Origin of the sequence: Streptomyces sp. NPDC051907 (assembly GCF_040681075.1) — a bacterium.
Lineage (GTDB): Bacteria > Actinomycetota > Actinomycetes > Streptomycetales > Streptomycetaceae > Streptomyces.
On sequence record NZ_JBFAYB010000074.1, the window covers coordinates 1 to 46,101 of the forward strand.

Here is a 46,101-nt window from a genome sequence, read left to right on the forward strand (position 1 = left end):
GGGCAGCATGGGCACGCCCACGCGCGCGTAGTCCTCCTTCACCTTCATCGACAGCGGCCAGTAGTGCGGCGGCGTCCAGAAGAAGATGACGAGGATCCACCCACTCGGAGATGTACCGGCAGTGGCTCTCGGGCTGGGGTGGCAGCCACTGTGCCGGGTCCTGCTCGCCCTTGTCCTTGCGGACGCGGGAGGTGACCGCGGCCAGCGACGTCGCCACGCCCTGGTCGTTGGCGTACGCCTCGCGCCGGGCCGCGGTCCACGCGGAGGCGCCCGACTCCCAGGCCTCCTTGAGGGGGACCATGTGGTCGATGTCGAGCGCGGCGGGGTCGGTGGCCTGCTGATCGTCGTAGTAGGAGTGCCATGCGCCGCCGGCGAGGACGCAGCCGGGGCCGTTCGCGGGGGCGACCGCAGCCTCGGCGAGCAGGACCTCGTGGCGGGTGTCGCAGCCGTCGTCCGGGTCCTGCCCGGCGTTCCAGTGCTCGAACTTGCTCCGCTCGTATCCGTCCGGATTCTCCGCGGCGACCGAGATCTCCTCGACGGCGTCGTTCAGGACCCTGACCGCCCGGGTCTGGGCGGGGGCGGGCGAGGTGAGGGGGACGAGGGTCAGCAGGATGGCGCTGAGGGCATGTGCCGTGTACTTGATCATGTGCATGTTGATACCGAGTGCGCACCGCCCCGCGGGCGAGAGGGCACGGGCGCTCACCCCGAAGAGTGGAGAACTTCACCGCAGAAACGATCACACACCGGTTCCCCCTGGCGCCGGCCGCCGCCGATGTGCATCCAGAGCGGGCGAGGCGCTCCAGCTCCCCGCCCCGGCCCCCGCCCAACGGCTCGTCATGCGGGTTCCCCCGAGGCGTCGCAGGATGGTGCTGTCCAGGTCGACCGCCGGGAGGGACTCCATGCGCCGCTACCCTCCCATCGCCGACCACGGGATGATCGGCGACCTGCAGACCGTCGCCCTGGTGTCCTCGGACGGCGTGATCGACTGGTTCTGCGCGCCGCGCTTCGACTCGCCCAGCCTCTTCGCCGCCCTGCTCGACCACGACCGCGGGGGAGGCTTCCGTATCGCGGCCGACGTCCCAGGCGCCAGGGTCACCCAGCTCTATCTGCCCGACACGGCCGTCCTGGTCACCCGGTTCCTCACCGCCGACGGGGTCGGCGAGGTCGTGGACTTGATGCCCGTGGACGACCCGGAGACCACGACGGACCGCCGCCGGATCCTCCGGGTCATGCGGGTCGTACGCGGCGCCATGCGGTTCACCGTCCAGTGCGCGCCGCGCTTCGACTACGGGCGCGCCGCGCACACGCTCAGCGTCGCCGACGCCGGCGACTACGCCCTCTTCCGCGGCCCCGGCGTCGACGTGCACCTGCAGAGCACGGCCCCGCTGGGCGCCGCCGGCGAGCGGGACGTGGGCGGCGTCGTCGCGCTCGCGGCGGGCGAGTCGGCCGCCGTCGTGCTGACCGTCTGCGCCGCAGACGGCCCGCCGCCCGAGGAGCTCACCCGCCAGTCGGCCGAGACGGCCTGGCTTCGGACCGTCCAGTTCTGGCACGGATGGCTGCGGGCCTCCCGATACCGCGGCCGCTGGCGGCAGACGGTCAACCGCTCGGCGGTCACGCTCAAGCTCCTCACATACGCCCCCACGGGCGCGCCGGTCGCCGCCGCCACCGCGGGTCTGCCCGAGCAGATCGGCGGCGAGCGCAACTGGGACTACCGCTACACCTGGATCCGGGACGCCTCGCTGTCCGTGCGCGCCCTGATCGACCTGGGGTTCACCGAGGAGGCGAACGCCTTCCGGCACTGGCTGGCGGCGCGGGTGGCCGCGGGCGCGACCGCCTCCGGCGAGCCGTTTCAGATCATGTACCGGGTGGACGGCGATCCGCGGCTGGGCGAGGAGGTCCTGGACCATCTCGAGGGGTACCGGAAGTCCTTCCCCGTGCGCATCGGCAACGGCGCGGCCGACCAGCTCCAGCTCGACATCTACGGCGAGGCGGCGTACGCCATCGCCCAGTTCACCGGCGTCTCGGAGGCCGCTGGCTACCAGGGCTGGCTGGCCGTGTGTCGGGTCCTGGACTGGCTGGCGGGCGCCTGGGACCGGCCTGATGAAGGAATCTGGGAGACCCGCGGCGGCCGCAAGGACTTCACGTACAGCCGGCTGATGTCCTGGGTGGCCTTCGACCGGGGCATCCGGCTGGCCCGCGAATACGCCCGCCCGGCCGACCTGAACCGTTGGACCGCCGCCCGCGACGAGATCTTCCTCCAGGTGATGGAGCGCGGCTGGAGCGAGCGGCGCCAGGCGTTCGTCCAGCACTACGACACCGAGGTGCTGGACGCCTCGCTGCTGCTGATGCCGCTCGTCGGGTTCGTCTCGCCGAGGGATCCGCGGTGGCTCTCCACGCTCGACGCCATGGAGCGCGAGCTGGTCTCCGACAGCCTCGTCTACCGCTACGACCCCTCTGCCTCGCCGGACGGGCTGCGGGGCTCGGAGGGCACCTTCACGCTGTGCACGTTCCACTATGTGATGGCGCTCGCCCGGGCGGGACGGGTCGACGAGGCGCGGTACGCCTTCGAGAAGATGCTCACCTACGCCAACCACGTCGGGCTCTTCGCGGAGGAGATCGGCCCGACGGGCGAGCAACTGGGGAACTTTCCGCAGGCGTTCACCCATATGTCGCTCATCACTGCGGCGATGACGCTGGACGACGAGCTGGACAAGGCGGAGGGACGAGAGCCCTGACGGGCGCCCCAGCGCGGCGGGCTCCACGCCGACGGGTCGGCGTGGAGCCCGCTGTCTCCCCCCGTCAGTAGAGCTTGGCGACCGCGACGCGCGTGGTCTTCTTGAAGCCCTCCAGCGGCGCGCCGTCGAGCTCGCCCAGCTGCCCCCACTCGATGACGGTCACGGCGCGGCCGTCGCGGCCGATGGAGTAGAGGCCGATGTCGGTGGAGCCGACCTCGGGGTGCTGGGTGTCGATGCTGTAGACGTGCGCGCCCTCCTCGACGTTCACCCTGCCGTGGTAGAACGCCTCGCCCTCGAGCCCGGGGTCGGCCTCCTTGAGCCGGTCGAGGCAGGTCTCGATCGAGGCGCGGAGCTTGGCGGCCAGCTGCTTGGCCTTGGCCTCGGTCGGCGCGACGGTGATCGTCTGGCGGGCGCCGGTGTCCAGCTCCGTCCTGAAGTCGCGGTGCCTGGTGCCCGCGGCCGGCGTCACGTTCTGCGTGCACACCGAGCCGAACTCGGGCAGCCCCTGCTTCACCGGGTCGGCGTGCCACGGGGTGCTGCTGGCCGGCAGCTGCGACGCCGAGAGGAACTTCGGCGCCGCCGTGACGGCGGCCGTGGCAGAGGTGAGCGGAACGAGCGTCATGGCGGCGGCCGCTGCGGTCACGGCGGCGATACGGATCCTGGTCATGGAAGGGCTTCCCCCGGTGAGTGGTCTGGCTGAACGATCGCCAGCTTGGGCGCTCTGTCGGCCCGTCGGCAAGCACCACACGGCCTGGTGGCGGGGTGGAACCATTCCACCCCCGTTGACGTGGGGTTTGTCGAGGGGCTGGAACGCCGTCTGGGACGGCTGCGGGGGCTGGAGCGCTGGGTGACATCACAAGAGTCGGCGGCAGGGGCGTTGGCGGGGCGGCTGCGTGAGCTCCGGGACGGATCAGGGCGCAGTTATGGCGCGTTGGCTCGCCGGGTGGGCGTCAGCGGGTCGACGCTGCACCGCTACTGCGCGGGCCAGACGGTGCCGATGGAGTTCGCGCCGGTGGAGAGGCTGGCGCGGTTCTGCGGCTGTGCGGGCGACGACCTCGTCGCGCTGCACCGGCTGTGGGTGCTGGCGGACGCGGAGCGGAGCAGACGGCAGGAGGCGATGGCGACCTCGTCGAAGGGCGCCGCGGACGCGGAGAGCGGGGGCGACGAGGAGCCGGCGGGAGAGGCGGCGCGGGAGGAGGCAGGGCAGGAGGAGGCGGGGGCGGAGGCGGCTGTCGTCGCGATACCGGCTGTGTCAGCCGCGCCTGCCGTGCCAGAGGCGGCTGCCGTGACAGAGGGGGTCGCGGCGACGCCGGTGCTCGCGCTGAGGAGCCGTCGTAGCGCGTACGTCAAGCTGAGGAGCCGTCGTACCGCCTACGTCACGGCGTTCGCCGCGGCGGTGGTCTCGCTCGTCCTGCTGCTGGTCGCCGTGGACGGCTCCCTCGCGGGCGCGGACCGGCGAAGCTCGGCCGCACAGGACGCGAGCGGCAGATCAGCCGCCTCCGGGCTACCCCGCCCGGCCGGCCCGAGCACCGCGCCGGCCCCCTCCCCCGAGGAAACGGCGAACGGCGCCGCCGGTCCCTCGTCCGAGCCGACCGGCGAGAAGCCGAGCGAGCCCAAGGCGCCGGCTCTCCAGAGCGCACCCGCCCTCTCACCGCGTGAGCGCGGCAAGCTGCCCTTCACCTGGAGCACGAACGACCACATCTGGCAGAACGGCTGCGACCACTCCTACCTCCTCGACCGCGACCCCGCCCAGGTGCCCGCGCCGCCCGACCAGGCCGACGCCGAGCCGTGGGCGCGGTCCGTCGGCGCGCTGCACGGCGCCGACACCCGGGTGCGGATCACGCTCCAGGGCCGGAGCGAGAAGGCTGTGGTCCTCCAGTCGGCGCGGGTGCGCGTGGTCGCCCAGCGGACGCCGGCCCAGCGCAGCGTCTACCGCATGGACCTGGGCTGCGGCGGGTCGCTGACGCCTCGTCTGTTCGACGTCGACCTGGACGCGCCGCGCCCGATCGCGCGCTCCGTCGCGGGCAACGACTCGGGCGAGCCGATCCCCGCCGTCTCCTTCCCGTACAAGGTGGCGGCCGACGACCCCGAGACGCTGCTGGTCGTCGGCCGCACGGTCGACTGCGACTGCGACTGGTACCTGGAGTTGGAGTGGAGCAGCGGCGACGACGTCGGGCGGGTGCGGATCGACGACGACGGGCGGCCGTTCCGTACGAGCGGTGTGCGGGGACGGCCCGTCTACGAGTACGACCACGGCGCACGTCGCTGGGTCCTGAACGGGTCCGAGTCCGCAAGCGAGTCAGGAGCGGGTCCCGGGCGGGGAGCGGGTCCCGGGCGGGGAGCGGGCCACGGGCGGGGTCCGCTCACAGCACCTTCCAGCGCACCAGCGCGCCCAGCACCAGAGCCCCGGGCAGCAGCGGCAGCCACAGCGTGATGATCCGGAAGCCGAGGACCACGGCGGTGGCGACCGTCAGCGGCGCGCCCGCGGCGACCAGCGTGACGACCAGCGCCGCGTCCACGGAGCCGATGCCGCCGGGGGTCGGGACCATTCCCGCCGCGACGCTCGCCGCCAGATAGGCGATGGCCGCGTGCAGCCAGGGCAGCGGCGCCTCCAGGGCGAGGGCGACCGAGGCGAGCACGCATCCCTGGAGCGCGGGGAAGGCGAACGCGCCGCCCCACAGCGCGAGCACCCGGGCGGGCCGGGTGTGCAGCACGCGGGCGTCGGACAGCGCGGTACGCAGGAAGTCACGGGCGGCCCGGCGCAGTCGGCGTATCGCGCACAGGGACGCCAGCAGCGCGGCGAGCACGGCCGTGACCACGCCGAGCAGGACGGCCAGGGCGCCGCCGTCGGGCGTCACCTCGTCGAGGGGCAGCGCTCCGGGGACGGCGAGGAGCAGGACGATCAGCAGGAGGACCCGGGCGATCGGCTCGACGAGCGAGTAGAGGGCGAGGGAGGCGGTCCCACGGGAGAGCGGCACCCCGCAGTTGCGCAGGAACCGCAGCGTCACCGCGTGCGCGCCCAGCCCGGCGGGCAGTACGTGGTTCGCCGCGCCCGCGGCGAACTGCGAGGCGAGCAGCCGGCCCGCCGGCAGCCGTTCGATGATCGCGCCCTGCCGTACGCAGGAGGCCGCGACCCAGCACAGACATGTGACGCCCACCGCGGCGAGCAGCCACAGCGGGTCGGCGCCCCGCAGTCGCCGCAGGCCGTCCGCGATGACCTCCCCGTGGGCCGCGGCCCAGAGGGCGATCAGCACGATCGGCGTCAGACACACGATCTGACGCAGCGGCAGTCTCCGCACGTCAGGCCTCCGGCTCAGGGCCACGGTCGGCGTCCTCTCCCTCGGCGCCGCCGCGCGGCCGCGGCCGGCAGCCGAGTCGTACGAGAAGGAAGATGCCCTCCCCGTACGACTCGGCGGTGTCCGCAGGCTGACCAGACGGGGCGCCGCAGATGGCCGAACCCCCCGCTCGCCCCTGTCGCACCAGGCCCGCTGTCCGCGGCGGCAGCGGGCGGCTGCGGGTGCGGCGGCGGGCACGGCTGCGGGTGGGCGTCCGCTGGAGGGCGATGAGCGGCCGGCTCGTGCTGGCCTAGAGTGCGCGTGTGCCGTCATACACGATTGGGCAGGCAGCGCGGCTGCTGGGCGTGAGTTCCGAGACCGTTCGCCGCTGGGCGGACAGCGGGCGGCTGCGCATGGTCCGGGACGGCTCGGCGACCGCCAACCGGACCCTCGACGGGGCGAGCCTCGCCGCCTTCGCCAAGGAGCGCGCCGAGGGGCTGCATCCTGTCCCGGAGGATGTGTTCACCTCGGTGCGGAACTCGTTCGCCGGGATCGTGACCGCCGTGAAGACCGACGACATCGCCGCGCAGGTCGAGATCCAGTCCGGCCCGCACCGGCTGGTGTCCCTCGTGACGCGGGAGGCCGTCGAGGAGCTGGGCATCGAGGTCGGAGTCACGGTCACCGCACGGGTGAAGTCGACGAATGTGCATATCGACCTCCCCTGACCAGTCGGCGTCGGGCTCGATGCCCGACACGCTGGGCGTCATCGGCAGAGCAGGGCCGCGCGCAGGTCCAGTCTGTCGTCGAGGCGGGACAGATCGCGTCCGGTGAGGGCCTCGATGCGCTGGACGCGGTAGTGGACGGTGTTGACGTGCAGATGCAGCGCCTCGGCGGTGCGGGCCCAGGAGCAGTGGTTCGCGAGGAACACCTCCAGCGTCTTGAGGAGCATGGTGTGCGAGGCGCTGTCGCTCTGCAGGAGCGGTCCCAGAGTCTTGGCTCGGTACGCGGCGCGGACGTCGGCGGGCACTCCGGCGAGCAGCGAGCCCAGCGTCGCGAGATCCGCGACGGACGTCATACGGGCGGCGCGCGACGCGGTGGTCCTGGCCGACGCCAGGGCGTAACGGGCCTGGACGAGCGCCGCGTTGAGCCGCTGCGGGCCCTGCGTCGCGGTGCTGACTCCGGCGTGCGGCGTGTCGTCCGGGTCGCAGTCCTGGAGCCGGCCCCAGACGTCGTCGAGGCCGGGCCACGCTTCGTCCGCACCAGAGCCGGGCACGTCGGCGTCGGCCGTGTCCGCGTCGTCGTGGACTACGGCCACCGCCTCGCCGCCCGGTCGCTCTGCGACCGCGAAGAGGGCTGAGGGGCGGTGGCGGAGCGCCTCGGCGAGCGCGCCCGCCGCGCCGGGCCGCCCGTCCGCGCCCAGCGTGGCCGCCAGTACCCGATAGGGCCCCCGCGCGGGAAGGCCGCATGAACGCAGCGCCGCCTCCAGGGCGTTGGCGTCCGCCGCCGGGTCGTCGACCAGCGCTATGAGCTCGTCCGCGGACTGGCGGCGCGCCGCCTGCCGTCGGTCGTGGTGGTGCCGGTACTGGGCGAGGACCTCGGCGATCTCGTGCAGGACCCGCGGCGGTGCGTCGGCGGCGTCCGGCAGATGGAGGCGCCAGGCGTCGTAGGGCGTGCCGTCGGCCTGGACGCGCAAGGTCACCCCGGGGTGCGAGGCGCCGTGCAGGCTCTCCAGCGCGCGCCGCACGGGCAGCGGCGGCGCCGAGGGCGTGCGCGCGACGGTGCGCCCGCTCGCCGTCAGGAGGTAGCCGGGCACCGTGCCGAGGTGGGCGAAGGCGCGGTCGAGCAGTTCGTCCGGGCCTGCGTCGCGGTCGAGGAGCCCGCTGAGCTCGTTGCGTACGTTCTCCGGCAGGGAGTAGTGGTGTGTGGGCCGGCGGCTCAGGTCGCCCCACTGCCGCAGATAGACCGCTTCGGTGACTGCTCGGAAGCTGGTGTGCGCGGGTACGGCGAGCAGCGCGATCCGGTGCTCTCGGCAGGAGTCGACCACCTCGTCGGGAACGGCGCCATGGGTCTCCTCCCCCGCCAGCAGCGCGGTCGCCCCGGTCGAGCGCAGCGCGGAGACGAAGCGGTCGATCTTGGCTCGTCCGTCGCCCCGGCTCCACCAGACCAGTCCGCTGAGGACGATCTCCCCCTGCTGGAGGAACCGGGCGGGGTCCTCCAGGTCGGTGGCGGTGACCCCGCTGATCTCCCGGCTGAGCAGCGGGTCCTCGGCCCACAGCAGGGTGAGGTCGAGGCTGTCGATCTGGAGGAGGTCTTCGACGTGCATGCTCTGCTCCTTGCGCGGCTGCCGCGCACAGGCCACGGCATCTCACATTCACGAGGCGAATGCGGTGACTGACATCGTAGATGCCAGGCTGATCAGCCGGAACGCCTCTTGGTTGATCCTCCAGATCCGAGGCGGATACGTTGTGCCTTCCGTGCTCCGCACCCGGTGCTCCCGGCCCGTCGTTCCCCGCCCGTCGTGCCGTCCCCGAGAGCTAAATGGCTGGTCGTCCGGGTCACGGCGTCGCTATCGTCGGCTTCCGCGAGCCGCCCCGACCAGCCGACGAGGCGCGGCCGCCCCACCAGAGAGCGACGACCCATGACCAGCCGACGTGCGACGACGACCCTGTGGCGACCGACCGGGCCCGAGGAGCTAGAGCTGGTGCGGGAGTCGAACTGGCGCGCCTGGCCGCCGCGACTGCCCGAGCAGCCGATCTTCTACCCGGTGCTCGACGAGGACTACGCGATCAAGATCGCGCGGGACTGGAACGTCAAGCACTCCGGCGCGGGGTTCGTCACGCGCTTCGAGGTCGACTCCGCGTTCCTGGCGCGCTACCCCGTCCAGCAGGTCGGCGGGCGGACGATCCTCGAGCTGTGGGTGCCCGCGGAGGAGCTCGAGGAGTTCAACGCCCATATCGTCGGCGAGATCCAGGTCGTTCACGAGTTCCGCTGAGGCGTCCCGATCCGCCGGGCGGCGCGGGGGGACGCCTGGCCTCGGGGCACAGGACACGGGGTCACTGTTCGCGCAGTCGCTTCTCCAGCAGCGTGACGCCGTACTGCTTTCCCCCGTCGCCGTTCTTCGAGGGCTGCTCGCCGACCACCGTGTACCCCGCGTCCTCGTAGTACCGGCGCAGCCGCGGGTTGTCCGACAGGCAGTCCAGCCTGCACAGCGCGCGGCCGGAGCGGGCGATCCGGCGCTCGGCCTCGGCCAGCATGACCAGTCCCGCTCCGGGCGGCGCCGTCTGCCGGTCGGTCATCAACCGGTGCACATAGCCGGCGACCGGCGGCTGCTCGCCCCAGGCGGGGAGGTCGTCCCACCACAGCTCCCATGCCCCGACGGTCGGGCCCCGGTCGCCCAGCGTCGCGATCCACGCCTCGCCCTCGCGCAGGATCGCCTCGAAGTGGGAACGGCCCAGCTCGCCGGGCTTCCACTGGCGTATGCCGCGCTCGATCTGCCAGCGGGCGGCGGCGTCGCGCAGGCGCACGAGTTCGAGCAGATCGCTCTCGTCGGCCTGACGGAAGGACAGGAGCGATGGGCAGTCTGTATGCGTCATGGGAGTGATCTTCTCGCATCGGGCGCCGGCCCCGCGCACACGGGTGAGGGGCGCATGAGACGGCGTCAGCGCGGTCGAGCAGACTGTGGCCATGGCTGACTCTGCGACGATCCACCGCGTCCCGTACTACTCCCAGTGGGAGTCCGCCGGCCTGGTCCCCGAGTTCGTCACGGGCGCCCGGTCGTCGGCCGACGATCCGCTGTGGCAGAAGTCCGGGGCCGACAGCCGCGAGGAGTACGCCTTCTGGGCGCCGCGGATCTGCGGACTGGCGTGCCTGCGGATGGCGCTGGACTTCTGGGGCCACCCGGTGCCGCCGTCGGCGCCGCTGCTGCGCGAGGCGTTGGACGCGGGCGCGTATGCACGGACCGGGGAGACGACCGTGAAGGGGCTGATCTACGCCCCCTTCGCCGACTGGGTCACCCGCCGCTGGGGCCTGCACGCCCAGGCACGGCCCGAGTTGACGGCCGAGGAGATCGACTCGGAGGTCGCCGCCGGGGGCCTGGTGCTGCTGTCCGTGCACAAGACCATCCGGACCCTCGACCCCCGTCCGGCCCAGCGCGGCGGCCATCTGGTGCTCGCCGTCGGCGCCGGCCCCGAGGGGGTCGTGCTGCACAATCCGTCCGGCTTTCCGGACCATTCCCAGGAGTTCCACACGGTGTCCTGGACGGACCTCGACCGGTTCTTCGCCGGCCGCGGCGTCGTCCTGAGCTCCTCCGCACGCCGATGAGCCGGCGCCGCGACAGCGTGCGACGGGAGGGACGGGACGGCTAGTCCTGTCCCCTGGAGGGCGCCAGGGGCGCCGAGTCGCCGGAGCCGTCGGACGAGCCGGAGGCGGCGAGGTCGAGGAGCGTCATCGCGTCGTGGTCCGGGCTGCCGGGCGCCGCCATGTAGACGACGAGGCGCTGGCCTTGTGCGCGGTTGAGGGTCAGCCCCTCGTGCGACAGCGTCATCGTGCCGACCTCCGGGTGCCGGAGCGTCTTGCGGCCGTCGCCGATCGTGCGCACCTCGTACCGCTCCCAGAGCCGGTTGAAGTCGGGGCTCTTGACGATCAGCTCGCCGACGAGCGAGGCGAGATCCGGGGCGTCCGGATCGGTGCCGGCGATCGCCCGCAGCTGGGCGACGCAGCCCTTGGCCTTCTGTTCCCAGTCGACCCACAGCTCGCGGGCGGCCGGGTGCAGAAAGGTGTACCGGACGGTGTTGCGCTGCCGCTCCGGCCAGTCGGCGATGCCGTGGAGCAGCCGCAGCCCGCCGGGGTTGGCCGCCAGCAGGTCGTTGGTGCGGCTCACGACGTACGCCGGGTTGGGCCGGAGCGTCTGGAGAAGCTGTGCGACGGTCGGACGGACCCACCGCGACGGCAGGGCGCGGGGCTCGGGCGCACGCCGCGCCGCTCGCGCCGCCAGCTCGCGCAGGAAGCCGCGCTGCTCGTCGTCGAGGCGGAGCGCGTCGGCCAGCGCGTCGACCACGGACGGGCTCGGCCGGGTCTCCTTGCCGCGTTCCAGACGTACGTAGTAGTCGATGCTCACACCGGCCAGCGCCGCCAGCTCCTCCCGGCGCAGACCCGGTGTGCGGCGCGTGCCGGTCCTGGCAGGCAGCCCGACGTCTGCCGGGCCCAGTTCGCCGCGGCGGGCCCGCAGGAACTTCCCGAACTCGGTCATGGCGTCAGTATGCCAGCGGGCGATCAGCGGGCAGGGCGGGAGCCTGGCCCTGTCACACCCCCCTCTGGCGCACCCCGGAAGACCACGGTCTGCCCCGCCCTCCCGAGCGTCGCCAGCCTGGGCGGATGACCAGTCTTGTACCGGCCCGCAGGGCGAAGGACGGGGCACGAGATGCCCGGCGGCGCACGACCGCACCGAAGGCGATCCTGGCGACCACGTTCCTGGGCGTCTTCGTGCTCAACCTCGACGCCATGGCGATGAACGTGGCGCTGCCCGAGATCGGCCGGGCCTTCGGCGGCAGCACGGCGGGGCTGCAGTGGGTCGTGGACGCCTACACGCTGATGTTCGCCGCGCTGCTGCTCTCCGCGGGCACGCTCTCCGACCGCATCGGGGCGAGCCGCGCGTTCGGAGTCGGCGTCGCGGTGTTCACGGTCGCCTCGGCTGCCTGCGCGCTGGCGCCGGATCTGGGCGCGCTGATCGCCGCCCGGCTGATCCAGGGGATCGGGGCGGCGGTCATGCTGCCCTCCTCGCTGGCCCTCGTCCGTCAGGCCTTCCCCGACGCGGCCGAACGGGCGCGGGCCATCGCGCTGTGGACCGTCGTCGGAGCCGTCGCGGTCGCCGCAGGACCGGTGGTCGGCGGGGTGCTGTCCAGCACCCTGAGCTGGCGGGCCGTCTTCGTCGTCAACCTGCCCGTCGGCATCGCCGCCCTCGCGGTGTCGACCCGCGCCGAGCGCTCGCCGCGCCGTGTCGCGCCGCTCGATCCGTACGGCCAGCTCACGGCGGTCGTCGCGCTCGCGGCGCTCGCCTTCGCGGTGATCGAGGGAGGGGAGAGCGGCTTCGGCGAGCCCGTGGTGCTGGGCTGTCTGGGGCTCGCCGCGGCGGCGACGGCCGCGTTCGTCCTGGTCGAGGCGCGTACGGCCGCGCCGATGGTCCCGCTCGACCTCTTCCGCTCGCGCACGGTGACGCTCTCGGTCGCGATCGGCTTCGTCGTCAACGCGGCTTTCTACGGGCTGGTGTTCGTCTTGAGCCTGTTCTTCCAGGACGTTCTGAACCTGTCCGTCATGGCCGCGGGGCTGATGTTCCTGCCGATGACGGCCGTGATCGCGGGAGCCAACCTGGCGTCGGCCAGAGCTGCGGCACGCTTCGGGCCGCGGATGCCGATCGCCGTGGGACAGGCGGTCTTCGCGCTGGCGTTGCTCGGACTGCTCTGGGCGGACGAGGGGACGAGCAGAGCGTCGCTCGCGGTGCTGCTGGTCCCGGTAGGACTCGGTCTGGGTCTCGCCGTGCCCTCCTTGACCGCCGTCCTGTTGAACGACATCGCCGCGGACCGGGCCGGAATGGCCGCCGGGATCCTGAACTCCTTCCGGCAGACGGGCGGCGCGCTCGCGGTGGCCGTCTTCGGAGCGTTGGTCGCGGACCGGGGCGAGTTCCTTGGGGGCCTGCGGGTCGTCTTGTGCGTGGCGGCCGTGCTGCTGGCGGCCACCACGGCCGCGGCCCTCATGCTGCCGCGCGGCCGCGACTGAGGGCTGCGGCTGAGGGCCGGCGACGGGGATGCTTGCGCGCTCGCCGAGACCAGCGCCGCCCGAGGCATCGTGTGCCAGGTCGGCGAGGCGCGTGGGCGCCTCCGGGCAGTCACACCCCGTCCGCGCCGCCGAGCCCGCAGAATGAGGGCCCTGCCCGCTGCCGTTCGGACGCCGAGGTGCGCTGTGCCCGTCCCGATCATCATCGACTGCGACCCCGGGCACGACGACGCGGTCGCCATCCTCCTCGCCGCCGGCGACCCCGCAGTCGACCTTCTCGCGATCACGACGGTCGCCGGCAACCAGACGGTCGAGAAGACCACGCTCAACGCGCGCCGGATCTGCACCGTCGCCGGCATCGCCGACGTGCCCATCGCGGCCGGGTGCGCGCAGCCGCTCGTACAGCCCCTGAAGGTGGCGGACGACGTGCACGGCGCCTCCGGCATGGACGGACCGCGGTTCGCGACGCCGACCGTGGACGTGGTCCCGGAGCACGCCGTGGACCTGATGCACCGGATCCTGACCGAGCATCCGGAACCGGTCACGCTCGTCCCGACGGCGCCGCTGACCAATATCGCCCTGCTGCTGACGCGCTACCCCGAGAGCGCCGGCCGCATCCGGGAGATCGTGCTCATGGGCGGCTCCACCGAGCGCGGCAACCGGACCCCTGCCGCGGAGTTCAACGTGTACGTCGACCCCGAGGCCGCGGACATCGTCTTCCGCAGCGGGGTCCCGGTCACCATGTGCGGGCTCAACGTCACCCACCAGGCCCTCGCCACGCCCGAGGTCCTGGCTCGGCTCGAGGCCCTCGGCACCGAGCTCGGCCGCACAGTCGTCGAGCTGCTGACCTTCTTCGCCGCCACGTACGAGCAGCTGTGGGGCTTCGCCTCGCCGCCCGTGCACGACCCCGTCGCGGTGGCCCGGGTCATCGACCCGGCGATCGTGCACTGCGTCGAGGCGAGCGTGGCGGTCGAACTGCGCGGACAGCACACGCGCGGCGCGACGGTGGTCGACCTGCACCGGTATCTGGACCGGCCCGTGAACGCCCAGGTCGCCCTCGCTCTTGAGCCCGACCTGTTCTGGGACCGGGTGATCGCGGCTGTCGAGACCCTCGGGAAGCGCGGGGCGTGAGCGGCGGGCCGTCGCCGCCCGCGTCCGTCTGGGTCAACGCGCCGTCGTGAACAGCAGGCTGACGTTGTGCCCGCCGAAGCCGAAGGAGTTGACCAGCCCCGCCGACCAGGCGCCGGCGCGGTTCTCGCCGTGGACCACGTCGACATGGGCCCTCGGGTCGAGCTTGTCGAGGTTGCGGGTCGCGGGCAGCACCCCGTCCCTCAGCGTGAGCAGCGCGGCGAGCGCGGCCACCGCGCCGGACGCGCCCAGCATGTGGCCGGTCATGGACTTCGTCGCCGTGACCGCGGCGTGGTCGCCGACCGCTCGGGCGATCGCCTCCGCCTCGGCCAGGTCCCCGGACTCGGTGGACGTGGCGTGCGCGTAGACGTGGTCGACGTCCTGCGGGCCCAGGTCCGCGGAGCGCAGCGCGCTCTGGACGGCGAGGACTTGGCCGTCCGCGTCGGACGCCGTGATGTGGTGCGCGCTGGACGTCACCGCGGCCCCGGCCAGCGCTCCGTAGGCGCGGGCCGTGCGAGCGCGGGCGAACTCCGCCCGTTCCAGGACCACCAGGCCCGCGCCCTCGGCCATGACGAAGCCGCTGCGGTCCACGTCGAAGGGACGGGACACCGAGCGCGGGTCCTCCGTCCGCGTGGAGAGGGCCTTCATCTGCGCGAACGCCGAGATGGTGAACGGGTGCAGACACGCCTCCGCCCCGCCGGCGACGACGACGTCCGCGCGCCCGGCGCGGATCAGGTCGAGCCCCATGGCGATGGCCTCGGCCCCCGAGGCGCAGGCGCTCACCGGGGTCCTGGCGCCGCCTTGCGCGCCCAGCTCCATGCTCACCCAGGCCGCGGGGCCGTTGGGCATCAGCATCGGCACGGCGTACGGGGAGAGACGGCGGGCGCCTGACCTCTCGTACAGGTCGTCCTGGGCGAGCGTGGTGAGGACGCCGCCGGTGCCGGTGCCGATGACGACGGCGAGCCGCTCGGGCGCCACGTCCGGCGCGCCCGCGTCCTCCCAGGCTTCGCGGGCGGCGACCATCGCGACCTGCTCGCAGCGGTCCAGCTTCCTGGCCTCCACGCGGCCGAGCAGCGAGGCCGGGTCGACGGGGAGGCCGGCGGCGATGCGGACCGGCAGCTCGGCCGCCCACTCCTCCTCCAGCAGCGCCACACCCGACCGGCCGGCCAGCAGCCCCGACCACGTCGCCTCCGCGTCGACGCCGAGCGGCGTCACGGCGCCCAGGCCCGTCACGAGCACGTCGGTGCAGTTGCCCATCCCGTTTCCTCCAAACAGTAGGAAGCCAACAAGAACCCAGCTGTCGCTTCCGAGCTAGATCCACTTCGTACACTGGAGACACTGCCAGCTCTTGGCCGTCCTCACGCTCCTGCGGGCCCACTGATCCACCGACTGGAAACTGTGCGGTAGCGACAAAAGATGACTCCCCCTCATACCGCCCAGAGCGCGCTTCGTTACGCTCCATCAGGAGCCTTTGGGGGTGGCGAATGCAGGCGGTCGACAAGCGCACCATGCCGTACGACGTCGTGGACGGCGGCAGCGGGGAGAGCAAGCTGCTCGACGTGTACCGTCCCGCCGGAGGCGAACAGCATGCGCCCATGGGGTGCGTGCTGCTCTGGCACGGCGTCGGCCCCGACGAGCGGGACGTCATGGCCGCGCTGGCGCGTCAGACGGCCGCGCACGGCACGGCGGTCTTCGTGCCCGACTGGCGCTCGGACGCCGTCGACGCGGGCCGCTCCCAGCTGCTGGCCTCGCTCCGGTACGTACGGGACAACGCCTCGGCGCACGGCGGGGATCCGCTGCGTATCGTCCTGGCGGGCTGGTCGGCCGGAGCGGGCGCGGCGATCGGCCTCGCCCTGCGCCCCGACCTGACGGGCAGCTGGCGGCCCGCCGCGGCGATCGGCGTCGCCGGGGCGTACGACCGGCCGGCCCGCACGACCGGGTCCGCCCCGCTGGACGATCTGGCCGCGACGGTCGCCTCGCCGGTTCCGGTCCGACTGCTGCACGGGACGGCCGACACGATGGTCGACGGCCGCAGCGCTCACGAGCTGTGCGCCGCACTGCGGGAGCGCCGGTGGCCGGTGGAGCTGCGGGAGCTGGACGCGGATCACGCGAGCGTCGTCGGGACGTGGTTCGACCCGGCGATCGGCCGCCTCCGGCCGTCGGACGACCCGCGTGCGCTGAAGGCCGTGGCCGAGGCGGCGCGGGTCGTCGCGGACGCGGCGGCCCCGGCGCCAGAACCATCCCTGCCGTCGGAGTCGGACTCGGCTACGGCGCCGCCGGCGTCCCTGGCGCCGAAGCGCCCGCCGGGCACGGTGCAGCAGCCGCCGACGGATCCGGCCCCGCCGCACGGACGTCGAGGACCTCGCTGACCGCAGGCGCGTCCATCTCCGCCCGCGCCCGCTTCGCCCGGCGGCGTTCGCTGAGCCGCAGATGGAGCAGCGCGGCGCCGGCCACCGCCAGCGGCCAGACCAGGTAGCGGCCGCTGAGGGCGAGCAGGGCCAGGACCGCGATCAGTGCCGCGAACGCGGCGGCCCGTCCCTTGCTGCGGCGAGGCAGCAGCCGTACGGCGGCGGCGACCCCGATCGCGTACACCGTGACGAACGAGCCGTTGGCCAGCAGCACCAGGTTCTCCACGCCGGCACCGGTCGTGATCATGACGAGCAGCACCGCGAAGGCCATGCCCGCGACGATGCCGAGGCTGCGGCGGGGCGTCTCGCCGGCCACGCTGCCCCGGGTCAGCCAGGCCGGCAGCGAGCCGTCGCGTCCGAGGGCCGCGCCGAGTTTGGCCGCGCCCGCGTAGTAGGCGTTCATAGTGCCCAGGGTCAGCAGGATGGCCGCGCCGGCGGCCAGCAGGCGGGCGTTGCCGCCCAGCCCTCGGGCCATCAGGTCGCCCAGCGGCGCGTCGGTGTCCGCCGCCGAGGATCCAAGGACGGCGACGACGGCGAAGGCGACGGCGAGGTAGAGCACTCCGACGATCACGACGGCCGCTCCGGCCGCCCGCGGCAGATCGCGCTTCGGGTCGCGGAACTCCGCCGCCAGGTGCGTGATCGCCTCCCATCCGGCGAAGCTCCACACCAGCAGGACCGACGCCCCGCCGATCGCCGTCCAGCCGTGCGGCGCGAAGGGCTGGAGGTTCTCGCTCCGCGCGTCGGGCAGGGACAGCCCGACCGCGACGAGCAGCAGGAGGACGAGCAGCGCCGAGAGCGCGAGCTGGATCCGCCCCGTCAGATGGACGCCCACGGCGTTGGAGACGGTGACGACGGCCATCAGCCCCACCGCCGTCACGGCGGTGGTCGTGCCGCCGCCGCCCAGGGCGGACGAGACGTACGCCCCGCCGAACAGCGCCGCGGCGCTCGCGCCCGGCGGCACCGCGCAGTAGAAGCACCAGCCGACCACGGCGGCGGTGCGCTCGCCGAACGCCAGCCGCGCGTACGTCGAGACGCCCCCGGCGTCCGGGTACCGGGCGCCGAGCGCGGCGAAGGTCGCGGCGAGCGGCGCGGACAGGACGACCAGGCCGAGCCAGGCCAGCAGGGAGGCGGGGCCGGCCGCCTCGGCGGCGAGCGCGGGGAAGGTGATGACGCCGGTGCCCAGCACCGCGCCGACGTACAGCGCGGTGCCCTGGGCGGCGCTGAGACGGCCGCGAGGCGGCCGGGCGTTGTCGTTGGTCATGACGGAAACCCTGTCTGACCTGGCCCTCTATGGACCATCGGCAGAATCGCCATGATGCGATAAATTTCTGCCATGAGTCGGAGCACCCAGTCGGACCCACACATCGTGGGCCTCGCCGTCATGGACGCGACCCCCACGTTCGAACTGGCCATCCCCTGCGAGGTCTTCGGCGTCGACCGCAGCGACATCGTCGCGCCCTGGTACGAGCTGCGCCTGTGCGCGGCGGAGCCCGGCCCGCTGCGCACGGCGACGGGGCTGACGGTCGACACTCCGTACGGCCTGGACGATCTGGTCGAAGCGGACACCGTGATCGTGGCCGCGTGCACCCGCCGCGCGCAGATCGCGCCGCCGCAGCCGCTGCTGGACGCGGTGCGCGCGGCCTACGAGAAGGGCCGCCGGATCGTCTCGCTGTGCAGCGGCGCGTACATCCTGGCCCACGCCGGGCTGCTGGCGGGCCGGCCCGCCACGACGCACTGGATGAACATCGGGGACTTCGCCGACCGCTTCCCCGAGGTCGGCTTCACCCCGTCCGCGCTCTACACCGACGACGGCGCGGTCCTGACCTCGGCCGGCAGCGGGGCCGCGATCGACCTCTGTCTGCATCTGGTGCGCCGCGACCACGGCTCGGCGGTGGCCAACGAGGTGGCCCGCCGGATGGTGGTGCCGCCGCACCGGGAGGGCGGTCAGACGCAGTACGTCACTCCTCTGGTGCGGCCCGAGGAGGACGACGGCCTCGAGCCGGTGCTGCACTTCGCGCGCGAGCATCTGCACGAGGCGCTGACCGTCCCGCAGCTGGCGCGCGTGGCCCGGCTGAGCGAGCGCACCTTCGCCCGCCGCTTCCGCGACACGCTGGGGACCACACCTCTGCAGTGGCTGCTCCAGCAACGGGTGCGGCTGGCACAGGAGTTGCTGGAGACGACCGAGGAGCCGGTGGAGCTCATCGCGGGGCGGACGGGCTTCGGCACGGCGGCCAATCTGCGGCACCACTTCCGGCGGGTCACGACCGTGTCCCCGCAGACGTACCGTCATGTCTTCCGCCACCGGGCGGCGAGCCGCGGACGAGGCGCCGAGGCCGTCCCGCCTTCCTGACGGGCCCCGGGTCCGCCCCAGGGAGGCGAGAGCATGAGGAAGACCCGTGCGTGGACGGTCAGTTGTGCGGCGGCTCTCGCGGCGGTGGGACCGTTCCCGGTGCTCCCGGCCGTGCGCATGCCCTAGCGTCGTCATCGTCCAGCCGCGCCGAGGACGTACTCGGGCTTCACCGCCGCCGAGGAGACCATGGACCGCTTATTACTGATCGTCCCGGGGCTGATCGCCGCCGGGTGCGTAGCCGTCATGGCCCTGGCGGTGGTCCGTATGCGCCGCCTCAGAGCGGCCTGGAACAGCGGCGTCGCCGTTCCAGGGCGATGTCTGAGCTCGTATGCCGGGACGCGCAGAAGGCAGGGCAGCGGCGCTACCGCGCACCACCACGTCTATGAGTTCTTCGGCCCCGACGGCCTGCCGGTCCGCTTCGACGAGGCAGGCGGGCCGGCGACGATCGCCCCCGGGGACACGGTCGTCATCCGGTACCCGGCGGGCCGCCCCGACCGGGCCACCGCCATTCCGCCGAGCCACGGCCGGGTGCTGGCGGCGACCGGCGTGGTCCTCGTCCTCGGCAGCCTGATGATCGCCGGGGCCGTCGCCTTCATGGCCGGCTACGACGTCGACCACGGCGTCGATGGGCCGTCGGAGCAGGTGGACGAGTCTCCCGCCGACGTCCCCTCCGACCTCCCGTCCGACTTCCTCACCGAATTCCCCGCCGACCTCCCCAGCGACTTCCCGTACGAGTTGTTGCCGGAGTCCAGTATTGAAAGGTGAACCACTGTCAGTGCTCCACCCGGGTGAGCGGATTCATACGGTTCGTGCCCTAATGGAAGAGGAGGAATAGGGGTGCGAAACCCGGGTGCGCACACAGGCCGCAAGGAGGCGGGCCGACATGGCAGTGCAGCAGATGACGCAGGCGGAATCGGACTATCTAGCACAGATAGAGGAAGCGGGCAATCGCTACGCGATGCGCGCCGGAGAGAGAGCCCGGAACCTTCGGGTGCTCGACCAACGCGGCATTCTGTACGCCGATTCTCCGGACCGCGTCAACAAACGACTGGCCCGCCTCGGCGCCGACCTGGCGCTGGCCACAGCCATCGAGCAGACGCCGGCGACCGCCAGCGCGGGCAGCAGCCTGGAGCTCGACCCAGGCAGCGTCGGCGCGGATGTGCTGGGGCTGGAACGCCTCATGGGGCGCAACGACCTCATAGGGGTGGGATTTCTCGAAGGCGGCTTTCTGGCGTCCCGCTCGATAGGACGGATAACCGTCCGGGACTCCGGCGGGGCATGGCACGGAACCGGATTTCTGATCTCCCCCAGACTTCTGATGACGAACAATCATGTGCTGCGCTCCGCAGGCGATGCGAGCCATGGCGTCGTCGAATGCAACTTCCAGGCGGGCCTGGACGGAAAGCAGCTCACTCCAGTCGTCTTCTCGCTGGAGCCGGAGACGTTCTTCGTCACCGATCGCCCCCTGGACTTCACGGTGGTCGCCGTCGCCGAACGCTCCCAGGACGGGCAGCCGCCCTCCTCCTTCGGGCGGCTGCCCCTCAAGGAGGCCGAGGGCAAGGTCATCCTCGGCGAGATCGTCAACATCGTCCAGCACCCCAACGGCGAGCCCAAGCAGCTCGCGCTGCGCGAGAACACGGTCGTGGACCTGCTGGAGCTGTTCCTCCACTACGAGACCGACACCGCGCCGGGCTCCTCGGGATCTCCCGTCTTCAACGACCAGTGGGAGGTCGTGGCCCTGCACCACGCCGGGGTGCCCCGCACCGACGCGGACGGCAACCCGCTGGCCATAGACGGGTCCATATGGCAGCCGTCCATGGGCGAGCACCGGCTGGACTGGAAGGCCAACGAAGGGATACGGATCAGCCGCGTCCTGCGGGCGCTGCGCCAGGCCCCGTTGTCCGGTCAGGCGGCCGCGCTCCGCGAGGAGATATTCGCGGCCGGAGCGGCGCTGCACCCGGTGGAGGGATCGCCTCCGCCGTCGATGCCCTCCATGCCCTCGATGCCGTCGGCCTCTGCGGGCGGCACGAACGGCGCCAGGCCGCAGTCCCAGCCCGTGGGCGACGGGGGCGTACAGCAGTCGGCCGCCCCCGCGGGAACCATGCAGTGGACCGTCCCGCTGCGCATCAGCGTCAGCATCGACCCGGCAGCGCTCCAGGTCCAAGCGGTCCAGGCCCAGGCGCAAAGGCCGGGACAGGCGCCGACGGCCACGCCCCTGCCCGACGTCGGCCATATCGACGGCCAGTCCCCCGCCGCGACCGACCTGGCCGCCGCGCTGGTGAACCTCGCGGCCGCCAAGTCCCGGCCCTACTACGACGCGGCGCAGGACCAGGTCGCGCGGGACTCGTACTACGCGGACATCCGCACCGACAGCCCCGAGGGCATGCGGCGCGCCCTCGCCGAGCTGCTGACGGCCACGCACGAGCGCCAGCCCGCGTACAAGCCGATGCGGCTGGTCTACCCCTGGGTCGACCTGCACCCGGACGAGCGGCTGCGCAGCATCTACTCCGGCAAGGCCTTCGACCCCGAGGAGCTGATACGGGCCGACGCCGCCGTGGAGGCGGCGCGGATCGGGCGCTGGCAGGAGTTCCTGCTCCATGAGAGCGCGCCGGGCCCCGCCGCGCTCGAGGCCGAGTACGACGCGCTGGAGGCGGCCCTGCCGTTCAACTGCGAGCACGTGGTGCCCCAGTCCTGGTTCGCCAAGAAGGAGCCCATGCGCGGCGATCTGCACCATCTGTTCGCCTGCGAGTCGACGTGCAACAGCTTCCGCGGCAACATCCCGTACTTCGACTTCGCGGACCGCGAGGAAGTCGTCCGGCACGCCTGCGGCCGTCGGGAGCCGCTCCAGTTCGAGCCGGAGGCCGGCAAGGGAGCGGTCGCCAGGGCGACGCTGTACTTCCTGCTGCGCTACCCCGGCGTCATCGGCGACGAGGCTCGCGAACTCCAGCGGGAGCGCCTGGGCATTCTGCTCGACTGGCACGCGGACGAGCCGATCGGCGAGTACGAACGGCACCGCAACGCAGCGATAGCCGAGATGCAGGGCAACCGCAATCCGCTCATCGACCACCCCGAGTGGGCCGGCAAGATCGACTTCGCGGGCGCCTGGCGTACATGACCGTGCGCGCATCCCTGCCCGGGGACGGCCGCCGACCGGGCGCGCCCGCTAGGTCTGGGCGCTGTCGACCCACCGCAGGACGGCCGAGACCGTCGCGTCGTCCAGTGCGCTGAGCACGGCGATGGCTTTGGCGTCGCCGGGCATGGGCGCGATGCCCGCGGTGGTCAGCACGGCGTGCAGATCGAGTCGGCGCCGGTCCTCGGCGGGGAGCGCGAACGGCAGCCGCTGGCGCGGGTCGGGTGCGGGCAGAAGGTAGTCCTCGGGCTCGTCGAACCCCCACGCGCCGGGGAAGCGGTAGGAGTCGATCGGCTTCCTCGGCTGCGTCAGCGGGAGAGCAGAAACCTGCCAGCCGTCCATGGGGGCCTCCTCTGTGTCGTCACTGCACGAGGGGAGGTCCGCCGCGCCCCGCCCAGTTGCACGCGAGGCGGGAATACACCCGAATGCGCGCCCTTTGTCTCTCGAAGGGCCTATAGCGGCTCTCTCTCCCGAGGCGGCTATACAGCGGCTGTACAGGCGACGAGGGGGGCTCGTGCGCAGAGCCCATGGCCCCGTCAGGGGCGCGGGTCGCGTGCGCGGTCCTCGGACTCGTCCGGCGCGACCATGGACTGGGTGAGCGGGATACGGGCGAGCGCCACGGCGCCCAGGGCGATCAGCGCGACGGCGAGAAGTTGAGGCAGCACATACCAGCCGGTGCGGATCTGCTCCTCGTACAGGGCGATGCCGAGCGTCAGGCTCACCAGCGCGTCGCCCAGGGTGATCGCGGGCTGGGAGGCCACCAGCGGGCCCGCCTGCATCGCCTGCTGGAGCAGGAAGAGCGCGCCCGCGCCGACCGCCGCGAAGGCGTACGTCTGCCACGCCGCGAAGAACGCGGCGACGCCCTCGTCGTCGAGGATGTGCATCGCCGCCTTCATCAGCGCGGCTGTCAGGGCGTAGCAGATGGCGGTGGCCGTGCCCAGGCACGCCGCGCGGGCGCGGCCCTCGGAGCGGCTGCGGGCGACCAGGGCGAGCGTCACGATCGCGCCGAGGCAGACGAGCAGGGCGGGGAGCCAGCGGTCCCATGGCACATGGGTGCGGTTGCCGGTCGGGGACGCGGCGGCGAGACCGAGGCCGAGGCCCACCACGACGCAGGCCACCGCCGCCCAGGCGACGCGCGGCAGGCCCCGGCGCAGCAGCAGCGCGGCGACCAGGAGGGTGAGCGGGAGCTCGAGGACGAACAGGGGCTGTACGACGGTCAGCGGCCCGGTCGCCAGCGCCAGGGCCTGGCAGACGCCCGCGAGGACGACGGCGAGGATGCCGACGAGCCAGACGGGGCGGCGCAGCAGGTCGAGCAGCAGCCCCGCGCGCAGGCCGTCGGAGCGCGGGACGCTCATGGCCGCCTTGCGCTGCAGGACGGTGGCGACGGCGTTGCTGGACGCCGCGCAGAGCGCGAAGAGGACCGGCAGCAGCATGTGCACCGTGGACGGCCTCCGGGGTCAGTCGTCGTCGGCGTCGAGGCCGGAGGCGGGGTCGGCGAACAGCCGGCGGGCGTTCTCGTCGAGGGCGGCGAAGCCCTCGACCAGCTGGGCCGCCACCCGCCACTCGCCTTCCAGCGGGCCGTCCTCCGCCGCCTGCCCCTCGGTGAACTCCCAGAGGTGGAACGCCTTCCCGGTGAAGGCGTCGCTCGCCGGCGCTCCCTCGGTCCGGTGGCGCAGGGAGAAGGAGAGCCGGGTGTGCACGAGCCAGCGGCCGTCGGACAGCCGCTCGGGCGTGGACATCTGCTCGACGGTGTGGGACTCGTCGAAGAACTCGGCGCGGGCGGCGAGGAAGTCCCGCAGCCCCTGCTCGCCCTGCCAGATCAGCCCGCCGACGAAGCCGGTGCGGAAGTCGTCGGTGACGATCTCGGCCCGCATGCGCTCCGCGGAGGCGTGGGCCTGGAGCAGTACGAAGTACCGCTCGATCGCGTCCCAGATCAGTGGGGCAGCGCGCTCGGTGGACATACGACCTCCCACTCGCTCCCTGCCATGGTCTCCCCGAGGTGGTGCCTCCCGCGATCGGAGGGGCTCGCGCCCGGCGGCCCGGGCGGCGCCGGACCAGTGCTCAGGCGGCCCGACCCGGCGGGAACCCGCCGACCCGGCCGTCCAGCCGCAGCCGCAGCCGCGTGCGGCCCGTTCACAGAGCGCTGTCGGCGGGTCACAGCGGCACGACGTCGCTGTAGACGACGCGGCTGCCCAGCCCGGACGTCTCGCTGTCGGCCAGGTCGGAGTGCTGCTGCGAGAACTCGACCACCACGAGCCGCAGCTGTCCCTCCGGCAGGGGAGACGGCATGAACATCTCGCCGAAGTAGGTGGGGCGGTGGCTGAAGGAGTCGTCCGGTTCCAGCGCGACCTCGGTGTCGTCCAGGAACGACCAGGCCACGGCGTCGTCGGCGAGTTCCGGGTCGCGGACCTGCAAGGTCGCCGACACGATGGCCGGAATGCTCTCGCTCACATAGTTGGGCCCGGCCAGCTGGATCGTGAGCGGGTCCGAGCCCTCGACGGTGAGCACCCGCTCAGGCAGCGTCCTGAGCATGGCCGAGTGCACGATCGGGGACAGATGCTCGCCCTCCAGCGAGTGCGGCTGCAGCCGTGCCAGCGCCAGGCGTACGAAGGGGAAGTAGGCGTCCCCCGTGTCGATGTCCAGATCGCAGAACCAGCGGCCGCTGGCGGGGTCGAACTGGGGTGTGTAGCCGGCCGCCGTGACCGTGAAGCCGGGGAAGAAGGCGTTCGGGTCCGGCAGTACGAGGGCGGACTTGACGACGTCGGTGCCGGGGAAGTTCTGGGCGGTCGGAATGACGACGGGCGCGGACAGCTTGATCGGGTCGCGGCCCATCAGCGTGATGAACGGGTGCGCCTGGTCCGCCGGCTCCTCGCCCTCCTCGTTGAGCAGCACGGCCAGCAGCTCGCCGTTGCCGGAGGTGTACCAGGGCCGGGCCAGGTAGATGCGCAGGCCTCCGCCGACACGGCGCCGCACGAGCGTGCCCGGCAGGCCGCCGGAGGTCTCGAAGCCCAGCGTGGGCAGGCAGTCGAGCACCTTCGGCGCGGCCGGCTTGGCGCTGCTGAGCACGGTGTGCTCGACCGGCGCGCCGCGCACGGACAGCAGCTCGCGCTCCGGCTGTTCGGCGAACTCGGGCGGGAAGCAGTCGCCGAACGGCGTGGTCGCCACCGGCTCGTAGTGCACGAGGCGGTGCTTGGTGTCGCCGAACTCCTGCATCTCGGGCGTCGCCGGCTGCCTCCCGAAGTCGTGGGCTGCCGCGGCGGCGGCCGGGGTGCTGAAGAAGAGCGCGTTGCCGTCGAGCGTGGCGGGGACGTTCTGGATGTCGACGTCGGCGGCGAACTCGACGGCGAGGGCCAGCGGCAGCCGGAAGACGGGGGCCGTCATCTCCCGCGGCGACGACCGCGGTCCCGGCTCGCCCAGATCGTCGATCTCCTCGTTCCAGTGCGCGAACAGGTCGATCCGCTCAGTGCTGGGCGCGTCCAGCTCGATGAGCCCGGCCAGATGCTCGCCGGTGTCGCCGATGCTGCGGCTGTTGATGTCGAAGAGCGTCAGAGCCGGTGCCGTCAGGGGGCGTTGGACGGCGTGCACCAGCGTGAGCTCGTGCCAGGGCGTGAGCATCCAGTGCCGGTTGGCCCGGGCCGCGCCCATCACGTTCTCGAACCGTTCGTCGTCGTCGAGGGCGTCCCGGCACCACTTCAGCATGCCCATGATCTTCTCGGCGACCGCGGCCTTCGAGCTGACCCGTACGAGGTGCACCGCCGCCTTGGGCAGCTCGACGGTCAGCACGCGAGCGGCCGGGTCCAGCACGGGCGGCCCGGAGCCCTCGACGATGCGCAGCCGCAGCGACTGGGGCGCATGCCAGGCCGTTCCCGCCCACGGCACCTCGAACGGCTCCCCCGGCGCCATCCCCGGCAGATCGTGGAAGACCACGCCCAGCGAGAGCGGGTCGGGGAGGTACGGGATGTCGATCCCCTCTCCCGTGTGCACCACATAGCTCTGCGACGAGCCGTCGTCCCTCAGCGGGACGAGCGTCACGCCCGGGAGCGAGGGGTCGTCGAGCGTGCCGCTCTCGCGGACGGCGAGTTCGTAGAACGCCCTGCGCACCTGCGGGTCCTGGGAGGCGATGGCGTCGTCGAGCTTGCCGTGCCGCTCGACGCACTCCAGCGACGCCTTCGGGGCGACCAGGTGCCGGTCGTCCTCGGGCCGGTAGGGCCGGTGGTCGCCGGCGATGACCGGCGGCGAGAAGTTGAAGAGGTCCGCGTACTCCTGCGGGGTCAGCTCGGCCGTGCTGCGGATCACCATGCGGTGCAGCGAGTCGCCGTGGGTGAAGGCCGAGCGCGGCATCAGAGCCGGCGCGGGCACCGGCTCGTACCGGCGGAAGAGCTCCCCTCCGGCGGGGGGCAGCACCAGCACGTCCTGGTCCAGGAGGCGTTCCGCCTCCTGGAGCGTCGGCCCGTTGCCCGCGAGGTCGACGGTGCGGACCCGGACGCGGTACGAGCGGCCGAACCGCAGGCGGGGCAGGGTCCCCCGCACGGCCTCCGCCTCGATCTGCAGCGGGAGCGTGGTCGTGGCCCGGTTGGCGATGCGCCGGGGTCCGGGCGGCTCGGGCTCGGGGCCCTCCTCGATCTGCCGCTCGTCCACGAGCGCCTTGCCGGGGCGGGGCGCCGACAGCGCCCAGCCGTCCCAGCTCACCAGGTATTCGTGCACATGGACGCGGGGGGCCTGCCCGTCGCGCGAGGCGGGCCCGTCGGGCTCGGTCAGGCTGGCCTGGAAGAAGCCCTCGTCCGTGACGGTCGCGATCGGCTCGCCGTCGCCGTCCGGCGGGTTGTAGCGGACGGTCCGCTGGTGAAGGGAGAACCACCGCTGCCGGCTGTCGTCGAAGACGTCGATCCGGTGCCCCCGCACCAGGTCCTCCGCGGTGAGGACGACCGGGCCGTCTCCGCCGAGCAGGGCGGCGTCGTGCTCCCCCGCCCTGCGGAAGTCGTTCTGGAGGCTCTGCACGACGCCGTCGCGCACGAGCGAGAGGCCGGCGGTCCGTACGCTCGGCGGCGCGTTGCGCTCCGGCGCGGGCCCGTCCGGCGAGCCGTCGCCGGGCGTCGCGGCCGTCACGGACGCGGCCAGCAGCTTCAGGTTCACGCCGTCGATGTCGACCTGCTGGAGGGAGTACTCCTCGTCGGGCAGCTCGATCAGCCCTCGGGCCGGCGGTCCGAGGGGGTCGCTTCCGTCGGCGGCCGCGCAGAAGTCCTCGCCGGGCACCAGCGCGTACAGCGTGATGGGGCTGATGTTGGCGGCGACCTCGGGGGACAGCAGCGGGTCGAGCTGGATCGAGAGACTGAGGCCCAGCTCGCCCCGGGTGGGCTTGAGCTGTCCGACGGGCACGGTGAAGTCGACGACCAGGCCGAGCCGTCGCAGCAGCGCCGGGTGGTCGCCCAGGGCGGAGAGCATCTGGTGGAAGTCGATGTCCGGCTGCTCGGGCCTCGGCGGCGCGGGCGGTATGGGCGGAGGGGGTGGCGGGGCCAGCCCGGGCCCGGCGAAGAAGGCGAGCTGCTGTTCCTGCTGGTGGAAGGCGAGGAACGCGTCCTGCGGTGTGAGGTCGGGCTGCGACAGCCCGTCGGGGTTGTCCGCCGCGTCGGCCTCGCGGAGGGCGGCCGCGATGCCCTTCAGCCGGTCGGCCATGGTTCCGGCGGCGGCGAACCCGGCGAACTGGCTCATGCGGCTGGCGGTCGGCAGTTCGTCCGGGGAGTCGGCCGCGGCGCCGGCGAACGCCCCCCGGGTCGAGTCCGCTATCTGCCTGGCCGGATAGGCCACCGCCGTACGGCCCCGGTAGTCGTCGATCCTGTGGGAGACCACGCGTGTCGTGGCGGGGAAGAACCGCTGCCACAGGGCCGAGTCCGCGGGCGGACCGGCCACGGTGAGCGGGACCGGTGCCTCGACGGGCAGGCCTTGGGGATCGGTGGTCTCGAGGAGGAACTGGGCGGCGGCCAGCCGGGCGGGCCAGTCGTCGAAGTCGGGGAACTCGCCGAGGATCTGCGGCCCGGCGTCGTCGACTTCGAGTCTGGGCGCCACGAACACGGAGATCCGGGCCTGGGCGCCGTCGGGCGACAGGCCGGCCGGCAGCACGACCCACTGAATGGTCTGTCCGAAGGTCACAACCGGCTCCCGTTCTGTCCGGACCTCTCCTAGGGGGCGAAGGCGAGGCAGTACTCGTCCCAGTCGGCGGGCTCCACGCAGGCGGCGAAGTCGGACTGCGCCCCGGCAGTCGCCTCGAGGAACCCCCTGGGAGCGGGAGCCGACCCGGCGAAGCGGCGCTGGAGCCTGAGGCTGACGGACTTGCTGAAGAACACCACCTTCACGCTGACGGTGACGCTGCCCTCGCCGAACACGGCGGTCTCGTTGCCCTCCTTGACGTAGGTGAGCTTCAGCTGGAACTCCACGCTGATGCTGATCAGACCCAGGACCGAGAGATAGCCGCCGCACCGCACATAGCCGGTGAGGGTGACCGCGCCGCCGCGCTCCAGCGCGAAGTAGACGCCGCCCATCAGATGGACGCCGCCGCTGGCGACGCCCAGGTCCAGGGAGGCGTTGCCGCCGAACTCCAGGGATCCCTCGATCAGTTCGACGCCCTTGGTGCTGACCGTCAGAGCGAAGAAACCGCCTCCGCCGAACATTGAGACGCTCAGATTGAAGGGCTGGTGCCGCTCGGATATGGAGAAGCGGAAGGTGGCGGGGCGGTCGTCGAAGGGGACCGTGAGGGCGGCGGTGAGCGTGACGTTGCTCAGGGCGAAGATGCCGACGCTCACGGCGGGCACGGCGAGCGTGTATCCGGCGGTGATGCCGGTCGGGCTGACGTCGACGAACGAGCCCTTGCCGAAGCCGTCGGTCGGCAGCAGGTCCTTGAGGGTGTTGACGAACTCCAGGGCGCTCTCGAACCTGACCGATAGGCCGTCGGCGCTGAGGTCGGGGCGGCTGCCGGGCCGGGCCGTGAAGGCGAGCTTCTCGAACTCGACGCCGACGATCCCCGCGAACTCCAGGGCGAACCCGGTCAGCTCGCCTCGTACGGTCGACTTCTCGACGGCCTGCGGCGAGCAGACCGTCGTCGCCTCCATGACGAGCGCCGCACGGGTCATGTCGATGGTCGCGAAACCGATGCCGCCGTCGAGCGACACCTTCTCCCGCTTGAGCTGCGGCTTCCACAGGTAGCGGATCTCGCGGCCCTCGGCCAGCTCCCGGGCGCGCATGATCGGCACGGGCAGCAGCTCCTGGACGCGCCCCTCGATTCTCTCCATGATCTGGTCTTCGGTGAGCGTGGCCAGTTCCTGGATCGCCTCGCTCGGGACGGCGTCGAGGAGGTCGAAGAGGTTGATGACGCCGAGCAGTCTGGCATCGCCGAAGATCGCCGCCAGCTGGGCCGTGTCCATCCCCTGCACGGCCGCGCTCGCTTCGGCGAACTCCTTCGGGAGCAGTCCCGCCCGGGCCGTGATCGCCTGGACCGCCGCGTTCGGACGGGCGAGTCCGCCGCCCTTGCCCCCGCCGAAGTCCACCGGCACCTGCTCGGCCAGCGACAGGAAGGCCCCGGCGTCCTCGCCGTCGAATCCCTGCGCCAGATAGTTCTCGTGGAAGGTGACCGCGCTCTCGGTCGCGAGCCCCGTGAGCTGCTCCACGGCGGGCACCCGCACCGACGCGCTCTCCATCGTGGGCAGCATGCCCAGCGGATGCTGCGACGCCCTGGTCATGACGAGCTTGACCGAGGCGACCGGCATGCTGGTGATGCCGGGGGCGTCGACAGGCGCCTGGGCGAGCGCCGCCTTCTGGCCTCCCAGCTGGAACTGTCTGCGGTCCTCGAAGCTGTTGTAGAGGCCCGCGACGGACAGATCGTGCGCCCTGTCGAACGGTATGAACATCATCGGCATGGTGAAGCTGATGTGCCGGCCCTCGCTGTCGGTGGCGACGACGGTGAACGGGTAGGGATCGGCGGCTCCTTGCGGCGTCACCCAGAAGGGGCCGACGCCGTCGTTGATCGGGGGCGTGGAGGTCTCGGTGACGCGCAGCGAGCGGAACGGCATCTCCAGCCCGCCCCGGGGAAAGCCGGCGTTCTGGTCGTAGAACACCTCGGGCTCGAGCACGTTGACGTAGGTCTCCTGGTGGAGGAAGGCGACCGAGGTGTCGTCGCCGGGATCCGTGAACTTCCGCTCCGTGGTCCGCACCAGCAGCGCCCGGTGCCCGCTGCTGAGGAAGCCTTCTCTGGTGACCTGCACATACTCGTCGCGGCCGAGCTCGGCCCGGTGGTTGTAGGCCGTCAGGCTCGTCTGCGTCGTCGGATTCCAGAGCCCGCCCATCCGCACGGACGCTCCGATCGGGGTGAGGACGAACCGCTCCGCGCGCAGCGGCCGGCGCTCGAAGCCCGCGACAGGGAGACCGGTCTCGTCGATCAACTCCACATGGTGGGTGAGCTTGACCAGTTGGCCCAGATCGTGGTCGGTGAGGGGAAGGCGCAGCCCGGCGCGGGAGGGGCGGTTCTGGGGTGTGGCGAACGCCCGCAGCAGCGCCTCGCCGCCGTTCTCGCCGTGCAGGTCGGCGTGGAACAGCTCGGTCCGCCCGTCGAGGGTCACCGGGCGCGCCATCGTCGACGACCACTCGACGGTCCCCTCCAGGCCGAGGAAGAGACGGGTGGGAAACTCGATCAAGGTGCGCGGCGTCCCGCCGAAGACGTTGTCCGTGAACGGGTCGGGCTCGAAGTTGGGAACGGTCGTGGACTGCAGGTGGTTCCAGTCCAGGAGCTCCTGCGAGGAGATCTCGATGCTGTCCTCGCCGTCCGGGAGCATGAACACCAGCCGGCTCAGGCCGCTGACGAAGCCCAGCGAGAAGTCGGGCAGGAACAGCGCCTGGAGCAGGACCGCGTCCTCGTTGACGTGCTGCGGCGGAAGATGAAATATCAACAGCGCCGGGGCGTCGGGATCTTCGCGCACCAGCCGGGTCCCGTCGCGTTCGAGGTTGACCGGCTCGACCCGGAACATCACCAGGTCCTCGACGCGCTGCAAGAAGAAAGGCTCGGCGGTCATGGTCGCGCCGCCTTCGGATCGACGCCGGAATACCTTGCGGATGGCCGAGGCCGCAGGGGCGCGCGAGGCGCTTGCGGCGGCCCGGCCGTCCACTTCAGTGTGGCAAATGAGTGACTGTCACGCACCTTTTGTCCGGGCTGCTCCTGGACGCCCGACGGGCTCAGACCGTGAAGGGCCGCTGCCCCAGGAACGCGTCGCCGGGCCGGCCCGCCGTGTAGAAGTTCGGGCTCTGGGTGGCCGGCATGCGGCGCAGGATGTCGCGGTGGAAGTCGCGGTATCCGCCCTTGAAGGCGCCGCGGTCCCAGACCTCCAGCAGGGTCTCGGTGAACTTTCCGTTGACCGGGCCGTCGGAGGCGAGCTGATTGTCCTGGCAGGCCGAGATCAGCAGCCCGCTCGCCGGCTCCTTGCGGCCCTTCTCCTGGCGCAGCTCGCGCTGGAGGCCCTGGTAGAACTCCTTGTCCCGCTCGTAGATCTCGTGCTGCTTGAGCACCGGCATCAGCCGCGAGGTGTTCTCGATCTCGCTGGGCTCGCGGGTCTGGAACTGCTGCTCCATCGCCTCCGGGCTCAGCAGCTCGCGGACCTCGATGGCGCTTCCGCTGTGGCAGCAGTCCAGGAAGGCGAGGATCCGCACGCCGTCGGCGAAGCGCCCGAACTCCCGGTACAGCTCGTCGTCGAGGAACTCCCGGTCGAAGAAGACCAGCGTCTCGTCGAACTCGTCGGGCTCGTCCTCCGCGCCGTCCAGGTTCACCACCTGGCCGCCGTGCCCGGAGTAGGTGAAGAGCAAGATGTCGCCGTCGGCGAGCTTGTCGGCGGCCTTGCGCAGCTCCGCGGTGATGTTCTCGACGGTGCCGTCGCGGGTCAGCACGGTCGTGTCCTTGAAGCCGGCCGCGCGGGCCAGCCGGGCCATGTCGTTGGCGTCGTTCTCGCAGGCGACGAGTTCGCCGTCCCAGCCGCCGTATTTGGCGGGGTCGACCTTGTTGAGTCCGACGTGGAGGGAGAGGCCGGTGGTCATGCGTGTGTCTCCTCTGCGACGAGTGGCGGTGATCTGTGACGAGTGGCGGTGACGGGGCGCCAGCAGGCGTGGCGGGGTCGCCTGGATGAGTTCCGTGGACCCCCGCCGCCTCAACCCCACCGCCGCCCCAACCGCCTGAACGGGCCTGCGCGCGGCCATCGGAGTGGCGTCGCGCCCGGGCCGGATGGGGCGCCCACCCCTCGGGTATCGATCCGGGCATGAGCTCATCCGACACGTCGCCCCGGAGCGAGGACGCGGGCCTCCCGCACTCGCCGGCCGACCGCGGGGGCTACGACGCGTACTTCCCGGAAGCCGCCGTACCGCTGCCGGCGCCCTCAGGGGACGGCGCCGAGACGGCCGTCCTCCCGTACCCCCGCCGCGCCCCGGCGCACCGCGCAGAGCGCCGACAGGCCGCGGGCAGGGACTTCGCGTGCGCGTCGCCGGGCGAGCCGCCGCTGGGCTCGCCGTGAACGCTCCAGATGCCGTTCGCCCGCGTCGCCGAGCTCGCTCTGCCGGCCTTCGGACCGCCGCCCCACGCCGGCCCGACGCCCCTCGCACACGCCCCCGAGGCGCGCTGGAGGCGACGGGAGTCGTACGACGCCGCAGCCCTGGGCGCCTGACCGAGAATTCGCTGGTCAGCGCGGTCGTCCAGCGGAACTCCGACCCCCTTGCACGAGGGCAAAACGGGTGGAAGCATGACAAGTAGGAGTCGGCACATCTCTCGCTCCCCAAGGGCGGCTGGGTAGGTGTGGCATGCCGTTGGCCGATACGGAATGGGACCTCGTCACCATGTGGGTACGGGAGTACCTGCTCGACACCGTCGACCCCCACACCCAGCTCGTCAACCACGGCTTCTCGGGCGACTTCGTCGGCTCCCTCAGCCTCACCTCGGTCAGCGCGGAGAACGCCCGTGCACTGGTACAAGCTTCACGCAAAGACATCCAGCGGCAGCTCAAGCTCATCGAGGTCGTGTCGGAGGTCGACCGGCTCGCCGTGCTCCCGGACGTCTCCAAGGCCCACGAGTTCCATGACCGGCTCCGCGAGGACTACCGCCTCCACGCCTCGCAGGACAATTTCCGCACCCTCGTCCTCAAGGACGGGGCCGAGGTCTTCATCGACCGCCAAGGCCTGCGGGAGACGCTGCGGCAGTTCGTCGACGACCCCGTGAAGTCCGTGCTGCTGGTGGACGGCGAGCCGGGCAGCGGCCGGTCGTACACCTACAACTTCATCCGTCACATCGGTCAGCACCACGGCTTCCGCCCGGCCCGGGTCACCCTGTCGGAGACTTCCTCGGCGGACAAGGTCGTGCGCCGGCTGGCGGAGTTCGTCTCCGACCCCCGCGCGGGCGTCTCACCGCTCAACCCCACCGAGCTCAACGACCTGCTGCCGTCGATCGACGAGGCCGTGCACTGGGTGGTCGGCCGGGCGACGGCCGTCGAGGACCGGTTCTGGCTGGTCCTGGACGAGTGCGACAAACTCGCCCCCAGCTCCGACGTCTTCGACTTCATCGGACAGCTGTCCCTCGCCATCTACGAGCACGCGGCCGTCAAGGGCGACCAGGCGCCGCGCCTGGTCCTCCTCGGCTACGGGCCCACCATGCGCCAGCTCCCGTACGACCTGCGCGGAAGCATCTGCTGGGACACGGCCAAGGCCGTCGAACCCGCCGATCTGCGCACCTTCTTCGACCAGTACTTCCACGAGTCCCCGCCCGGCTTCCTCGGCGCCGGGGCGCCCGAGGAGGCCACGATCGCCGAGCTCGTGGACGTCGCCGTCGAGGAGGTCCTGCGGGCCACCGAGACAGACGGCGGCGCCGGCGCGGAGGGCTATATGCGCAGGATCTGCACGGCGGCGGAGGGGACCATCCGTGTCTACCGAACGCTCTGAGGCCGCGTCTACCGAACGCTCTGAGGCCGCCGTGGCGCCCAAAGCCGCCGTAAGCCCCGCCGAGGCGCGGGAGATCTTCGCCGCCCGGCTGCGCGAGGAGCTGCGCCCGGGCGGCGACGGCGACCGCGGTGTCTCGCACGCCCGCGGCGCCTACCGGGCGGCCGCCTGTCTGCTCACCCACTTCGACCCCCTCCTGCTCCGGCTGCCCGGCGAGGTGCGGGCCTCCGGCGGCGCCGTCCTGGAGCTGCTCGACGACTGCACCACCATCGGCATGAACGAGCGGGCCCTGTGGTGCCTCAAGAGCGACGTGCGGGACGCGACGCTGCACGGGCTGACGGGCCCGGAGGCGGCCCGGCGCGCTCTGGAGTGCAACCTCGACCAGTTCGCCGACGTCCCCGGTCCTGAGCACATCTGCTTCGCCTATCTCTCCGGCGACCCGCCGTCCTTGGCCGACCAGAACGCCTGCGAGCTCGCCGACACCGTCCAGGCGGTGCTGTGGCTCTCCTCCGTGCCGGGCGTCAGCGGGCTCCCGGACCCGGTGGGGCTCCAGCACAGCCTGGAGCGGGCGCGGCTGCTGCAGCCGCTCCAACGCCTCGTGCAGTCGCCGTTCCAGGGGCGCGCCCGCGAACTGAGGCAACTGCGCGACTTCATCGGCATGCCCGATCCGCCGGCGGCAGGCGAGCCGGCGGCCGGGGCGAGGGGACATCGGCAGCCGGCGCCCACCGGCGGCGTCATGAAGCCGCCGCTCGCCATCCGCGGCGCCGGCGGCATGGGCAAGAGCACGCTGCTGGCCAAGTTCCTCCTCGACAGCGTCCACGACCACACCCCCAGCTTCCCCTTCGCGTACATCGACTTCGAACGGCCGACGCTCTCCATCCACGAGCCGGTCACCCTGGTCGCCGAGGCGTCGCGGCAGCTCGGCATCCAGTACCCGGCGTTCCGCGAGCAGATGGACGAGCTGGCGGACGAGTGCCAGCACACGGCCCGCAGCCAGCGGGCGGGCCAGGAACGGGTGACGCAGCTGCACGAGCTGGCCACCACCCGCTCGGTGCTGGGGCGCTCCTCCTCGCAGGAGTTCCACGTCCAGGCCACCGAGCGCGAGACCAGCCTGATCCGGCGGTGGGCCCACCTTCTGGTGCGGGCGGTCGAGGCGGCGGGCCAGCACGACCCGCCCTTCGTGCTCGTCGTCGACTCCTTCGAGGCGGCCCAGTACCGGGGCTCGCCTGTGCTCGGCCGGATGTGGACCATGTGCCGCGCCTTCCAGAACGTCTTTCCCGGGCTGCGCGTCGTCGTCTCGGGGCGCTCCCGCGTCGAGCATCCGGCGAGGGACCCCGAGCAGCAGGACATCGAGCTCGACGAGCTCGACCCGGAGGCCTCCGTCGGCCTGCTGAGGGCCTGCGGCGTCAAGGACCCCGAGGTGGCACGGCTGTTGGCGGACCGGGTGGGCGGCCACCCGCTCAGTCTGAAGCTGGCCGCCCGGGCCGCCACGCTCGCGGCCGACGAGGTCGCCACGGACGCCCCGACCGCGGGCGGCGGCGCAGCCGCGGGCGGCGAGAGCGACGAGATGCACGAGCTGATCCGCAGCCTGCCCGTCCGCCGGGACCAGTTCTTCCGCCGCGTCGACCAGATGCTCGTCCAGGGCATCCTGTACGACCGGATCCTCAACCACATCCCCAACCGGGACGTGCGCCGCCTCGCCCACCCCGGCCTGGTGCTCCGGGTCATCACCCCCGAGATCATCAAGGACGTCCTCGCCGAGCCCTGCGGGCTGAGCATCGACTCCCTCGACGCGGCGAGCGACCTGTTCGAGGAGCTGTCCCGACTGGACCTGGTGGAGCCGGCCGGCCCCGACGCCGTACGCCACCGCAGCGACGTGCGCGCCATCATGCTGCGCCTGCCGGGCAGCGACCAGACCGAGGCGATGCGCACCGTCGAGCGGCGCGCGGTCGACTACTACTCCACCCGCGAGGGCCTGGAGGCGCGTGCCGAGGAGATCTACCACCGCCTGCGCCTGGACGAGAATCCGCGCTCGGTGGAGGAGCGGTGGCTGCCCGGCGTCAAGCGGTACCTCGTCGGGGCCGAGCACGACATGGGCCCCAGAGCCGCGGCCCTGCTCACGGCGAAGCTCGGCGGCGAGGCGCCCGCGCATGTGCTGGCGGGCGCGGACCAGGAGGACTGGGAGCGGATCGCGGCCCGCGAGGTCGAGGACCTGCTGGCGCAGGGGTTCGCCGAGGCGGCGCTCGAACGGCTCGCGGAGCGCCGGCCGTGGACGCCGTGCAGCCCGCTGCACTCCCTGTACGCCGCAACGCTCAAGAGGCTCGGCCGGCCCGAGGAGGCCCGGGCGGCCGCTTCGGAGGCGATCGCGCCGGCGCAGCGCGCGGGCTGCGCGGAGCGGCAGTTGGAGCTGCTGCTGCTCTCCGCCCATTACGCGGAGGAGGCCGGCGACCGGGAGAGCGCCGACCGGCAGCTGCGGGCGGCCGAGGACCTGGCGGTCGGCCTCGGGCAGGACCTCGAGGCGATGGGCGCCCTGCTGGCCCGGGCCCAGCTCGCCGAGTCCGCCCAGGACCCCGGCGGCGAGGCCGACTCCCAACTCGCCGAGCGGCTGCGGGTGGTGCCCGACAAGGTGCTCGCCGACCAGCCCGCGCTCGTACGCGCCGTCGCGTCGCAGGTCTACACCCGCGACCCCGGAGCGCTGGACCACGCCCTGGAGGTGGTGGGCCTGCCGGCGGACGACGAGGCGCTGGAGACGCTCGGCACGGCCATCACCCGTACGGCCACCCAGCAGCCGGCGCTGCTCGGCGCGCTGATGGACATCCTGGGCGACGCCGCGGGACCGGCGAAGCCGCAGCGGGGCGGCGCGGGCCCCTCCAGCACCACCGGGATCCTGCGCCTGGCCCGCGACCGCGGCACCCTCGACGCTCTGGCCCGAAGGCTGCTGGCCGTGTCCGACCCGAGCGGTCAGCTCCTCGCCGGGGTGGCCGCGGCGATGGGCGCGGGCTCCGCCGGCCGTCGTGCGAAGCAGCCACGCCCTCCCACCTCAAGCGAAGGGAACGGCCCTCGGCGGCCTGGTCAGCCATGAACACGCACTCCGGATACCTCACCCAGGACGAGATCCGCGAGCTCAAGGACGCCGCGCTGGACACCAGCACCCTGACCGACCCGCAGGTCAGGCCGCTCCTGCTCGCCGGCGTCATGCGCAAGTACACCGCCACGCTGCCCATGCTGCCCCAGCCGATCCTTCAGGTGCACTCCGACCTCAACCAGATGAACGGCGTCGAGCGCCTCGTGAACGGCCAGGTGCCGCTGGAGCTCTGGCTGCGCAACGCCGTCGGCCTGGTCACCGAGGAGGGTCCGCTCGCGGTGCTCAACCGCGCCCTGGACGAGGTGGCGCGCAGCGCGGGCGGCGAGCCGGACGTGATGGCGGAGCTGCCCGACCTGGAGACGAAGGAGGCGATCCTCCACCGCGACGACACGGTCCCCTTCGACTTCCTGCGGGGCGGCGAGGCCGCCGGCGCGGCGGTCGCCCGGATCAAGGTGCCCCCCTACGAGGGCGGCGCGCCGCTCCAGCCGAACGGGTTCCCGCACTCCGGCACGGGCTGGCTCATCGCCCCGACCCTCCTCATGACCAACCACCACGTCGTCAACGCCCGGACGGCCGACCGCGCGGGACGGCCCCAGGCCGGGCCCGACGACCTGCTGCTGCAGGCGCGGAACGCGCACGCCAGATTCGACTACGAGTCGGACGACGACGAGACCGAGGAGGCCGCGATCAGCGAGCTGGTCGCCGCGGACCGGACGCTGGACTACGCGGTGCTGCGGCTGGCCGCCCCGCCGTCCCGGCCGGTGCTGAAGCTGGCCGGCAAGCCGCTGTCCATCGCCAAGGGCGACATCGTGGCCGTCAACATCATCCAGCACCCGGGCGGGCAGCCCAAGCGCGTCGGCCTGCGCAACAACCTGGTGTTCGAGGCCGACGCGTCGGACGTCCGCTACTTCACCGACACCCGCGGCGGCTCCTCGGGCTCGCCCGTCCTCACGGACGACTGGAGGGTGGTCGCGCTGCACCGGGGCACGCGGCGCGTGGAGGACGTGATGTTCCAGGGCAAGTCGACGGCCTTCGTCAACGTCGGCACACAGATGGACAGCGTGATGAGCCATCTGAAGGCGAACAGCCCCCAGATCCACGCGGAGATCGAGTCGGCGCAGCACGGCTGACCGGCAGGGCACGACGACCGGCGCCGGGCGTTCGACCGGCCGCCACGACTGAGGAGAGCGAGGTGGACGACATGGCCAGGCGCGGCAGATCACCGGTCGCCACGGACCCCGAGCGGGTCTTCACGGACCTGAGGGAGGTGGCGCAGCGGGTACGGGAGGGGCTGTGGCAGGAGTTCCCCGAATCGGAGCAGGAGCTCCCCGCGCACGAGCAGCCCGCCGGGCAGATCTCCCAGTACGCCCAGCAGGAGCGCGACCGGGTCCTCTCCGCGGGCGTGAGCGGTCTGGAGAAGCTCGCCGAGGGACGCGAGGACGAGATCAGCGACGACGAGTCCTTCGGCTTGGAGGCGATCGTCCTGCTGGAGGGCCGCCCCGCGATCCTCGTCCAGAACCAGGACTTCGCCTCGCAGCAGGGCGACTGGGCGGTGCTCGACGGCCACCGGGCCGCGATCCGCGAGTCGATCGCGCGGGTCGGCCGCGTCGAGGTCTCCGGCCACGCCAGCCTGGACTGGATCGGCACGGCCTTCCTCGTGGCCCCCGACGTCGTGATGACGAACCGCCATGTCGCGGCGGAGTTCGCACGCGGCGACGGCGCGGGCTGGACCTTCCAGCAGGGCGTCAGCGCCCGGGTCGACCTGGCCGAGGAGTACGGCGTGCTGCCGACGGACGGCGGTCCGGCGTTCGAGGTCGTCGAGGTGCTCGGCATCCACGAGGACGTCGACATGGCGCTGCTGCGGGTGGTGCCGCCGCCGGCCGGCGGCACGCTCCCGACCCCCCTCGCGGTGGCCGCGGACGCCCCGCCGGACCTGCCCGGCCATCCGGTGTACTGCATCGGCTACCCGGCCTACGACGGCCGCCGCAACGAGCCGGAGTCGATGCGCAGGATCTTCATGGACATCTACAACGTCAAGCGCCTCCAGCCCGGCACGGCGACGGAGCTGGCGACCGACCGGGCGGTGATGAAGCACGACTGCTCGACCCTGGGCGGCAACAGCGGCTCCCCGGTCCTGGACCTGATGGACCATCGCGTCCTGGGCCTCCACTACGGCGGGCGCTACGCGTTCGGCAACTACGCGGTTCCCCTCTGGCAGATGACGGACGATCCGCTGCTGGTGCGGGCGGAGGTCAACTTCGTCTGACACGGCGGTCGGTGGGCCTGCGCGAACACCCTGCTCACGCCGTCGCGCGCCGACTACTGTGTGTGGACGTCGGAGAGCTGCTCGGCCCCCGGGCGGACGACCAGCAGGTCACGGGCCCGCCGCCTCATCCAGCGGTATCTGCGCGCGCAGGGGGTGGACCCCAAGCCCGCCCGGGCGGACAGCGCGTACACCGGCACGTACGACAGCGCTGCTACGGCGAGCTCGTCGTGAGGGCGGCGCGGGACGGGCTCGCCCTCGGGCTCGGGCCGAGCCCCTGCGATTCCCGCTGACGCCTTACGACGGCGACACGTTCGGCTTCGCGACGACGGGCGAGAACGCGGTCGGACTCACCAACGTGACGTTCACGATCGGGGGCGGCGGGACGGCGGAGAGGGTCCTCGTCGAGTATCTCGACGAGAGGGGCCTCGGCACGTTCACCCGCACCGCCCAGCCCCCTACGTGACCGTCGGCGCCGAGGGTCTGCGTCAGCGCCGCGATCGCAGCCGGCAGCGTGCGGGACCCGTGGCGCGCAGGGTGATGCCGGTGTCGACCGGGATGTCGAGGTCGACGGCGTCGAGCTCGTACTCCTGAAGGATCATCGCCAGCGCGAGGACCGACTCCAGCATGGAGAAGTGCTGCCCGATGCAGGCGCGCGGTCCGCCGCCGAAGGGGAACCAGGCGTACCGGGGGCGCTCCTTCTCCGCCTCGGGCGTGAAGCGCTCGGGGTCGAAGCGCTCGGCGTCGTCCCAGTAGCGGGGGTGGCGGTGGGTCACCCAGGGAGCCACTATCACGTCGGCGCCGGCGGGGATCCTGAATCCGTCGATCTCCACGGCCTCCACGGCGCGCCGCCCGATGACCGGGCCCGCCGGGTAGAGCCGCATGGCCTCCTTGAGCACCTTGGTCAGATAGGGCAGCGCGTCCAGGTCGGCCGCGCCCGGGACGCGTCCGGCGAGGACGGCCGCGACCTCCTCCCTCGCCTGCTTCTGGCACTCGGGGTGGCGGGCGAGCAGATGCAGGGCGAAGCCGAGCGAGGTGGCGGTGGTCTCGTGTCCGGCGAGCAGGAAGATCAGCACCTGGTCGCGGATCTCGGCGGCGTCGAGGCTGCCGTCCTGCGCGCTCTCGACCTGCGCGAGGAGACTGAGGAGGTCGTCGCCGGCCGTCGCGTCGCCGTCTGCGCGCCGCTTGTCGATGATGCGGTCGCACACGTCGTACAGCTCGCTGGTCGCGGTGGCGGCCCGACGGTTGGCGGGCGTGGGCCACTCGCGCGGGACATTGGCGGGCGAGTAGCCGCGGCGCAGCGTGTACTCGCCGATCACCGGGAAGCACCGCTCGACGACGTCGACGGCGGCCTCGACGTCCGTGCCGAAGAGGATGCGGGCGACGGCGCGCAGCGTCAGGCCCGTCATCTCGGCCATGACGTCGACGGTGGCGTCGGGCGCGGCGCCCCAGCGGGCGGTCATCGTGGCGGTCTCGGCGGTGACGGCCTCGGCGTAGCCGTCGACGCGCTTACGGGTGAACAGGGGCTGCACGAGCCGCCGCTGCCTGAGGTAGTCCTCGTCCTGGCTGGTCAGCAGCCCGTTGCCGAAGGACTCGCGTACCTCCTGGTAGAAGGCGTTGTCCTTGCGGAAGTTGGCGGAGTCGGCAGCCAGCACCTGCTGCGCCCCGGCGGCGGAGAACACCGCGTAGATCTCGGCGCGCAGGCCGGGCGGGCCGGCCGTGAGCCGGACGACGTCGCCGTGCTCGCGCTGCGCGCTCAGGAACGTGCCGAGGGAGTCCCGCTTGAGGTCGAGCATCGAGCCGAGCAGCGGCAGTCCTGCGGGTCCTGGGATCTGCGTACGGGCCATGGTCAAGGCTCCCCCTGGGTCGTCGTCGCGGCGTCGCCGGGTGCGCCCGGCGGCTGAGCGCATCTGGGCGATTGTCCCAACGAGGGCGGGAGTGAGCCATCTTGGCCCCCCACTCGGCCGAATCCGACCAGGTGAAACCGGCGCGCAGTAGCGCGCACGGAGTGCACGGCTGGATCCCAGGAGCACGCAGACGCTCCGGGGGCGAGCGCGCGGGCCGCGTCGGTCCGGCTCTGGGCGCGGCGCCCACCCGACCCGGCAGCGCCCGGAAGTGACAGGAGTCCGTCGCATCCCTCGTCGGCACCGGCTGAAAAGCGCTCATCGCCGAAGCGGACCCTGTCACTCCCGGAATTGGCGCGAACAGTATGGGACATGACGATCGTCACGCTGGTAGGGACGCTGGACACCAAAGGCCAGGAGTACAGCTGGCTCCGGGAGCGGCTGCTGCGGTGCGGGGTCGAGGTGGTGCTCGTGGACACGGGCGTCGTCGGAGAGCCCGGCGTGGCCGCCGACATTCCGCGCGCCGCCGTGGCCGAGGCGGCGGGCGTCGAGTTGAGAAGGCTGCGGGACGAGGGAGACCGCGGCGCGGCGGTGACCACGATGGCCCGCGGGGCCGCCGCGATCGTGCGGCGCCTCTACGCCGAGCAGCGGCTGCACGGCGTCCTCGCCGTCGGCGGCAGCGGCGGCACCTCGATCGCGACGCGCGCGATGCGGGCTCTGCCGCTCGGCGTCCCGAAGCTGATGGTGTCCTCCATGGCCTCGGGCGACGTCTCCCCGTACGTCGGCTCCACCGACATCACGATGATGTACAGCATCGTCGACATCGCCGGCATCAACACCGTCTCCGCGCCCATCCTCGCCAACGCCGCCGACGCCGTCGCCGGCATGGCCAAGGGCTTCGCCGCCGCCTCCCGGGCCGTACGGCCCGAGGATCTCGGCGTCGGCGGCCGGCCGCTCGTGGCCGCGAGCATGGCGGGCGTGACCACCCCCGGCGTCGACGCGGCCCGGCAGCGGCTGACCGAACTCGGCTACGAGGTGCTGGTCTTCCACACCAGCGGCGCCGGCGGACGGACCCTGGAGTCCCTCGCCGACGAGGGACTCTTCGCCGGCGTGCTGGACCTGACGCTCAGCGAGCTCGCCGACGACCTCGTGGGCGGCGTGCTGACCGCGGGACCGGACCGGCTGCGCGCCGCCGGGCGCAGGGGCATACCGCAGGTGGTGAGCCTGGGCGCGCTGGACATGGTCAAGTTCGGCCCGCTGGACACCCTCCCGGACCGCTTCCGCGATCGCCGCGTGCGGGTGCACAACCCCTCGATCACGGTCGTCCGCACCACCGAGGCGGAGTGCGCCGAGCTGGGCCGCCGCATCGCCGCGAAGCTGCGGCCGGCGGTCGGGCCGACGGCCGTGTGCATACCGCTCCGCGGGCTCTCCACGCTCGGCGGCCCGGGCGGGCCGTACCACGACCCCGGCGTCGACGACGCGCTGTTCACCGCGCTCCGCGACGGTCTGCGCGGCAGCACGACCGAGGTGCTCGACTTCGACACGCATATCAACGACCCCGTCTTCGGCCGGGCCGCCGCCGAGCGTCTGCACCGCATGATCTGCGCCGACCGCTCCGCCCCGCGGAAGGAGCGGGTGGCCTGAGAAGCCGGAGACCCGACCCCGCTACGGCGCGAGCCGCTACGGACGGTCGCCGGCTCGGGCGAGGGGTCCTCTCTGAGCTGCACGGATCCTAAAAATGGACAATTCGGGCATATTCTTCATGTATCGCCCCTACGATGCCCCGATCCCCCAGGGACGCTGATCGCGATGGCCACCGACCCGAAGCCTGCCGAGCCCAGCGGCACCACCACCCATGACGTGCACGGCGCGCCCTGCTGGATCACGCTGCTGGCGAGCGACCTCTCGCGGGCGCAGGCGTTCTACGGCGCGGTCTTCGGGTGGACCTTCCGGCACGCCAGGCTCGGGGACCAGTTCAGCACCGCGCTGCACGGCGGCGCGCCGATCGCGGGCATCGGCACGCTGGAGCCCGACTGGCGGGCGCCGGTGGACTGGACGCCGTACTTCGCCGTCGGCGACGCGGACGAGGCCGCGGCGAGGATCCAGGAGCGCTGCGCCACCGTCGCCGTCGGGCCGCTCAGCCTCCCCGTCGGCCGCGGCGCGCTGGCCGCCGACCGCGACGGCGCCGTCTTCGGCATCTGGGAGGGGGAGCTGATCTCCGACTGGGCGACCTGGCGCAAAGCCGCGCCGGTCTGGCTGCGGCTGCGGACACGGGACGCCTTCGACGCGGCGATCTTCTATGGGCAGGTCCTCGACTGGGCCTGCGACCTGCCGGGCTGCTGCCAGGTCGACTACGAGAAGGGCGAGGTCGTCGTACGCCAGGAGGGCCATGTGGTCGCCCGGCTGAGCTCCGGCGCGGTCGAGACCGCGCCGAACCCCATGGTCAAGCCCCGCTGGCATGTCCTGTTCCCGGTGTACGACGTCCGGGCCGCCGTCGAGGGCGCGACCCGCAACGGCGGCTCCGTGCTGGGCGAGCGCCAGACCCCCGACGGCCCGGAGGTGACGCTGCGGGACCCCGAGGGCGCCCTCTTCACCGTCACCAGCGACAGGGCCCCCCGCTGACGCGGACGGCGGGCACTCAGCCCATCGTGCGCAGGTGCTCCTCCAGCCGCTCGTACGTCTCGACGACGCCTTCCTCCATGCCCATGGCCATGGCCTGGTCCCGGATCTCCCGGGAGGGCCAGACGGAGGTGCTGGTCAGCGTGGTCCGGCCGTCCTCCTCGTCGAAGGTCAGGGTCGTCACGACAGCCGGCCCCGGCATCTGCTCGAAGATCTCGGTGTAGACGATCCGCTCCGGCGGCACGATCTCCTGGTAGACGCCGGAGAACACGATCTCCTGGCTGCCGTCGCTCTGGCCCCAGCGCCAGGCGCCGCCCGGCCGGAAGTCGATGTCGCAGACGGTCGTGGTCAGCGAGCGCAGGCCGTACCACCTGCGGACGTGCTCGGGCTTGGTCCACGCCTCGAAGACGAGGCTGCGGGGCGCGTCGAAGACGCGGGTGATGACGAGTTCGCGGTCGGACGGCGTGGTCAGCGTGGTGGGGTGCTCACGTGCTTTCGCGGTCATGGTTCCGCTGCCTTTCCTGAAGTTCGATCAGGTAGTCGTCCAGCTGGCCGAAGCTCTCCTCCCAGAACCGACGGTAGTGCTCCAGCCACTGGTTGACCTCCTTGAGCGGGCCCGCCTGCAACTGGCAGGGCCGGTACTGCGCATCGCGCCCTCTGGTGATCAGTCCGGCGCGTTCGAGCACCTTCAGATGCTTGGAGATCGCCTGCAGGCTGATGGAGAACGGCTCGGCCAGCTCGTTGACCGTGGCGGCCCCGTCGGCGAGCCGCGCCAGGATGGCCCGTCGGGTCGGGTCGGCGAGGGCGCCGAACGTGGTGCTGAGCGGGTCGTCTGCCATCTCGTAATCAACCATCCAGTTGTTCAACCGATAGGTTGAGCATGCGCCCGCGGCGACCGGAAGTCAACCCGGGGCAAGGAGACGAGCCGAGACGAGGCGAGAGCCGTCGGACGCGCCGCGGCGCGGGGGTGGCCGTGTCCGTGGACCGGGCCGTTCCGTTAGGCAGCGCATGATCAAAGCACAGCGCGTTCTCGCCGCCGTGGCCTTCGCCGCCGGCGCTTCAGCCCTCGCCGCCCCCGTCGCACACGCCGCCGACGCCCCCGAGGGCCGAGTGATCTCCGTCGCCGACGAGCTCGACGAGCTCGCCGCCACCGGTGTGCCCGAGGCACAGCGAGCCCAGATGCCGACGGTCTCCCAGCAGCTCGACGCAGCGAACGGGCTGCACAGGCTCAGCGAGGTGGGCAAGGTCGCCGAGCCGGCCGCGCCCCTCCTGGGGCTGATCCCCGCCGTGGGATAGCAGCACCGGTTCGGCCTCTCCCCCGCAGGTCCGGTGCGCCCGCTAGGGCCGCACCGGACCTGTCCCCTGTCCGCCCGCCCACCGCCTCGCCCACGCCTCGGGTTCGATGCCGGGAACGAGAACCCTTGGCGGGAACCAGTCGTGGTGGAAATGTGTCTGCCCTAGGGACAAGACGTGGGCTACCGTGCGACGGCCGTACATCGACGGCCGTTTCGTACGCATACATCGGAACCGCCAGTGCGCGGCTCCTCTCGGGAGAGCGTGATCGCGATGAGCGCGTGGACGGTGCCTGGGTACACGGAGTCCCGGGAGTTGGGGTCCGGGGGCTGTGGGCGGGTCGTTCTGGCCGTCCACGACGCGACCGGCGTGCCGGTGGCGGTCAAGTATCTGAGCGAGAAGCTGCGGGCGGACGCCGACTTCGTACGCGAGTTCCGGGCCGAGGCACGCCTGCTCGGCGACCTCGACTCGCGTCATGTGGTGGACCTGTACGAGTACGTCGAGGCGCCGCAGGGCGCGGCCATCGTGATGGAGCTGGTCGACGGCGTCGCCCTGCGCGCGCTGCTGCGGCAGGAGGGCGCCACCGGCCCCGAGGCCGCGCTGACGGTGCTCAAGGGCTCGCTGCTGGGGCTGGCCGCCGCGCACCGGGCGGGCGTGGTGCACCGCGACTACAAGCCGGAGAACGTCCTGGTGGCGGCGGACGGCTCGTCCAAGCTCGTCGACTTCGGCATCGCCGCGGGCCGCGGCAGCACGCCGGGCGTGGCCGGAACCCCCGCGTACATGGCGCCGGAGCAGTGGAACGGCGAGCCCGCGTCGCCGGCGGCCGACGTCTACGCCGCGACCGCCACCTTCTACGAGTGCCTGACCGGCCTCAAGCCGTACTCCGGCGAGAACTTCGCCGAGCTGGCCCTCCAGCACATCAGCGCGCCCATCCCCGAGGACGAGGCGCCGGAGGCGGTCCGGCCGCTGATCCGGCGCGGGCTGGCGAAGGAGCCGCACGACCGCCCGGAGAACGCGGCGGCCTTCGTGGCGGAGCTGGAGGAGGTCGCCTCGGCGGCGTACGGACCCGACTGGGAGGAGCGGGGGCAGCGGAAGCTGGCCGCGCTGGCCGCCCTTCTGCCGCTGCTCTTCCCGTCGGCGGACCAGCCCTCGGGGACCGTCGAGCCGGCGACGACGGCGATCGGCGCGGGCGACACGGGCGGCGGCGCGGGCGGCGGTTGGTCGCCCGGCGTGCGCGGCGCGCTGACGGGCGCC

The 46,101-nt window shown here is 72.5% G+C and carries 37 protein-coding genes and 2 pseudogenes; 21 read left to right on the plus strand and 18 right to left on the minus strand.

What is annotated here, in order from left to right; all coding sequences use genetic code 11:
- Positions 1-93 (minus strand): annotated as a pseudogene (locus tag AB0M39_RS30015) (protoheme IX farnesyltransferase); the annotation flags it as partial.
- A gap of 184 nt (positions 94-277) precedes the next feature.
- A pseudogene (locus AB0M39_RS30020) lies at positions 278-652 on the minus strand (HNH endonuclease); the annotation flags it as partial.
- A gap of 247 nt (positions 653-899) precedes the next feature.
- Between AB0M39_RS30020 and AB0M39_RS30025 the strand changes: the two are divergent.
- On the plus strand, positions 900-2,735 hold the full coding sequence (locus AB0M39_RS30025) for a glycoside hydrolase family 15 protein (protein WP_365369100.1): 1,836 nt from the start codon (positions 900-902) through the stop codon (positions 2,733-2,735).
- 64 nt (positions 2,736-2,799) lie between these two features.
- Here the strand turns inward: AB0M39_RS30025 and AB0M39_RS30030 are convergent, their stop codons facing one another.
- On the minus strand, positions 2,800-3,402 hold the full coding sequence (locus tag AB0M39_RS30030; protein ID WP_365369101.1) for a hypothetical protein: 603 nt from the start codon (positions 3,400-3,402) through the stop codon (positions 2,800-2,802).
- 120 nt (positions 3,403-3,522) lie between these two features.
- Between AB0M39_RS30030 and AB0M39_RS30035 the strand changes: the two genes are divergently transcribed.
- Positions 3,523-5,169, plus strand: a complete 1,647-nt coding sequence (locus tag AB0M39_RS30035) for a helix-turn-helix domain-containing protein (protein WP_365369102.1) — start codon at positions 3,523-3,525, stop codon at positions 5,167-5,169.
- On the opposite strand, the gene AB0M39_RS30040 is transcribed toward AB0M39_RS30035, so the two are convergent.
- A complete protein-coding gene (locus AB0M39_RS30040; protein WP_365369103.1) occupies positions 5,099-6,034 on the minus strand; it encodes a lysylphosphatidylglycerol synthase transmembrane domain-containing protein in 936 nt (311 codons plus the stop codon). The genes AB0M39_RS30035 and AB0M39_RS30040 overlap by 71 nt on opposite strands.
- Positions 6,035-6,333: 299 nt before the next feature.
- Between AB0M39_RS30040 and AB0M39_RS30045 the strand changes: the two genes are divergently transcribed.
- Entirely contained in the window at positions 6,334-6,735 is a 402-nt protein-coding gene (locus tag AB0M39_RS30045) for a TOBE domain-containing protein (protein WP_365369104.1), read from the plus strand.
- Between the two features lie 38 nt (positions 6,736-6,773).
- Here AB0M39_RS30045 and AB0M39_RS30050 read toward each other — a convergent pair whose 3' ends face one another.
- A complete protein-coding gene (locus AB0M39_RS30050) occupies positions 6,774-8,333 on the minus strand; it encodes a PucR family transcriptional regulator (protein WP_365369105.1) in 1,560 nt (519 codons plus the stop codon).
- 315 nt (positions 8,334-8,648) lie between these two features.
- On the opposite strand from AB0M39_RS30050, the gene AB0M39_RS30055 reads away from it, so the two are divergent.
- The gene (locus tag AB0M39_RS30055) at positions 8,649-9,002 is read left to right on the plus strand and encodes a hypothetical protein (protein WP_365369106.1); all 354 of its coding nucleotides are present in this window, start codon (positions 8,649-8,651) and stop codon (positions 9,000-9,002) included.
- A gap of 61 nt (positions 9,003-9,063) precedes the next feature.
- Here AB0M39_RS30055 and AB0M39_RS30060 read toward each other — a convergent pair whose 3' ends face one another.
- Positions 9,064-9,603: an N-acetyltransferase gene (locus tag AB0M39_RS30060; protein ID WP_365369107.1), complete on the minus strand. Its 540-nt coding sequence runs from the start codon at positions 9,601-9,603 to the stop codon at positions 9,064-9,066.
- 91 nt (positions 9,604-9,694) lie between these two features.
- On the opposite strand from AB0M39_RS30060, the gene AB0M39_RS30065 reads away from it, so the two are divergent.
- On the plus strand, positions 9,695-10,330 hold the full coding sequence (locus AB0M39_RS30065; protein ID WP_365369108.1) for a C39 family peptidase: 636 nt from the start codon (positions 9,695-9,697) through the stop codon (positions 10,328-10,330).
- 40 nt (positions 10,331-10,370) lie between these two features.
- Here AB0M39_RS30065 and AB0M39_RS30070 read toward each other — a convergent pair whose 3' ends face one another.
- Positions 10,371-11,258, minus strand: a complete 888-nt coding sequence (locus AB0M39_RS30070; protein WP_365369109.1) for a helix-turn-helix transcriptional regulator — start codon at positions 11,256-11,258, stop codon at positions 10,371-10,373.
- 125 nt (positions 11,259-11,383) lie between these two features.
- On the opposite strand from AB0M39_RS30070, the gene AB0M39_RS30075 reads away from it, so the two are divergent.
- Positions 11,384-12,781, plus strand: a complete 1,398-nt coding sequence (locus tag AB0M39_RS30075) for an MFS transporter (protein WP_365369110.1) — start codon at positions 11,384-11,386, stop codon at positions 12,779-12,781.
- Between the two features lie 183 nt (positions 12,782-12,964).
- Positions 12,965-13,909 (plus strand): nucleoside hydrolase, encoded by a 945-nt coding sequence (locus AB0M39_RS30080; protein ID WP_365369111.1) that lies wholly within the window; start codon positions 12,965-12,967, stop codon positions 13,907-13,909.
- Between the two features lie 33 nt (positions 13,910-13,942).
- Here AB0M39_RS30080 and AB0M39_RS30085 read toward each other — a convergent pair whose 3' ends face one another.
- Positions 13,943-15,163: a beta-ketoacyl-[acyl-carrier-protein] synthase family protein gene (locus AB0M39_RS30085; protein ID WP_365369112.1), complete on the minus strand. Its 1,221-nt coding sequence runs from the start codon at positions 15,161-15,163 to the stop codon at positions 13,943-13,945.
- 227 nt (positions 15,164-15,390) lie between these two features.
- Between AB0M39_RS30085 and AB0M39_RS30090 the strand changes: the two genes are divergently transcribed.
- Positions 15,391-16,275 carry a carboxylesterase family protein gene (locus AB0M39_RS30090; RefSeq protein WP_365369113.1) on the plus strand — a complete coding sequence of 295 codons (885 nt, stop codon included), beginning with the start codon at positions 15,391-15,393 and terminating at the stop codon, positions 16,273-16,275.
- Here AB0M39_RS30090 and AB0M39_RS30095 read toward each other — a convergent pair.
- Complete coding sequence (locus AB0M39_RS30095) at positions 16,172-17,575, minus strand: amino acid permease (protein ID WP_365369114.1); 1,404 nt, start codon at positions 17,573-17,575, stop codon at positions 16,172-16,174. The two genes, AB0M39_RS30090 and AB0M39_RS30095, sit on opposite strands and share 104 nt — an antisense overlap.
- Positions 17,576-17,647: 72 nt before the next feature.
- Here AB0M39_RS30095 and AB0M39_RS30100 point away from each other — a divergent pair, with 72 nt between their 5' ends.
- The 3 genes from AB0M39_RS30100 (at position 17,648) to AB0M39_RS30110 (ending at position 21,779) form a co-directional block, all read left to right on the plus strand.
- Positions 17,648-18,664 carry a helix-turn-helix domain-containing protein gene (locus AB0M39_RS30100; protein ID WP_365369115.1) on the plus strand — a complete coding sequence of 339 codons (1,017 nt, stop codon included), beginning with the start codon at positions 17,648-17,650 and terminating at the stop codon, positions 18,662-18,664.
- A 186-nt stretch (positions 18,665-18,850) separates the two neighbouring features.
- Complete coding sequence (locus AB0M39_RS30105) at positions 18,851-19,429, plus strand: DUF3592 domain-containing protein (RefSeq protein ID WP_365369116.1); 579 nt, start codon at positions 18,851-18,853, stop codon at positions 19,427-19,429.
- Between the two features lie 118 nt (positions 19,430-19,547).
- Positions 19,548-21,779 carry an endonuclease gene (locus AB0M39_RS30110; RefSeq protein WP_365369117.1) on the plus strand — a complete coding sequence of 744 codons (2,232 nt, stop codon included), beginning with the start codon at positions 19,548-19,550 and terminating at the stop codon, positions 21,777-21,779.
- A gap of 48 nt (positions 21,780-21,827) precedes the next feature.
- Here the strand turns inward: AB0M39_RS30110 and AB0M39_RS30115 are convergent, their stop codons facing one another.
- The 6 genes from AB0M39_RS30115 to AB0M39_RS30140 form a co-directional block, all read right to left on the minus strand.
- The gene (locus tag AB0M39_RS30115; protein WP_365369118.1) at positions 21,828-22,136 is read right to left on the minus strand and encodes a hypothetical protein; all 309 of its coding nucleotides are present in this window, start codon (positions 22,134-22,136) and stop codon (positions 21,828-21,830) included.
- 194 nt (positions 22,137-22,330) lie between these two features.
- Positions 22,331-23,227: a DMT family transporter gene (locus AB0M39_RS30120; RefSeq protein ID WP_365369119.1), complete on the minus strand. Its 897-nt coding sequence runs from the start codon at positions 23,225-23,227 to the stop codon at positions 22,331-22,333.
- Positions 23,228-23,251: 24 nt separating this feature from the next.
- Positions 23,252-23,755 carry a hypothetical protein gene (locus AB0M39_RS30125; RefSeq protein WP_365369120.1) on the minus strand — a complete coding sequence of 168 codons (504 nt, stop codon included), beginning with the start codon at positions 23,753-23,755 and terminating at the stop codon, positions 23,252-23,254.
- Between the two features lie 193 nt (positions 23,756-23,948).
- Complete coding sequence (locus AB0M39_RS30130) at positions 23,949-27,941, minus strand: hypothetical protein (RefSeq protein WP_365369121.1); 3,993 nt, start codon at positions 27,939-27,941, stop codon at positions 23,949-23,951.
- A gap of 29 nt (positions 27,942-27,970) precedes the next feature.
- A complete protein-coding gene (locus AB0M39_RS30135) occupies positions 27,971-30,850 on the minus strand; it encodes a hypothetical protein (RefSeq protein ID WP_365369122.1) in 2,880 nt (959 codons plus the stop codon).
- Between the two features lie 160 nt (positions 30,851-31,010).
- Positions 31,011-31,862 carry a caspase family protein gene (locus AB0M39_RS30140; protein ID WP_365369123.1) on the minus strand — a complete coding sequence of 284 codons (852 nt, stop codon included), beginning with the start codon at positions 31,860-31,862 and terminating at the stop codon, positions 31,011-31,013.
- A 218-nt stretch (positions 31,863-32,080) separates the two neighbouring features.
- On the opposite strand from AB0M39_RS30140, the gene AB0M39_RS30145 reads away from it, so the two are divergent.
- From AB0M39_RS30145 to AB0M39_RS30170, 6 genes are all read left to right on the plus strand, one after another.
- Complete coding sequence (locus AB0M39_RS30145) at positions 32,081-32,332, plus strand: hypothetical protein (RefSeq protein ID WP_365369124.1); 252 nt, start codon at positions 32,081-32,083, stop codon at positions 32,330-32,332.
- Positions 32,333-32,341: 9 nt separating this feature from the next.
- Entirely contained in the window at positions 32,342-32,482 is a 141-nt protein-coding gene (locus AB0M39_RS30150) for a hypothetical protein (protein WP_365369125.1), read from the plus strand.
- 133 nt (positions 32,483-32,615) lie between these two features.
- Positions 32,616-33,746: a hypothetical protein gene (locus AB0M39_RS30155; RefSeq protein WP_365369126.1), complete on the plus strand. Its 1,131-nt coding sequence runs from the start codon at positions 32,616-32,618 to the stop codon at positions 33,744-33,746.
- A gap of 31 nt (positions 33,747-33,777) precedes the next feature.
- The gene (locus AB0M39_RS30160) at positions 33,778-36,825 is read left to right on the plus strand and encodes an ATP-binding protein (RefSeq protein WP_365369127.1); all 3,048 of its coding nucleotides are present in this window, start codon (positions 33,778-33,780) and stop codon (positions 36,823-36,825) included.
- Positions 36,822-37,958, plus strand: a complete 1,137-nt coding sequence (locus tag AB0M39_RS30165; protein WP_365369128.1) for a trypsin-like peptidase domain-containing protein — start codon at positions 36,822-36,824, stop codon at positions 37,956-37,958. Before AB0M39_RS30160 ends, AB0M39_RS30165 begins: the two co-directional genes overlap by 4 nt.
- A 71-nt stretch (positions 37,959-38,029) precedes the next feature.
- Entirely contained in the window at positions 38,030-39,094 is a 1,065-nt protein-coding gene (locus AB0M39_RS30170) for a serine protease (protein WP_365369136.1), read from the plus strand.
- Positions 39,095-39,579: 485 nt separating this feature from the next.
- Here AB0M39_RS30170 and AB0M39_RS30175 read toward each other — a convergent pair whose 3' ends face one another.
- Positions 39,580-40,938: a cytochrome P450 gene (locus AB0M39_RS30175; protein WP_365369129.1), complete on the minus strand. Its 1,359-nt coding sequence runs from the start codon at positions 40,936-40,938 to the stop codon at positions 39,580-39,582.
- 369 nt (positions 40,939-41,307) lie between these two features.
- Here AB0M39_RS30175 and AB0M39_RS30180 point away from each other — a divergent pair, with 369 nt between their 5' ends.
- Complete coding sequence (locus AB0M39_RS30180) at positions 41,308-42,579, plus strand: Tm-1-like ATP-binding domain-containing protein (RefSeq protein ID WP_365369130.1); 1,272 nt, start codon at positions 41,308-41,310, stop codon at positions 42,577-42,579.
- A 165-nt stretch (positions 42,580-42,744) separates the two neighbouring features.
- Positions 42,745-43,557, plus strand: a complete 813-nt coding sequence (locus AB0M39_RS30185) for a VOC family protein (RefSeq protein ID WP_365369131.1) — start codon at positions 42,745-42,747, stop codon at positions 43,555-43,557.
- A gap of 16 nt (positions 43,558-43,573) precedes the next feature.
- Here the strand turns inward: AB0M39_RS30185 and AB0M39_RS30190 are convergent, their stop codons facing one another.
- Together AB0M39_RS30190 and AB0M39_RS30195 are read right to left on the minus strand one after the other, a co-directional pair.
- Positions 43,574-44,059 (minus strand): SRPBCC family protein, encoded by a 486-nt coding sequence (locus tag AB0M39_RS30190; protein WP_365369132.1) that lies wholly within the window; start codon positions 44,057-44,059, stop codon positions 43,574-43,576.
- Positions 44,040-44,420, minus strand: a complete 381-nt coding sequence (locus AB0M39_RS30195) for a metalloregulator ArsR/SmtB family transcription factor (RefSeq protein WP_365369133.1) — start codon at positions 44,418-44,420, stop codon at positions 44,040-44,042. The genes AB0M39_RS30190 and AB0M39_RS30195 overlap by 20 nt, the downstream gene beginning before the upstream one ends.
- Positions 44,421-44,562: 142 nt before the next feature.
- Between AB0M39_RS30195 and AB0M39_RS30200 the strand changes: the two genes are divergently transcribed.
- Positions 44,563-44,850, plus strand: coding sequence for a hypothetical protein (locus AB0M39_RS30200; RefSeq protein WP_365369134.1), 288 nt, complete (start codon positions 44,563-44,565; stop codon positions 44,848-44,850).
- A gap of 270 nt (positions 44,851-45,120) precedes the next feature.
- On the plus strand, positions 45,121-46,101 hold a 981-nt coding region (locus AB0M39_RS30205; protein WP_365369135.1), incomplete at its 3' end, for a serine/threonine-protein kinase.

Excerpts from the sequence above, each read along its gene's own strand:
- AB0M39_RS30025 (WP_365369100.1), top strand. The coding sequence starts at position 900 with ATGCGCCGCTACCCTCCCATCGCCGACCACGGGATGATCGGCGACCTG.
- AB0M39_RS30030 (WP_365369101.1), bottom strand. The coding sequence starts at position 3,402 with ATGACCAGGATCCGTATCGCCGCCGTGACCGCAGCGGCCGCCGCCATG.
- AB0M39_RS30050 (WP_365369105.1), bottom strand. The coding sequence starts at position 8,333 with ATGCACGTCGAAGACCTCCTCCAGATCGACAGCCTCGACCTCACCCTG.
- AB0M39_RS30055 (WP_365369106.1), top strand. The coding sequence starts at position 8,649 with ATGACCAGCCGACGTGCGACGACGACCCTGTGGCGACCGACCGGGCCC.
- AB0M39_RS30060 (WP_365369107.1), bottom strand. The coding sequence starts at position 9,603 with ATGACGCATACAGACTGCCCATCGCTCCTGTCCTTCCGTCAGGCCGAC.
- AB0M39_RS30065 (WP_365369108.1), top strand. The coding sequence starts at position 9,695 with ATGGCTGACTCTGCGACGATCCACCGCGTCCCGTACTACTCCCAGTGG.
- AB0M39_RS30070 (WP_365369109.1), bottom strand. The coding sequence starts at position 11,258 with ATGACCGAGTTCGGGAAGTTCCTGCGGGCCCGCCGCGGCGAACTGGGC.
- AB0M39_RS30075 (WP_365369110.1), top strand. The coding sequence starts at position 11,384 with ATGACCAGTCTTGTACCGGCCCGCAGGGCGAAGGACGGGGCACGAGAT.
- AB0M39_RS30085 (WP_365369112.1), bottom strand. The coding sequence starts at position 15,163 with ATGGGCAACTGCACCGACGTGCTCGTGACGGGCCTGGGCGCCGTGACG.
- AB0M39_RS30090 (WP_365369113.1), top strand. The coding sequence starts at position 15,391 with ATGCAGGCGGTCGACAAGCGCACCATGCCGTACGACGTCGTGGACGGC.
- AB0M39_RS30095 (WP_365369114.1), bottom strand. The coding sequence starts at position 17,575 with ATGACCAACGACAACGCCCGGCCGCCTCGCGGCCGTCTCAGCGCCGCC.
- AB0M39_RS30100 (WP_365369115.1), top strand. The coding sequence starts at position 17,648 with ATGAGTCGGAGCACCCAGTCGGACCCACACATCGTGGGCCTCGCCGTC.
- AB0M39_RS30105 (WP_365369116.1), top strand. The coding sequence starts at position 18,851 with ATGGACCGCTTATTACTGATCGTCCCGGGGCTGATCGCCGCCGGGTGC.
- AB0M39_RS30110 (WP_365369117.1), top strand. The coding sequence starts at position 19,548 with ATGGCAGTGCAGCAGATGACGCAGGCGGAATCGGACTATCTAGCACAG.
- AB0M39_RS30115 (WP_365369118.1), bottom strand. The coding sequence starts at position 22,136 with ATGGACGGCTGGCAGGTTTCTGCTCTCCCGCTGACGCAGCCGAGGAAG.
- AB0M39_RS30120 (WP_365369119.1), bottom strand. The coding sequence starts at position 23,227 with ATGCTGCTGCCGGTCCTCTTCGCGCTCTGCGCGGCGTCCAGCAACGCC.
- AB0M39_RS30125 (WP_365369120.1), bottom strand. The coding sequence starts at position 23,755 with ATGTCCACCGAGCGCGCTGCCCCACTGATCTGGGACGCGATCGAGCGG.
- AB0M39_RS30135 (WP_365369122.1), bottom strand. The coding sequence starts at position 30,850 with ATGACCGCCGAGCCTTTCTTCTTGCAGCGCGTCGAGGACCTGGTGATG.
- AB0M39_RS30140 (WP_365369123.1), bottom strand. The coding sequence starts at position 31,862 with ATGACCACCGGCCTCTCCCTCCACGTCGGACTCAACAAGGTCGACCCC.
- AB0M39_RS30145 (WP_365369124.1), top strand. The coding sequence starts at position 32,081 with ATGAGCTCATCCGACACGTCGCCCCGGAGCGAGGACGCGGGCCTCCCG.
- AB0M39_RS30150 (WP_365369125.1), top strand. The coding sequence starts at position 32,342 with ATGCCGTTCGCCCGCGTCGCCGAGCTCGCTCTGCCGGCCTTCGGACCG.
- AB0M39_RS30155 (WP_365369126.1), top strand. The coding sequence starts at position 32,616 with ATGCCGTTGGCCGATACGGAATGGGACCTCGTCACCATGTGGGTACGG.
- AB0M39_RS30165 (WP_365369128.1), top strand. The coding sequence starts at position 36,822 with ATGAACACGCACTCCGGATACCTCACCCAGGACGAGATCCGCGAGCTC.
- AB0M39_RS30170 (WP_365369136.1), top strand. The coding sequence starts at position 38,030 with ATGGCCAGGCGCGGCAGATCACCGGTCGCCACGGACCCCGAGCGGGTC.
- AB0M39_RS30175 (WP_365369129.1), bottom strand. The coding sequence starts at position 40,938 with ATGGCCCGTACGCAGATCCCAGGACCCGCAGGACTGCCGCTGCTCGGC.
- AB0M39_RS30180 (WP_365369130.1), top strand. The coding sequence starts at position 41,308 with ATGACGATCGTCACGCTGGTAGGGACGCTGGACACCAAAGGCCAGGAG.
- AB0M39_RS30185 (WP_365369131.1), top strand. The coding sequence starts at position 42,745 with ATGGCCACCGACCCGAAGCCTGCCGAGCCCAGCGGCACCACCACCCAT.
- AB0M39_RS30190 (WP_365369132.1), bottom strand. The coding sequence starts at position 44,059 with ATGACCGCGAAAGCACGTGAGCACCCCACCACGCTGACCACGCCGTCC.
- AB0M39_RS30200 (WP_365369134.1), top strand. The coding sequence starts at position 44,563 with ATGATCAAAGCACAGCGCGTTCTCGCCGCCGTGGCCTTCGCCGCCGGC.